This window comes from Roseomonas nitratireducens (genome assembly GCF_017813355.1).
GTDB classification, from domain to species: domain Bacteria; phylum Pseudomonadota; class Alphaproteobacteria; order Acetobacterales; family Acetobacteraceae; genus Neoroseomonas; species Neoroseomonas nitratireducens.
On the sequence record NZ_JAGIYZ010000013.1, the window covers coordinates 108889 to 163306 of the forward strand.

A 54418-nucleotide genomic window follows, 5' to 3' on the forward strand; every position below is an offset into this window, starting at 1 on the left:
TGTACGCGAAGGGCGACTACGACCTGGCCGGCTTCGCGGTGGGGGCGGCGGAACGCGGGCGCCTGCTGCCGGCCGGCGTCGCGCCGGGCGACGCGCTGCTGGGGCTGGCCAGTTCCGGCGTGCATTCCAACGGCTTCTCCCTGGTGCGCCGGGTGCTGGAGGCGCGGGGGATGTCGCTGGCCGACGACGCGCCCTTCGCGCCCGGCCTGTCCCTCGGCACCGCGCTGCTGGCGCCGACGCGCATCTACGTGAAGCCGCTGCTGGCGCTGCACCGGGCGGGGCAGCTGAAGGCGGCCGCGCACATCACCGGCGGCGGCTTGCCGGGCAACGTGCCGCGCGTGCTGCCGAAGGGCATGACGGCGGCGATCGACGCGCGCGGCTGGCCGGTGCCCCCGGTCTTCGCCTTCCTGGCCGAGGCCGGGAACATCGCGGCGGAGGAGATGCTGCGCGTCTTCAACTGCGGCCTGGGCATGGTGCTGGCCGTGCCGGGCGACCGCCGGGAGGAAGCGGCGGCGATGCTGTCGGCGGCAGGCGAGACGGTCTACCGCATCGGCGCGATCGAGGCCTCCGACGGGCCGGCCGAGGTGCGGATCGACAACCTGCCGGATGGCTGGCCGCGCGCATGACCGGGCGGCGCGCCCGCGTCGCGGTGCTGATCTCCGGGCGCGGCTCCAACATGGCCGCGCTGCTCGCCGCCGCGGCCGACCCGGCCTATCCGGCCAAGATTGCGCTCGTGCTGTCGAACCGCGCGGATGCGGCGGGGCTTGCCCACGCCGCGGCGCGGGGCGTGCCGACGGCGGTGGTCGAAAGCCGCGCCTTCCGCGGCGACCGGGCGGGGTTCGAGGCGGCGATGGAGGCCGAGATCGCCCGCCACGACGCGCGGATCATCGCGCTGGCCGGCTTCATGCGGGTGCTGACGGAAGGCTTCGTCGCGCGCTGGGAAGGGCGGATGATCAACGTCCACCCGTCCCTGCTGCCGGCCTTCCCGGGGCTCGACACCCATGAAAGGGCGCTGGCCGCCGGGGTCCGCCTGCATGGCTGCACGGTGCACCTGGTGACGGCCGGGGTGGATGAGGGGCCGATCCTCGCCCAGGCCGCCGTGCCGGTGCTGCCGGGCGACGACGCGGCGAGCCTCGCCGCGCGGGTGCTGGAGCAGGAACACCGGATCTATCCGGCCGCGCTGGGCTGGCTCGCGGCGGGCCGGGTGCGGGTCGAGGACGGGCGCGCGCTGGTCGATGGCGTCGCGCCGGCGGCCGGCGCGCTCGTGAACCCCTTGCCCTCTGGCGCCGCTGTTCCTAAACGCTGAGGGCAATATCGAGACCGGTTGGGGATTCATCGTGGCCGAACAGCAATCCTACGAATTCGTCGAAGTGAAGGCCGCGGACATCATGGCCGAGCGCCAGGCGCTGTGGGACGGCTTCACGCGCTTCGTCACGATCGGGACGGGCGCGACCATCGTCGTCCTGGTGCTGATCTACCTGCTCTGGGGCTGAAGCCCCGCCGGGTTCAGGCGGCGAGCGGGCCGGGGCGGCCGAGCAGCCAGCCCTGCAGCGCGTCGCAGCCGGCATCGCGCAGGACGCGCATCTGGCCGGCCGTCTCCACCGCTTCCGCCACCGTGGTGGCGCCGAGCGCATGGGCCATCTCCACGACCGAGGCGATCGCGGTGCGCGCGCGGTCCGTGCCCTCATCCTCGAGGCCCGAGGTCAGCGCGGCATCCAGCTTGACCACGGCAAAGGGAATGTCGCGCAGCGCCCGGGCCGAGCCCGCCGCGCCGCCGAAATCGTCGAGCGAGACCACCATGCCCAGGCCGCGCAGCTCGGCCGCCAGCGCCGCCGCGCCGGCAAGGTCGGCGACCACCGCCGCTTCCGGCAGTTCGAGCACGATGCCGCGCGGGTCGGCCCCCGTGGCGGCGAGCGCGGCGCGCACCATCGGCCCGGCATGGCCCTTGAGCAGCCCGCCGGCCGAGATGTTCACGGACAGGTAGGGCCCGCCCTCGGGCCAGGTGGCGCGCAGGCGGAAGGCGCCGACCATGACCCAGGCATCGAGCGCGATGCCGCGCCCGACGGATGCCGCGATGGCCAGGATCTCCCGCGGCGGGATGGCCCCGCGCACCGGGTGGTCCCAGCGCAGCAGCGCCTCGTAGCCGACGGGGGCGAGGCTGGCGGCGGCGCAGATCGGCTGGAGGTCGAGCCGCAGGCCGCGGCCGCCGGCGGCAAGTGCCGCGGCAAGGTCCGCCCCGAGGTCGGGCGGAACCGCCTCGTCGGGGTTCGCCTGTGCCGCCATGCCGTCCATTGCCCGCTCCAGGTGTGGGCGGGCACTAAGGCATGGCGGCGATTAACGGCGCGTTTGCGCCGTACGGCGGTTCAGCCGACCAGTTCGGTGCCGGCGAAGAAGTAGGCGATCTCGATCGCCGCGTTCTCCGGGCTGTCGGACCCGTGCACGGAATTCGCCTCGATGCTCTCGGCGAACAGCTTGCGGATGGTGCCCTCGGCCGCGTTGGCGGGGTTGGTCGCGCCCATCAGCTCGCGGTTCTTGGCCACCGCGTCCTCGCCTTCGAGCACCTGCACCACGACGGGGCCGGAGACCATGAAGTCCACCAGGTCGTTGTAGAAGGGGCGGGCGGCATGCACTTCATAGAACTTCTTGGCGTGCGCGCGGGACATCCAGATGCGCTTCTGCGCGACGATGCGCAGGCCGTTCTTCTCGAAGATGGCGTTGATGGCGCCCGTCAGGTTCCGCCGCGTCGCGTCCGGCTTGATGATGGAGAAGGTGCGTTCGATGGCCATGGGGCTTTGTCCTCGGGTCCGTGCTGGATCGGCCGGCCGGATAGGCGGGATGGGGCGCGCGCGCAACCCCCGCGCGGCGCCTGACACGGGCGGCCGGGACGGCTAGAAGCGGCGTTCCATGACCGTCCTTACCATCCGCGACCTGACCATCCGCATCGCCGGCCGGACGCTGCTCGACGGCGCCGACCTGCAGATCGACACCGGCCGCAAGGTCGGCCTGGTCGGGCGGAACGGCGCGGGCAAGTCCACCCTGCTGCGCGCCATCACCGGGGAATTGCAGCCGGACGGGGGCGACATCCGCCTCGCCCAACGCGCGCGCATGGGCCATGTGGCGCAGGAAGCCCCGGGGGGGGAGGAAAGCCTGCTGGAGATCGTGCTCGCCGCCGATACCGAGCGCGCCGCCCTTCTCGCCGAGGCCGAGGCCGCGACCGACCCCGCGCGCATCGGCGAGATCCACGACCGGCTGATCGCCATCCGCGCCGACAGCGCGCCGGCGCGCGCGGGCGCCATCCTCTCGGGCCTTGGCTTCGACGCCGCGGCGCAGGCGCGGCCCTCGCGCGAATTCTCCGGCGGCTGGCGGATGCGCGTGGCCCTCGCCCGCGCGCTGTTCCTCGAACCCGACCTGCTGCTGCTCGACGAACCGACCAACCACCTCGACCTCGAGGCGACGATGTGGCTCGAGGGCTGGCTGCAGCGCTTCGGCGGCGCGGCCATCATCGTCAGCCACGATCGCGGGCTGCTGGAACGCTGCGTCGACGCCATCGCGCATCTCGATCGCGGCGACATCACGCTTTATCCCGGCAGCTTCGCCGACTTCGTGCGCATCCGCGCCGAGCGCCAGGCGCAGCAGGTGGCCCAGAACACGAAGGTCGCGGCGGAACGCGCCCGCATCCAGGCCTTCGTCGACCGCTTCCGCGCCAAGGCGACCAAGGCGCGCCAGGCGCAGTCCCGGCTCAAGGCGCTGGAACGCCTGCCGCCGGTCGAAGCGCTGGTGGAGGACGCGCCGGTCCGCTTCGCCTTCCCCGCGCCGGAGGAACTCGCCCCGCCGATCCTGTCGCTGACCGGCTGCGCGGCCGGCTATGGCGGGCCGCCCATCCTGCGCGATCTGAACCTGCGCCTGGACCAGGACGACCGGATCGCGCTGCTCGGCGCCAACGGCAACGGCAAGTCGACGCTGGCGAAGCTGTTCGCCGGGCGGCTCAAGCCCGAAGGCGGCACCGCCTTCCGCACCCGCGGCCTGCGCGTCGGCTATTTCGCCCAGCACCAGGCGGAGGAACTCGACCTTACCGGCACGCCGCTGACCCATGTGCAGGCGGCACTCCCCAAGGCGACCGAGACGCAGTGCCGCGCGCAGCTCGCCCGCTTCGGCCTCGACGCCGACCGGGCGGAGACGCGCATCGGCGCGCTGTCGGGGGGCGAGAAGGCGCGGCTGCTGCTCGCGCTGACCACGCGCGACGCGCCGCATCTGCTGATCCTCGACGAACCCACCAACCATCTCGACATCGATGCGCGGGAAGCGCTGGTGAAGGCGCTCGCCGAATTCGGCGGCGCGGTGCTGCTCATCACCCACGACCCGCACCTGGTGGAACTCGTCGCCGACCGGCTCTGGCTGGTGGCGGACGGCACCGTGACGCCCTTCGACGGCGACCTCGACGACTATCGCGGGCTGCTCGCCGAACGCGCCCGCGGCGGCGCGCGGGCCGAATCCGGCGGGGCCCGCGCGGGCGCGCGCCGCGAACGCGCCGATGCGCGCAGCGCCAACGCCCCGCTGCGCGCCCGGCTGAAGGAGATCGAGGCGGCGCTCGAGAAGCTGGCGCGGGAGGACGCGCTGATCGAGAAGCGCCTGTCCGACCCCGACACCTATGCCCGCTTCAAGCCCGAGGACATCACCTGGGCGAACACGCGCCGCGCGGCGATCGCGCACCGCGTGGAGCAGCTCGAGGAGGAATGGCTCGACCTTTCGGCCCGGCTGGAAGCCGCCTGACCGCCGCTACTTGGCGGCGCAGACCTCGCGCGGGGCGGGGGCGGGCAGTTCTTCCTCGGCGAGCGTCCGCCGCATGAAGGTCGGCCACAGCGCGCGTCCGGTCGGCGGCTCCGACGGCGCGCTGGCCTTGCGCGCCGCGACGCCTTCGGTCCGAGCGGTCAGCCGAATCGGGTCATTGCTGCCCATCACGCCACTCCCCTCGTCGTTAGCTCGCGAGTTCGCCCTTACAGGACGGTAAGCCCCGCGCGCGGCCGAATGCAACGAAAGCTTGGTGACGATTCGCGACCGTCTGGACCCGGCGCGCGGGATCGGCCAACAGGATCGCGACACCGGCGCCCGGGACGCGCCGGAGGAGGAGACCGCAATGATCCGCCGCCGCAGCCTGATCGCCGCCCCTGCCCTCGCCCTGCCCTTCGCCGCGCGGGCCCAGGCCTGGCCGACGCGCCCGGTGCGCATCGTCGTCGCCTATCCGCCGGGCGGGTCCACCGACGTGCTCGCCCGCACCCTGGCCGCGGCGCTGCAGGAGGACATCGCGGGCAGCGCCTTCGTGGTGGACAACCGCGCGGGCGGCGCCGCCGTGGTCGGCACCCACGCGGTCGCGCAGGCGGCGGCGGATGGCTACACCCTCTCGCTCGGCAACAACCAGACCCATGCCGCCAACGCGGCGATGCTCCCTTCCCTGCCCTTCGACCCGGTGGCGGATTTCGCGCCGATCGCGCGGCTCGCCGCCGTGCACCACGCGCTGGTCGTGCCGGCGAACGGGCCGCGGACGCTGGCCGAGCTCGCCGCCAAGGGGAAGAACGGCGGGCGCGTCACCTACGCTTCCTCCGGCGCCGGGTCCGCGAGCCACGTGATCGCCGAGACCTTCGTGCGGCGCGAAGGGATGGACGCGACGCATGTCCCCTATCGCGGCGGCGCCCAGGCGACGACGGACACGGTCGCGGGCACGGTCGACTTCTTCGTCTCCACCTGGCCGCAGGTGGTGGCACTCGTGCGGGACGGGCGGCTGCGCGCGCTGGGCATCGGCGCGCCGGCCCGCCTGGCCGAGACGCCGGACGTGCCGACCTTCGCCGAGGCCGGCGCGCAGGACCTCGCGGTCGATGCCTGGTTCGGGATGTGGGCCCCGGCGCGCACGCCGGGGGCGATCGTCGCGCGGCTGTCGGACGCGCTGGTCGCGATCCTCGCCCGGCCGGCCATGCAGGAAAGGCTGACCGGCCAGGGCTTCGTCGCGGCGCCGATGCCCGCCGCCCCCTTCGCCGCCTTCCAGCGGGAGGAGGTGGAGCGCTGGCGCCGCATGGTCGAGATCACCGGGATCAGGCTGCAGGGCTGACCCTGGCCGGCGCGGCCATGGCGCGGCGCGCGGCAAGGCCCGCGCGCAGGCGGTCAAGCGCCGGGCCCTCGCCGATGCGCGGCGCGCAGCCTTCGCGGAAGCAGCCTTCCGCCGGCGCGAAATCGGCATGGAGGGCGACGATCAGCCCGCCATTCTCGAAATTCTGGCGGTTGCCCATCTCCAGGTAGGATTCGGCCGGCGCGCCTTCGGCGAGCAGGACGTCGTGGCGTTCCAGCTCGACATGGAAGTAGGTGACGCGGCCGCGCGGCGGGGTGCGCAGGATGGTCCGGCCATCCACCAGCAGCCCGGCGGGCACCAGCACGCCATCGACCAGCAGCGCATGCTCGGGGGACACGCGCAGCGGCCGGTGCGGCACGCCGGCGCCGAGCGCGCCGGGCAGCACCAGGATGGGCGCGACGGCGGCGCCGCGCGGATGGGTCCGCAGGTCTACGCCGCGACGGCCCAGCCAGCGCACGGGCGCGAGGCCGGCCCCGCCCATGAGCGTCACGACGAGGTCGCCGGCGCGCAGCGTCTCGACCGGCCGTTCGCCCGCCGCGGTCAGGATCATGGTGCCGGCGGCGAAGCAGGTGACCTGGAGGCTGCCGTTCCGGAACTGGACGGTGCCGTTGAAGTTGTGGAAGCGGATGTCGTAGCCGCCGCCCTGGATGACGTCGTCATAGGGGCGCTGCGCGCCGCCGGCGAACACCGTGCCGCTGCCGCTGGTGGTCCACCAGGGCTTGATCTCGTCGTCGATGAAGACGGTGTCGTCCCCGCCGCCGCTGCCGTCGATGTAGACGGTGCCGTGGTTCTCGAGGTCCTTCACCACGTCGTCGCCGGCGCCGGGGACGATGTAGTCGGACCCGCCATCGCTGAAGATGGTGTCGTCGCCGCGGCCGCCGAGCAGCGATTCGGCGTTGTTGCCGCCGACCAGCCGGTCGTCGTCGTCGCCGCCGTCGAGGAGGTTGATGCCCTCCCCGCCATCGAGCACGTCGTCGCCGGCACCGCCAAGGAGCGTGTCGTCGTTGCTGCCGCCTTCGAGGCTGTCATCGTCCGCGTCGCCGTCGAGCAGGTCGTCGCCGCTGTCGCCGATCAGCCGATCCTCGCCATCCTGGCCGAGCAGCGTGTCGTCGTTGCTGCCGCCTTCGAGGCTGTCATCGTCCGCGCCGCCATCGAGCAGGTCGTCGCCGCTGTCGCCGATCAGCCGATCCTCGCCATCCTGGCCGAGCAGCGTGTCGTCCTGGGAGCCGCCTTCGAGCCTGTCCTCGTCGTCGCCGCCGAGCAGGCTGTCGTCGCCCGACTGGCCGCGGAGCGTGTCGTCGCCGCCCCGGCCGAGGATGGTGTCGCCGGCCGAGCCGCCGTCCCGCCTGTTGTCGGTGTCATTGAGGATGATGGGGGGCACCGCGCGATCTCCTGCCTGGCCCGTCAGGCATGGCAGGCCGGGCGGGTCGCGCAGTCGTTACGATATCATTTCTGTTACTGCAACGGAATATTTTTGATACACTTTTGTCGGACCCGTGAGGCCACGCTTCAGCCCTTCTTCTCCCAGCCCCCCGCCCCCTGCTGCCAGTAAGTCAGCGCGTGCCCCGCCGCCTTCGCCGCCTTCCACCGCGCCCGCGCGGCGGCGACCGCGCTCTCCTCCGCCCCGTCGAACAGGTCGAGCACGCGGTCGTATTCGGCCAGCCGCGCGCTTTCCGCCCCATCGACCAGGAAGAGGAAGCGCGCGCCGTTGGCCGGCGCGATGTCCGCCGTGCCGATCAGGATGGGCTGCATCGCGTCGGCCTCCCCCCCCGCCATGCCGTGCGGCAGCCAGTCGGGGTCGGGCACGGTCCAGAGCGCGGCGTCGAGCGCCTTGGCGCGCTCCTCCTCCCCGCACAGCACGAAGGCGCGGCCGGCGCCGGCCACGACGCGGCCGAGCAGCTTCGCCAAGGCGAGGTCCAGCCGCGTGCGCGTCAGGTGGTAGAAGCCGATCTCGGCCATGGCGCTACTTGGTGGGCAGGCCGGCGGCCTGGCAGTTCAGGCGGTACCAGTTGTAGGCCGGCACGGCGTCGCGCGGCGCGCGGAACCAGGTCTCGAAGAACAGCGTGCCGCCCTGCTCGACCGTCGCGCGGTTGAAGACGAGCCGCGCCTGGCCTGGGTCGTTCGGCTCGGGGAAGCTGATCAGCCGCACCGAGACGCCGGGCGCGGTGGGCGCGAAATCCGTCGTCGAGCGGTTGCCGTTCTGCAGCGTCAGCACGACGCGCTGCACCGTCCCGCCCTGGGCCAGCACTTCATAGGCGGTGGCGGGCATGACGCCCGGCGCGTTCGATCCATCGACGCGCTGGCAGGGCAGCAGCGCCTGCGCGCCGGCCGCCGCGGGCAGCAGCAGGAGGCCAAGCAGGGAGGCGATCATCGGACGCATGGCGGTTCCCTCACGGTTCCTCCTCGAACCTTAGCGCAACAAGCCGGTCGAGCAGCCTGGCTCCGAAGCCGGTCGGGCCGGCGGGGCCCGCCGCATGCGGCTCATCCGCCGTCTCCACCCCGGCGATGTCCAGATGCGCCCAGGGCAGGTCGCCGGTGAAGCGGGAGAGGAACCAGGCCGCATGCGCCGCGTCGGGGATCATCCGCCCGCCCATCGCGCCCGAGCCCGCCGGGGCGCATTGCTTCAGGTCGGCGATGTCCGACCGCAGATCCTCGGCCAGCCTGTCGCCGATCGGCATGGGCCATAACCGTTCGCCCACCGCCTCCCCCGCCGCCGCGACGGAGGCCAGCAGCGCCGCGTCGCGGCCGAACATCCCGGCACGATGGTGGCCGAGCGCGGTGACGATCGCGCCGGTCAGCGTGGCGAGGTCCACCACCGCGCGCGGCGCGAAGGCGGCGATGGCGTGGTGCAGCGCGTCCGCCAGCACGAGCCGGCCCTCGGCATCGGTGTCGATCACCTCCACCGTGCGTCCCGACGCGGTGCGGATCACGTCGCCGGGGCGGTAGGAACCCGCGCCGGTCGCGTTCTCGGCAATCGCCAGCACCGCGACCGCGGGCGCGGGGGACCGCCGGCGCGCGAGCGCCAGCATGGCCCCCGCGCAGGCGGCCGCGCCCGCCATGTCGGCGCGCATCGCCTCCATCCCGTCGGCACCCTTGATGGAGATGCCGCCGGTGTCGAAGACGATGCCCTTGCCGACGAAGGCGACGGGCGGCAGCGGCAGCGTGCCGGGCCAGCGCAGCACGACGAGGCGCGGCGGATCGGCCGCGCCGCCGCCCACCGCGAGCAACGCGCCGAAGCCGTGCCGCTGCAGCCAGCCCCGGCCATGCACCTCGACGCCCAGCCCCTCCGCCTTCGCCATGGCGGCGAGGCGTTCGGCGAAGCGGCGCGTCGTCAGGTGGTTGGCGGGCTCGGCCACGAGGTCACGGGCAAGAAGGCAACCGGCGATGCCGGGGGCGATGCGCGCGAAGGCCGCTTCGGCCGCCGCCACATCCTGCACATGCACCGTGGCCCGGCGGGGCGCGGCCGGCAGGTCGCGCGTGCGCAGCGCGTCGAAGCGCCATGCGCCCAGAGCGAGGCCGGCGGCGAGCGAGGCCGCCCCGGCCGCGGGGAAGGCGCGCGCGTCGAGGGTGACCTCCGCCATCTCCCCCACCGCGCGGATCGCCGCGGCGCCCGCGGACTCGAGCGCGAGCGGCGTGGCGGTGGCGCCGAGGCCGGCGAGGATGCGGCGCGGCGGGCCGGCGAGATCGAGCGTGGCACCTTCCGCCGCGTCGAAGCGCGCCGCGCGCACCGCATCGGCCAGAGCGGCCGGCGGCGCCTGGTCCTGCGCCAGGGGCAGGATGACGGGCCGCCCCGCCCCCGGCGCGCCGCGACGGAAGCGGAGGGCGATCACGCCGCGCTAGCCCTCGTAGTGCTCGGCGACCAGGCGGTCGAGCATGCGCACGCCATAGGCGGTGGCCCCCTTCGGCACGGTCGGCGTGTCCTTGCCGCTCCAGGCCGTGCCGGCGATGTCCAGATGCGCCCAGGGCTTGCCCTGCACGAAGCGCTGGATGAACTGCGCCGCGGTGATGGACCCGCCCGGCCGGCCGCCGACATTCTTCATGTCCGCGATGTCGGACTTGATCTGCTTGTCGTAGGCATCGCCGAGCGGCATGCGCCAGCAGGCCTCGCCCACCGCGCGGCCGGCGGCCTCGATGCGCTGCGCCAGCGTGTCGTCATTGGCGAACAGGCCGGCATGCTCGTGGCCGAGCGCGATGATGATCGCGCCGGTCAGCGTCGCGAGGTCGATCATGAAGCGCGGATCGTACTTCTCGATGCAGTAGTGGATGACGTCGGCGAGGACGAGGCGGCCTTCCGCGTCGGTGTTGATGACCTCGACCGTCTGGCCGGAGGCGGTCTTGACCACGTCGCCGGGCCGCTGCGCGGTGCCGGAGGGCATGTTCTCGACCAGCCCGACGATCCCCACGACGTCGGCCTTGGCCTTGCGCCCGGCAAGGGCCGCCATCAGCCCGATGACGGTGCCGGCGCCGGCCATGTCCCACTTCATGTCCTCCATGCCGCCGGCGGGCTTGATGGAGATACCGCCGGTGTCGAAGGTGACGCCCTTGCCGATGAAGGCGAGCGGCCGGCCGGCGGGCTTCTTGCCCTTGGGCGCGCCCATCCACTTCATCACCACCATGCGCGGCTCGTTGGCACTGCCCTGCGCCACGCCGAGCAGCGCGCCGAAGCCCAGGCGCTTCATCTCCCGCGGGCCCAGCACCTCGACCTCCACGCCGAGCTTGGTCAGCGCCTTGCAGCGCTCGGCGCATTCGACCGGCGTCAGCACGTTGGGGGGTTCGGAGACGAGGTCGCGGGTGAGGAAGACGCCGTCGGCGATCGCCTGCATCGGCGCGAAGGCGGCCTTGGCCTTGGCCGTCTCGGCGACGCCCATCGCCACGCGCTCGAGCTTCGGCTTGTCCTCCTCCTTCTCCGTCGTGCGGTAGCGGTCGAAACGGTAGGATTTCAGCGCGATGCCGAAGGCGACCGAGGCGGCCTGCGCGGCGGTGAGGCCATCGGCGGCGATGCTCGCTTCCCTTTCCATCGCCATGGAACCCGCGATGGTGCCGCCGACCGCCTCGAGCCCGGCGTCGGAGATCTCGGCCTCCTTGCCCAGGCCGATGGCGAGCACCTTGGACACGCCGCCCCCCGGCGCCCAGAGCGTCGTCGCCTGGCCCTTGCGACCCTTGAACTTCGCGGCTTCGAGCCCGCGCGCGATGGCGCCGCCCGCGGCCTTGTCCGCCTGCGCGGCCAGGCCCGAGAGCGGCGCCTCCTCGGCCAGCAGCAGCACGAGGGCACCGGCGCGCGGCAGGGCGGGCTTCACGAAGGCGATGTCGGGCATGGGGACTCCGCGGGCGAGGATTCGGATGATCGATGGATGACATTAGGGGCGGGGGCGGCGCCCGGCCAGGGTGGCGGGGCTTGCCCGCGCCGCGCCGCGCGGCCACACCCCGGACCATGGACGATGATGCCCTGCTCGACCTTGCCCGCCGGCTGGCCGCCGAGGCCGCCGCCGCGATCAGCGCGGTGCGCGCCGCCGGCTTCGCGGTGGAGCGCAAATCCGACCACAGCCCCGTCACCGAGGCCGACCGCATCGCCGAGGCGCTGATCGTCGAGGGGCTGCGCGACGCCGCGCCCCATATCCCCGTGATCGCGGAGGAGGAGATCGAGGCCGGCACCGCGCCGACCGACCCCGGGCACCGCTTCTGGCTGGTCGATCCGCTGGACGGCACGCGGGAATTCGCCGCGGGGCGGGACAATTTCGCGGTCAATGTCGGGCTGGTGGCGGATGGGCGGCCGGTGCTCGGCGCCGTCGCCCTGCCCGCCACCGGCGAAATCTTCTGGGGCCGCATCGGCGCCGGCGCCTTCAAGCGCGATCGCGACGGGACGGTGCGCCCCATCGCCGCCCGCCGCCCGCCGGCGGAGGGGCTGACCGTGATGGGCAGCCACCACTACCAGGACGACCCGCGCATGGGCCGCTTCCTGGAAGGCCGCCATGTCGCGCGCATCGTGAACATCGGCTCGGCGGAGAAATTCTGCCGCGTGGCGGAAGGCAGCGCGGACCTCTATCCGCGCTTCGGCCGCACCATGGAATGGGACACGGCCGCGCCGCACGCGGTGGTGGAAGCGGCGGGCGGACGCATCCGGCTGCTGGAAGGCGGCGGCGCGCTGGCCTACGGCAAGCGCGGCTGGGCCAATCCCGGCTTCGTCTGCGAGGGCGCATGACGCTGCGCCTTCGCCCCGAGGAGGTCGCGCGCGCGGCCGAATTGCTGCGCGCGGGCGAGCTCGTCGCCTTCCCCACCGAGACGGTCTACGGCCTGGGCGCCGATGCGCGGAACGGGCGCGCGGTCGCCGCAGTGTTCGAGGCGAAGGGGCGCCCGCATTTCAACCCGCTGATCTGCCACTTCGCGGAGGCCGAGGCCGCCTTCGCCGAAGCCCTGCCGGACGAGCGCGCCCGGGCGCTCGCCGCGCGCTTCTGGCCAGGGCCGTTGACCATGGTGCTGCCGCGCCGCGCCGAGTGCCGGATCGACCTGCTGGCCGGCGCGGGGCTCGATACGCTCGCGGTGCGGGTGCCGGCGCATCCGCTGGCCCTGGCGCTGATCCGCGCGGCGGAGGTGCCGGTCGCGGGGCCTTCGGCGAACCGTTCGGGCCAGGTGAGCCCGACGACGGCCGACCACGTGCTGGATGGGCTGGGCGGGCGCATCGCCGCGGTGCTGGATGGCGGGCCCTGCGCCGTGGGGGTGGAGAGCACCGTGCTCGACCTCGCCGCCGGCGGGGCCGCGCTGCTGCGGCCGGGCGGCGTGCCGGTGGAGGAGATCGAGGCGCTGATCGGCACCGTCGCGCGGCCGATCCCGATCGCGGCGGCGGAGCGCACGCGGTCGCTGCGCAGCCCGGGGATGATGCTGTCGCACTACGCGCCGTCGCTCCCCGTGCGGCTCGATGCGCAAAGCGTCGCGGCGGATGAGGCGCTGCTCGCCTTCGGCCCGCCGCTGCAGGGCGCGGGGGCGGCGTGGCAGATGTCCGAGGCGCGTGACCTGCGCGAGGCGGCGGCGCGCTTGTTCGCGGGGCTGCGCTGGCTGGATGCGGAAGGTCAGCGGCTGGGGCTTTCGCGCATCGCGGTGATGCGGGTGCCGATGGAGGGGCTGGGGGCGGCGATCAACGACCGGCTGGCGCGGGCCGCGGCGCCGCGGTGATCCGGGAGGGGCGCCGCCCCTCTCGGACCCTGCCCGCCAAAGGCCGGGGACGCTTCAGGACCAGAGGCCGCGCGCGACCAGCCAGTCCTGGACGAGCGTTGCCACATCGTCCGAATTTCGGTCCATCTGGATCATGTGGCTGTTGCCGCGGATGCCCCGCGCCGGCAGGTCCACCGCATCGACATGACCGCCGGCGCCGCGCACGGCATCGGCGAAGGCGAGGCCGCGCGCGCGGATCGCCGGCCAGCGCGCATCGCCCTCGATGTAGTCGCCGTAGATCATCAGCACCGGGATGCCGGCGAGCGCGGCGACCTTCTCCGCAAGCCCCGTGCTCGCCGGTTCGACCAGCACCAGCGCGCGCACCCGGTCCGGCCATTCCTGCGCCGCGCGCCAGGCGAAGAAGCCGCCCTGGCTGTGCGCCACCACCACCGAGGGCCCGACGCGATCGAGCAGCGCGCCATAGGCTTCGAGGGTCAGGTCGTCCGTCGTCGTGAAGCGCGGCACGCAGCCGCGGATGAAGTTGCACCAGGACGCCATGTCGGCGGGGAATTGCTGGCCCTCGAAGACGCGCCCGTCCTGCGGCGTGCCGGGGCCGATGCGGAAGCGCTCCCAGGGATTTTCCAGGGTGAGGGTCACGGGCACGCCGCACGTCTCCTCGGGGATGCGCATCCAGCCGGACCGGCCGCGTTCGACGGCGTCGGAGACGACGACCTCCCAGCCCTGGCGGAGGAAGAAATGCTGCCAGCCCTCGCGCCCGTCGGGCGTGGTTTCCCAGCAGGCGCCGGTCAGCCCGCCGCCGTGCCAGAGCATGAGCGGCGCGGCGCCGCGCTTCGGCGCGGGCTCCATCGCCTGCGCATACATCCCGCCGACGAGGTAGGTGCCGTTCGGGTCGAGCAGCGCCGGCGCGCTGCCGGGGGTGAACAGCACCTCCCGCGGCGGCTGGCCCTCGACGCGCACCTCCCGCCCGCCGACGTGAAAGGAGCCCCAGCGGGCGAGGGTGAGCGGTGGCCTGTGCATGGCGCGAGGATGGCGGCGGCCGGCCGGCGCCTCAAGCGGGGCGCGTGACGCGGCGGCGCGGGCACGGCATGATCGGGGCCAACAACCGTGTCTGGGAGCACGTCGCATGATCCGTCGCCGCACGCTGGCAGCCCTGCCGCTCGCCGGCCTGGCCGCCCACCCCGCCGCCGCGCAGGCGCCCTGGCCGAACCGTCCGCTGCGGATGGTCATCCCCTGGCCGCCCGGCCAGCAGACGGATGTCGCCGGGCGGCTCGTCGCGCAGATGCTGTCGGAGCGGCTCGGCCAGCCCGTGGTGCCGGACAACCGGCCGGGCGCGGGCGGGCAGATCGGCACCAACATCGTCGCGAAGGGCACGCCGGACGGCTACACGCTGCTGTCGGGCTCGCTCGGACCGATCACCTTCGGGCCGCTGGTCAGCCGCCCGCCCTATGACGTGGAACGGGAACTCGCCCCCGTCGCGATGTTCGGCGCCGCGCCCTTCATGGCGCTGGTGAAGGCGGATTCGCCGGTGCGCGACCTCAAGGGCCTTATCGACCTACTGAAGTCCCGGCCGGGCCACTACACGCACAATTCCTCGGGCGTCGCGGGGGCGCAGCACCTGGTGACCGCGCTGTTCCTCGCGAAGGCGGGGCTCGACGCGCTGCACGTGCCCTTCCAGGGCAGCGGGCCGGCGCTTGCCGCGCTGCTCGGCGGGCAGGTGGATTTCGGCTTCGACACGCCGGCGGCGGCGGGGCGGCTGGTGGCGGCGGGGCAGCTGCGCGCGCTCGGCGTGACGACCGCGGAGCCCTCGCCGCTGGTGGCCGGCGTGCCGCCGATCGCCTCGGCGGGCGGCGGGCTTGCCGACTACCACGTCGATTCCTGGGCGTCGGTGATGATGCAGGCGGGCACGCCGCAGCCGATCATCGACCGGGTGTTCAACGAGGTCCGCGCCGGCTTCGGCGCCGGGCCCGAGCTGAAGGATCGGTTCGCCAATATCGGCATGGCGGTCGATACGGTGCTCGGGCCGGAACCCTTCATGGCGCGGCTGCGGCGCGACTGGGCGACCTTCCGCCCGGTGATCGAGCGGCTCGGCATCCGCGCCGAATAGCGCGCGCCGCGGCACGATCCGGTCGCACGCGATCCGTGCGATCGGATGACGCTTCAGGGCAGCGTCGCGAGGAAGCGCGCGAGGTCGTCCCGCCAGAAGCGCGCATTGCCGGTGGTGCCGTGGCCGAGCGTCTCGGCGCTGGCCGGGATCAGCAGCAGGCGCGCATTCGGGATGCGCGCGATGGCGCGTTCCGTCAGGCCGGTCTCGGGCGGGTTGCGCTCGTCATCGGCGGAGTTGATGGCGAGCACGCGGGCGCGGATGCGATCGAGCCGCGGTTCCGGGTCGTAGTCGCGGCTCGCATCCCATTGCCAGAGGAAGTCGTTGGCGTCGCGCGGCGGCGGCGCGGAAAGGCGCTGGTCCACCAGCCGGTCGGCGGCCTCGCGCGTCGGCGCCAGGCGCTGCAGGTTCAGCGTGCCGCCATTGGTGCCCGTGCCGTACATGACGTTGGCGATGCGCAGCGACGGCGGCTGAGTCGTGTAGTTGCCGCCCATATAGGCGGGGTCCTGTCGCACCGTCTCGATCATCAGCCGGCGCATCATCCAGTTGCGGGAGGACATGGCGGTGGGCTGCGACGCCATGGGCACGATCGCGTCCATCATGTCGGGGAAGTTGGTGGCCCAGGTCCAGGCCATCATCCCGCCCATCGAGTTGCCGAGCACGAGGCGCAGCCGGCGGATGCCCAGCCCTTCGGTCACCAGCCGGTGCTGCGCGGCGACCATGTCGTCGTAGGTGTAGCGCGGGAAGGCGGCGCGCAGCCCGTCGGAGGGCTTGGACGAATTGCCCGTGCCGATCGAATCCGGGATGACGACGAAGTGGCGCGTCGCGTCGAGCGGCTGGCCGGGGCCGAACAGCTGCCCGCCGAAATTCGCCGCCAGCATGCCGCGCGCGGTGCCGCCCGTGCCGTGCAGGATCAGCACGGCGGGGTTCGCGGGATCGCCCAGCGTCACGTAGCCCTGGCGGAGATCCACCGTCTCCCCGCTGTGGAAGCGGAAGCCGGGGGCGGTCCACGTGCCCTCCCGCTGGCCGGGGAAGGCGGTCTGCGCCCCGGCGGGCGCGGCGAGCAGCAGCGGGAGCAGCAACGCGGCGCGGCGGACCAGGCGCATGGACGTTTCCTCCGGTGTCGTTGCCGGCAAGGCTAGACCCGGATCGGGGCGGGCCGCCACGTCGCCGCGACGGCCCGCCCGATGGTCAGTCCTTGAACGGGTCGAATTCCCCCGGCCCGGCCATCGCCACCGCGAAGGGGCGGAGGCGATGGAGGATGCGCACCGTCCCTTCGTGCCGCGCCAGCACGTCGGGCAGGCGGCGATAGGCCATCGGGCTTTCGTCGAGGTCCCCGCCCGAGACCATCACGCCGCGGCCGCGCAGCCATTCGTCCATCTCGGCCCGCGTGAAGCGGCGCAGCGCTTCCCGCCGCCCGAAGACGCGGCCCGCGCCATGGACGGTGGAGTAGAGCGAGGCGCGCGAGGCCTCGCTCTCCACCCCTTCCAGGATCACCGCGTCGTCGCCCATGGACCCGCCGACGAAGCCGCGCTGGCCGGGGAAGGCCGGCGTCGCGCCCTTGCGCACGACCCAGAGCTCGCGCCCGCCATGCCTCTCCTTCCACGCGTAGTTGTGGTGGTTGTGCACGGACTCCGTCACCGCGCCGCCGATGATGGCGCGCACGCGTTCCACCACCCATTCGCGGCCGGCATAGGCGTAGCGACCGGCGAGTTCCATCGCGGCGAGGTAGCGCTGGCCGAGCTCGCTGCCTTCGGCAACCACCGCGGGCGGGACATGCATCCCGTCCTGCCCGCCGGCGGCCTTCAGGTAGCGCGTGGCGCTGGTGTGCCCCAGGCCGCGGCTGCCGAAATGCACGCCGATCCAGACGAGGCCGGCCTCGTCCTCGAACAGGTCCACGTAGTGGTTGCCCGAGCCGACCGTGCCGAGCTGCGCCGCGGCCTTCTGGCGATAGTTCTCCATGCCGGAGGCGCGCCACGCCTCGCCGTCGTCGAGCAGCGGGTGCTCCACGCGCTCCTCGTTCGCGCGGCCGACGCCGAAGGAGATCACGCGGCGGATGTCGCCCAGGATCTCCGCCGCGCGGTCGCGCACCGCGGCGTAGGGCACATCGAGCCGCGCGGCCATGTTGCCGCAGGCGATGTCGAAGCCGACGCCGCTGATGCTCACCTGGCCTTCATAGGCGATGACGCCGCCGACCGGCTGCGCGTAGCCGAGATGGCCGTCGGCGCAGAGCGTGCCGGCGACGACGTTGCCCACGCGCATGCAGTTGCGCATCTGCGCGAGCGTGCCGTCCTCATGCGCGCCGAAGACGGCGAGCGGTGCGTCGCGATACGCCGCGGGCTGGTCGCCCAGCACGGCGCCGAGGCGCGCCTGCTCGGCGACCTGGTGCGCGGCGCGCGCGGCGTCGCGGAAGCCGGTCCAGGCCGGCATGGTCTTGCCCGGCCTGGCCGGGTTCGGGATTCGGGAATCGGGATCGAGGCCGGCGGCGATGGCCAGGTCGCGCGCACGCGCCTCCAGCGGATCGGAGGGACGCATCGGATATGCTCCGGGTGATGTGGTCAGTCGGGGAAGGAATGGCGCCCGCGGGCGCCGCGCGTGTCAGGCGAAGGGTCTGGCTTGCCGAGGGCCGTTCAAGCGGACCGGGCGCGGGGCCGCGACGCGACCGGGATTCATCCCGGTCGGTTCGCAGGCGACGGCGCGGGGCGCGTTCGACGGCATGGGTGACACACGTTCAGCCGATGGAGGGAGTTCCATCGAGGATGCGGCGGATAGGCGAAACCGTTGCGGCGATGCAAGCGGAATCGACGCCACGTGCGGCACCAACTGATGAACAAGGCGGATCGAGGCTCAGCCTCGATCCGGGAGCGCGAATGCGCGAACGCCCCCACCCCGCCAACTGCGCCGGGTGCGCCAGCGCACGGCGCGCAAGCCAAGCGGCCGGACGGCCGCGCCAGCGATTGAGGTCGGAAAACCTCTCCTCAGATCATCGCCATCCCGCCATTGACGTGCAGCGTCTGCCCCGTGACCCAGGCCGCCTCGTTCGAGGCGAGGTAGACCACCGCCGCCGCGATGTCCTCCGGCGTGCCCATGCGCTGCGTCGGGATGCGCGTCAGCAGTGCGGTCTTCTGCGCCTCGTTCAGCGCATCCGTCATCGCCGTCTTCACGAAGCCCGGGGCGACGACGTTCACCGTCACGCCGCGCGTCGCGACTTCCTGCGCGAGCGACTTCGACATCCCGATCAGACCGGCCTTGGCCGCGGCGTAGTTCGCCTGGCCCGCATTGCCGGTCACACCCACGATGGACGCGATCGAGACGATGCGCCCGTGGCGCTTCTTCATCATCCCGCGCAGGGCCGCGCGCGCGAGGCGGAAGGGCGCGGTCAGGTCCACTTCCAGCACCGCGTTCCAGTCGGCGTCGCCCATGCGGAGTGCGAGCATGTCGCGCGTGAAGCCGGCGTTGTTGACCAGGATGTCGAGCCCGCCGGCCTCGGCCTCGATCTTCTCCACCAGCGCGGCGGGTGCCGCGGGGTCGGACAGGTCGGCGGGGGCGACGATGACGCGCGCGCCGCCGAGCGCTTCGGCCACGCGGGCGAGTTCCGCTTCCCGCCGCCCGGTGATGGCGACGGTCGCACCCTGCGCGTGCAGCGCGGCGGCGATGGCTTCGCCGATGCCGCCCGTCGCACCCGTGACGAGCGCGGTCTTGCCGGTGAGGTCGAACATGGGGGTTTCTCCTGTCAGGCGCGGTCCAGGCGCTTGGCCATGGACCACCGCGTTTCGCCGGGCGGGCAATCCTCGATCGCGCCGGTCACCGAATAGCCCAGGCGCTCGTAGAAGCCGCGCGCCTGGAAGGAATAGGTGTCGAGCCGCGCGCCGATGCAGCCGCGCGCGCGGGCCTCGGCCTCGGCCATCGCCATCAGCCGCGCGCCCAGCCCCTGGCCGCGCGCCGCTTCTGGCACCACGAGGTTGTCGACGTAGAGCCACGACCATGACGTGACGCCGACCAGCCCGCCCTGCACCGCGCCATCCGCGCCGCGCAGCAGGATGGCGAGCGGCCGCCGTTCCCGCGCGAAGCCCTGCCCCGCGTTGAAGGCGACAAGGCTGTCCAGCACCGCCGCGGTCTCGGCGGGGGTGGGGGCGTCGGTCAGGTCGGGCGAAAGGCTCACAGGCCCTTCAGGAACGTCTCGACATCGGCCGGCGTGCCGATGGCCAGCGCGGTGGCCTCCGGCGCGTTGCGCTTCATCAGCCCGGTCAGCACCTTGCCGGCGCCGAGTTCGACGAAGCGGTCGCAGCCCATGGCGGCCATGGCCGCGATGCATTCGCGCCAGCGCACCGTGCCGGTCACCTGCTTCACCAGCAGGTCGCGGATCTCGTCGGGCGCCGTCGCCTTCGCCGCCGTCACGTTCGCGACCACGGGCACGAGCGGCGCGCGCAGCTCGGCCCCGGCGAGCGCCTCTGCCATCGCATCCGCCGCCGGCGCCATCAGCGCGCAATGGAAGGGGGCGGAGACGGGCAGCAGCATGGCGCGCTTCACGCCCGCTTCCTTCGCGATCTCGATCGCGCGCTCGACGGCCGCCTTTGCGCCGGAGATCACGACCTGCCCGCCGCCATTGTCGTTCGCGGCTTCGACGACTTCCGCCTTGCCGGTCTCGGGGTCGATCGCGGCCTTGGCGCAGATGTCGCGCGCGAGGTCGAGCTCGGCGCCGAGCAGCGCGGCCATCGCGCCGGTGCCGGACGGCGTCGCCTTCTGCATCGCCTCCCCGCGCAGGCGCAGCAGGCGCGCGGCGGTGGGGATGCCGAAGGCGCCCGCGGCGGTCAGCGCGCTGTACTCGCCGAGCGAATGGCCGGCCACCAGCGCGACGCGCTCGGCCAGGCGGAAGCCGCCCTCGGCTTCCAGCGCGCGCACCACGGCGAGCGAATGGGCCATCAGCGCGGGCTGGGTGTTGGCGGTGAGCGTCAGTTCCTCGGCCGGGCCTTCCCACATCAGCCTGGACAGCTTCTGGGAGAGCGCGTCGTCCACCTCCTGGAAGACGTGGCGGGCGGCGGGGAAGGCCTCGGCTAGGTCGCGGCCCATGCCGACGGCCTGGCTGCCCTGGCCGGGGAAGACGAACGCTGTTGCCATGGGTGGCGCGGTTCCGTGTGGTTGCTGGCGGCGTATGGGCGCGCGGGATGCGGCCCGCGGCCGCGCTTGTCAACCGGGCGGCGGGGCCAGCAGCAGCAGCATCCGGTCGAGGATGCGCCGGGCCACCGCCCCGGGCGCCTCGGCCGCGAACAGCGCGTCGCGGATGGCGAAGGTGTAGACGGCGAGGAAGATCTCCCCGACCTCCCCGGCCGGCAGGGGCCGGAACTCGCCGCGCGCCGCGCCGTCGGCCGCCACGCGGGCAACCAGGTCGAGGAAGGGCGCGATCTCGGCGCGGTTCTGCCGCTCCGTCTCCACCGGCCAGGCCCAGGAGAGCGCCTGCAGCGCGGCATAGAGGCGCGGCTTCTCGAGATCCATGGCGACGATGGTCGCGATCATGCGGCCGAGCCGCTCGGCGGCGGTACCATTGCTTTCGGCCGCGGCGCGGAACGCGTCGAACTGGGGCGCATTGTGGCGCTGGACAACGGCGTAGCAGAGCCCCGCCTTGCCGAGGAAATAGGCGTTGATGAGGGAGGGCGAGACGCCGGCGCGCGAGGCGATCTCGCTGACCGAGGCATTCTCGTAGCCCTGCTCGGCCAGGATCGTCTCGGCGGCGTCGAGCAGTCGGCGCATCGACTGTTCGCGCCGGCCGGGCAGGTCGGGAATGGCGGCGCGGCGGCGGCGGGGCGGGATGGTCATCGATTCGGACGGTGGCAGTGTTCCATAACTCATTCATTGAATGAATTCAATTATATTTTATTGGTAATGTTTGTCGAAACGTTTCAATGAAAGGCCACGATCATGGCGCTCCTGCCGCGATCGCATGGAGCCCGCCACGATGTTCGATCGCCTGCCTCAGGGTGCGAAGGACGAGGACGACCTCTGCCTCGGCGTCGCCTTCTGCATTTCCCTCGCCGAGGAACTCCGCCTCGTCGCCACCGAGGTCGACGCGCAGGGCACCGGGCTCGTCTGGCTCGTCGCCAAGCTCACGGCCGACCGGGACAACCTCCGCATCACCGAGGTGACCCGGCAGATCTGCAACGCGTTCCTCCGGCCCGGCGCGCAATCCGTCTGGGACCATGCGCGCGGGGACGGCAACGGGCGCGTCAGGTGAGCTGGATGCCTGCTTCCTGCACCACGCGCTTCCAGCGGGCGAGCTCGGTCGAGATCGTCCGCCCCAGCTCCTCCGGCGTGCTGGCATCGATGGTGAAGCCGGCCGCCGTCAGGCGCTGCGTCACTTCCGGCTGGCGCAACGCCGCGGTGATCGTCTCGTGCAGCCGGGCGATGGCCGGCGCCGGCGTGCCGGCGGGGGCGAGGAAGGCGGACCAGGAGGCCGAGACGACCTGCGGGAAGCCGGCCTCCTCCATGGTCGGGATCTCGGGCAGGGCGGCGAAGCGGCGCGGCAGGCAGATGGCGATGCCGCGCAGCGCGCCGGACGCCACATGCGGGCGGACGGTCGCGGCGTTCAGGATGGACGCCTGGCACTGGCCCTGGATCATGGCGGTGACGGCCGGCGCCCCGCCGGGGAAGGGCACATGCGTCGCCGTCGTGCCGGTCGCGCGCAGGAACAGCTCCATGCCCAGCTGCTCGGTCGAGCCCACCCCGCCCGAGGAATAGTTCACCCGCCCGTTCTCCCGCTTCAGCCAGTCGATCGTCTCGGCGACATTGCGCGCGGGGACGTCCTTGTGGACCACCAGCATGTTCGGGACCGTCATCGCCAGGGTGACGGGGGAAAAATCCTTCTCCGGGTCGTAGCCCGGGCGCTGCATCACCGCCGGGTTGATGGTCATGGTGCCGGACGCGGCGACGATCATGGTGTGCCCGTCCGCCGGCTGGGCGGCCACGTGCCGGGCGGCGATCGCGCCGGTAGCACCCGGCCGGTTCTCCACCACCACGGTCTGGCCCAGCGCCTGCTGCAGGTGGGGCGCGACCAGGCGGGCGACGATGTCGTTCGGCCCGCCGGCGGCGAAGGGGACGACAAGGGTGATGGTGCGCGACGGCGTCCAGGCCGCCTGCGCGCGGGCCAGGCGCGGCGCGCCGAGCGCGGCGATGGGCAGGATCAGGGCGCTGCGGCGGTACATGGCGGGCTCCCGGGGGCGCGTTCGTGGGGATACCGGGCCGATGACAGCATGAAGCGGGCCGGCGCGCATCCCATCGAATGGGGCGGGCGCTGGCTGGCATTGCATCGGTGCGCGGCCGCGACCGGTTGTTCGGATACCGCGAGGCGGCGCGCGTGGCGTTGGATCCGGGTCGCACGGGCGGCGGCGATTGGTGCTTGACGATGGGAACAAAATAGAAACGTATTCATTGCGCAACGGCTCACAGGAGGTCAGATTGGAAAATTCCGCGTCATCCGATGACGACCTTCGCAGCCTGATGCGCCGGCCCGAGTATCGCCGGCACGGCGCCGAAGGCGACCGGCTGCGTGAGCGGGTGAGCGCCGGCTACGCCGCGCGCTATCCTGGCCCTGGGCCGCGCGAAATCGCGAAGCGCCAGGGCGAGGCAATGGTGCATGTCCGCGCCCATCAGCGCCGTGGCGATGATGGCCGGCCGCACCCGGTGCGCGCCCATGACCGCGCCGCGCCGCCGGCTGGGACCGCACGCGCCCCGGCCGCGCCGCCACGGCTGGCGCCACGCCCTGCGGCGCCACCGCCGCCCGCCCGCCCGTCCGGCGCGATGCCGCCGCGTGCCTGGATCGGGCAGCCGAACCAGGAATGGCGCGAGCGGATCGCGCATGAGGAATCCCGGGAAAGTGCCGGGCGCGACCATGGGTATGGGGCTCGGAATGCCAGCGGTGCCTTGGGGCGGTATCAGTTGACGCCGATCGCGCTGCAGGAGGCGGGCTGGCAGAATGATCGCGGCGGCTGGCAGCCGCCAGCAACCTTTCCCGATGTCCGAAGCGACGCAGCCTTCCTGACGAATCCAGCTGCGCAGGCGGCCGCCCTCACGGAATGCCAGCGGAAGATCGAGGGACGCATGGTAAACAACGGCGTCATGGCCCGTCTGGGTCAGCAGATCCGCGCCTTCGACGGAACGCCAATCACTCTTTGCGAAGCGAACCTCGCGGCTGCCGGGCATCGTTACGGTGCCAACGGCGTCAGGATGTACCTGGAGCATCGTGACCGCGGTGCGACACTCGCCGCGGCAAGGAACGATAGCCAACGATACATGTTCAGGGTCATCGAAAATCGCCTGCGTCGCTTCGAAGACATGACATCCCATCAGCGTCTCCAGCCGTGAGGTGCGCGGTTCTTCTGGTTGTCGCGCTGCTCGCTTCGCCGGCCGTGTTCGCGAGCGACATGCACCTCCCCTGGCGCTTCATGGACCCCGTCGCGGCCGCTGCATTTCGTGGCCTCCGTGAGGAAGGCGGGCGTGCCCCGCACAGCGTCGCCTGGGACATTGTGCTCAACCACGATCCCGACGATCGGCAAGGGCGCGGTGCAGACGGCCGGAGAGCGATGAACTTCGACGCCGCCCGTGACCTGCTGACGATCACCGAGGACTTCAATGGCGATGGCCGTCCGGAGGTCATGCTGTTGTTCAACACTGCCGCGATATCCGGCAATTGGGGCGGTCTTTGGGGAGTTCTGATGGTGGAAGACGCGCCGGGGAGGTGGCGCGAGGCCTGCTCCATCGCGCATCGCGCCGCACCGTCCGTCGGACCGATCCGGCTCTCCGCCGCGCCGTTCAGGGGCTGGCGGAACTTCCGCACCGATATCGGCCGCCATGGATGGCGCCCCATGGCGGACGGATCAGGCCGCATGGAATGCGGCCCCTCCGACACGACGGTGGATCGACCGCTTCGGGGGCCGCATCGCTCCGCCCGCTGGGTGCCGTGGCGCGCCATCGACCCGCTCGCCGCCTCCGCCCTGCGCGACTTCCGCAACTCCCCCCACCCCATCGCCGACGCCATGGCGATCAACCATGAGGGCGATCGCATCGGCGTCGACCGCTCACCCGGCCGGCTGCGCAACTTCGATGCGTCGTCCGACCTGCTCTACGCCGTGCGCCGGCAGGGCCGCGGCTGGCTGGTCTTCATACTGTTCGACTGGCCGATGCTGCGGCCCGAGGGCGGAGCGCTGCCGGGCGTGGTCATGCTGTGGGATGGGCAGGAGGAGCGCGCCCGCATCGCCTGCACCATCCACGACCGCGGCGACCGCGGCGCCGGCGGCGGCGTGACGCTGCTCGATGCGCGCGGGGCGGGGCTGCCCGACTTCCGCACCAGCGCGGGCCGCTACGCCTGGCGGGTGGCGCCGGGCGGAGCCGGGCCGCCGGAATGCCACCTGGTCGGGCCGCGCTGACGCCGCGGCGCGCGCACGTCCCGCCCCCCCGCGCCCTTGCGCACGCCTCTTCGCATGCATCCTTGTGCGTAGCGTGACCCCCAAGCCCTTGCACCCGACCCCCCACCCGTGCTTTACGCCGCCCTCCCCTGCCGGGCGCGAGGCAAGCGCCCGGCTATGCCCGTTTGCGCGCCCCGTCCCGGGGCCAGGGCTGAGCCAGCCATAGGGAGATCACATGCCGCTCTACGAATGCGTGTTCATCGCGCGCAACGACGTCACCCAGCAACAGGTCGAGGCGATCGCCGAGCAGGTCGCGACCCTCATCGCCGAAGGCGGTGGCGAGGTGAAGAAGCGCGAGTACTGGGGCCTGCGCGGCCTCGCCTACAAGATCAAGAAGAACCGCAAGGGGCACTACATGCTCCTTGGCATCGAGGCGCCCGGCACGGCGCTGCCCGAGGTCGAGCGCCAGCTCGGCCTGAACGAGGACGTGCTGCGGACGCTCACCGTGCGCGTCGAGGCGATCGACGAGGCGCCGTCCGCCGTGCTGGCCAAGCGCGCCGACGACCGCGACCGCGACCGCGGCTTCCGCGGCCCGCGCCCGGCCGGCCGCTTCGGATCCGGCCGTGGCCGTGAACGCGGCGACGACCGCGAGGAATTCCGTGCCCGTCCGCGCGACGATATGGATGGCCCCGGCGGGGTCGAGGAGTAAGCCAGCATGTCCGACAGCACCGACCTGACGCCTGCCGCCCGCCGCCCCGCCGTCGGCGCGCGCCGCCCCTTCTACCGGCGCAAGAAGTCCTGCCCCTTCTCCGGGCCGCAGGCTCCGAAGATCGACTACAAGGACGTCCGCCTTCTCTCGCGCTTCCTGTCGGAGCGCGGGAAGATCGTGCCGTCCCGCATCACGGCCGTGTCCGGCAAGAAGCAGCGCGAGCTGGCCCAGGCCATCAAGCGCGCCCGCTTCCTGGCGCTGCTGCCCTACGTCATCAACGACTGAGGACGACGGGTCGGCCGCGATGCAGGGCGTGTTGAGCAATCCGCGATGGCTCGCGGCGGCGGCGGGGGGCCTCATGGCCGCCGTGCTGTCGCTGTGGGCGATGCGCGGGCTGCCGCTCGGCTTCGCCGCCTTCTGGCTGACCCCGCTTCCCCTCTTCGCCGCGGGCCTGGGCTTCGGCCCGGGGGCGGTGGCGGGGGCGGCGGGCCTTGCCGCGGTGATCCATGCCGCGGTCGCGGGCAGCCTGCCCATGGTGGTCTTCCTCGCCGCCTTCGCGGTGCCGACGGTGCTGATCGTCGTCACCGGCTTCCGCGGCGGGCGGATCGAACCCGGGCTGCCGCTCGCGATCCTCGGCCTGTGGCCGGCGATCGTCATCCTCGGCGCCGCCATCGGCTTCTCCGGCACGCCGGGGGGGCTCGACGGCGCGCTGCGGCAGGCGGTCGCGCAGGGCGTCCAGCGTATGGGCGGCAACGCCTCGGCGCTGCCGGTCAGCGACCTGACCCGCGTCATGGCCGCGGCGATGGGCTTCTGGGCGGCGGTCTCGCTCTCGGTCAACGGCACGGCGGCGCAATCCGCGCTGACGCGCTGGGGGCTGGCGCTGGCGCCGACGCCGCGCTGGAGCGAGGTGCGCCTTCCCGCCTGGTACCCGCCGCTGACGGGCGCCGCCGCGCTCGCCTGGCTGCTGGTGGGCGGGGAAGGCGACGCGGTGTCGCTCTCGGTCCTGCTGGTGCTGCTCCTGCCGGTCTTCCTGCAGGGCATCGCGGCGGTGCATCGCCGCTCGGCCGGGCGGCCGGGCCGCGCCTTCATGCTCGGCGTGTTCTACACCGGGCTCATCATCCTCAGCGTGCCGGCCGCGATCGCGGTGACGGCCTTCGGTTTCTACGAGCAATGGGGGCGGCGCACGAGCCCGCCCGGAGGCACGACATGATCGAACTCATCCTGATGCAGCGCGTCGACAAGCTCGGCCAGATGGGCGACCTGGTGAAGGTGCGCCCGGGCTATGCGCGCAACCACCTGATCCCTTCGGGCAAGGCGATCCGCGCGAGCAAGGACAACCTCGCGCGCTTCGAGCGCGAGCGGGCGCAGCTTGAGGCCCAGAACCTCAAGCGCCGCGAGGAAGCGGAGCGGATCGGCGAGCGCGTCGCCGGCCTGACCGTGACCATCATCCGCCAGGCGGGCGAGAGCGGCAGCCTCTACGGCTCCGTCTCCTCCCGCGACGTCGCGGAGGCCTGCTCGGCCGCCGGCCTGACCGTCGCGCGCGACCAGGTGCTGCTGGGCACGGCCATCAAGACCGTCGGCATGACCACCGTGAAGGTCGCGCTGCACCCGGAAGTCGCCATCCCGGTCCTGGTGAACGTCGCCCGTTCGCCCGAGGAAGCCGAGAAGCAGGCCCGCGGCGAGCGCGTGGAAGCCGAGGCGGAAGCCGAGGAAGCGAGCCTCGAGGCCGAGCTGGCCGCCGAGCTCGCCGCCGGCCAGGCCGACGCCGACCGCTGATCCGGACGGGGAATGGCCCGCCCCGGCGGGACATTCCCCTTCCCTTCTATATGCGTGATTTGCGATGCTTTCCCGGCAGGACCGGGAGGCTCGCATGCTCCTCGACCGCGCCTTCGGGCGGCTGATCCGCCACGGCACGCTCGCCGTACGGTATCCGGACGGCCAGATGCGCAGCTACGGCAGCGGCGAGCCCCGCGCCGGGATGCACATAGCCACGCGGCGCGCGCTCCGCGGCCTCACCTTCAACCCGGCCCTGGCCCTCGGCGAGGGCTACATGGCGGACGAGATCCGGCCGGAAGGCTGCGGGATCTTCGCCCTGCTCGACCTGCTCGTGCACAACCTGATGGCCGGCGGGACCCATCCGGCCGAACGGCTGATGGAATGGGTACGGCTGCTGCGCCGGCGGATCGACCAGCTGAACCCGGCCGGCCGCGCGCGACGCAACGTCGCGCACCACTACGACCTGAACGGGCGGCTCTACGCCTTATTCCTCGATAGGGACCGGCAGTATTCCTGCGCCTATTTCGCGACCGGGCGGGAGAGCCTGGAGGAAGCGCAGGCCGCCAAGAAGCGGCACGTCGCGGCGAAGCTGCTGCTCGACCGGCCGGGGCTCGAGGTGCTGGACATCGGCTGCGGCTGGGGCGGGCTCGCGCTGAGCCTGGCGCGGGACCACGGGGCGCGCGTCACCGGCATCACGCTCTCCGAGGAACAGCTCGCCGTGGCGCGGCAGCGGGCGGACGAAGCGGGGCTGGCCGACCGCGTGACCTTCGAGCTGATGGACTACCGCGCCTGGACGCGGCCGATGGACCGCGTGGTCTCGATCGGCATGTTCGAGCATGTCGGCATCGACCACTACCGCCGCTTCTTCGCCGCGGTGCGCGGCGCGCTGCGGGAGGACGGGGTCGCGCTGGTGCATGCCATCGGGCGTTCGGACGGGCCGGGCAGCACCAATCCCTGGCTCGCGAAATACATCTTCCCCGGCGGCTATTCGCCGGCGCTGTCGGAAGTGCTGCCGGCGATCGAGAAATCCGGGCTGTGGCTGACGGACCTCGAGGTGCTGCGGATGCACTACGCCGAGACCATCGCACATTGGCGCGCGCGCTTCGCCGGCAACCGCGACGCCATCGCGGCGATGACGGACGAACGCTTCTGCCGGATGTTCGAGTTCTACCTGGCGGGCGCGGAGCTTTCATTCCGCCACATGGGCCACATGGTCTGGCAGGCGCAGCTGGCGCGGCGGCAGGACGCTGTGCCGCTGGCGCGCGACTACATCCACCGCGCGGAGCACGCTGCGGCCTGACGGCGCGGGGCGAACGAAGTTGCTCCATCCCCCTTATCCACCCGATCCACAGGGGGCGTGACTCGCGCGGGCGGGCTAGAGTGGGCCCATGAATGAAATCGATCCCGCGGGCGGGTCCATCCTCGGCCTCTCGCAGCGCCTGCCGCCGTCGAACCTCGCGGCGGAACAGGCGCTGCTCGGTGCGCTGTTGGCCAACAACAAGGCCTATGAGCGCGTCTCGGAATTCCTCGCCCCCGAGCATTTCGCCGACCCGATCCATGGCCGCATCTTCCAGGCGATCCAGCGGCGCGTGGAAGCCGGGCAGCTCGCCGACGTCGTCACGCTGCGCGCGGAATTCGAGCATTCCGGCCTGCTCGAGGAAGTGGGCGGGCCGGCCTATCTCGCGCAGTTGCTCTCGGCCATGGTCGGCATCATCAATGCCGGCGAATACGGCCGCGTCATCCACGATGCCTGGCTGCGGCGGCAGCTGATCGACCTGGGCGAGGTGGTGGTCAACCGAGCCTTCGGCGCCGATCCGGAACTCGATGCCGGGCAGCAGGTGGAAGCGGCCGAACAGGCGCTGTTCGACCTTTCGAAGGACGGCGTGGCGGGCGAAGGCGGGCCGGTCACCTTCGACCGCGCGCTGACCATCGCGGTCGAGCACGCCGCGCGCGCCTTCTCGACGCCTGGCGGCGTGTCGGGCCTGTCGACGGGCCTGCGCGACCTCGACGCCAAGATGGGCGGGCTGCATCCGTCCGACCTGCTGATCGTCGCGGGGCGGCCGGGCATGGGCAAGACCGCGCTGGCCACCAAGATCGGCTTCGGCGCAGCGAAATCCATCCTGCGGGAAGCGCGGGAGAAGGACCCGAACGCCGTCCCGCGCGGCGGCGTGGCGATCTTCTCGCTGGAAATGAGCGCGGACCAGCTCGCGACGCGACTGCTGTCGGAGGAAGCGCGCATCTCCGGCGACCGCATCCGCCGCGGCGAGATCGGCCAGCGCGACTTCGACCGCTTCGTCGAGGTCAGCCGCGAGATGGCCGCGGTGCCGATCTTCATCGACGACACGCCGGCGATCACGATTTCCGCGCTGCGGACGCGCTGCCGGCGGCTCAAGCGCACGCGGGGGCTCAACCTCGTCATCGTCGACTACCTGCAGCTGATGCGGCCCGCCGCCGGCACGCGGCCGGAGAACCGCGTGCTGGAAATCTCGATGATCACGCAGGGGCTGAAGGCGATCGCGAAGGAGTTGTCGGTGCCCGTCATCGCGCTCTCGCAGCTCTCGCGCGCGGTCGAGAGCCGGGAGGACAAGCGGCCGCAGCTGTCGGACCTGCGTGAATCGGGTTCGATCGAGCAGGACGCCGACGTCGTGATGTTCGTCTATCGCGACGACTACTACCTCGCGCAGCGCGCGCCCAAGGAACTGGCCTTCGACAACCCCGACAAGTTCCACGAGGCCGTGGACAAGTGGCAGAAGGACATGGAGATGGCGCACAACAAGGCGGAACTGATCGTCGCCAAGCAGCGCCACGGCCCGACCGGCACCATCAAGCTGTTCTTCGAGGCCGAGTTCACCCGCTTCGGCGACCTCGACACCGTGCATGACGAGGACCAGCGTGGCTGAGGCGCGAGGCGCCGCGCCGCTGTACGGTCAGCCGCTGCTGACCATCGATCTCGGCGCGATCGCGGCGAACTGGCGCGACCTTGCCGCGCGCGGCGCGCCGGGCGCGGTCGCGGGGGTGGTGAAGGCGGATGCCTACGGGCTCGGCGTCGCCGCGGTGGCGCCGGCGCTGCGCGCGGCGGGCTGCCGGCACTTCTTCGTCGCCTGCCTGACCGAAGGGCTCGCGCTGCGCGGCATCCTCGGCCCCGGGCCGATGATCGCGGTGCTGGAAGGCTTCCCGCCCGGCGCGGATGGCGACGCGGCGCTGGTGCCGGTGCTGAATTCGCTCGATGAGGTCGCGGCGCAGGCGGCCGCGGCGCGCGCGGCGGGCGTGGCGCGGCGGGCGATCCTGCACATCGACACGGGGATGGCGCGGCTCGGGCTCGATGCGGGCGAACTCGCCCGGCTGTCGGCCGACCACGGCATGCTGGCGGGTCTCGACCTGCTGTATGTGATGACGCACCTGGCCTGCGCGGACGAGCCGGAGCACCCGCTGAACGCCGAGCAGGCGGCGCGCTTCGCGACGGCCTGCGCGGGGCTGCCGGCCTGCCGGCGCTCGCTGGCCAATTCCTCGGGCATGTTCCTCGGCGCCGGCTTCGCCTCGGACCTCGCGCGGCCGGGCTGCGCGCTGTACGGCGTGAACCCGACGCCGGGCACGGCGAACCTGATGCGGCAGGCTGTGCGGCTCGCCGCCCCCGTGCTGCAGGTGCGGGAGATCCCGGCGGGGGCGACGGTCGGCTACGGCGCCTCCTGGACCGCGTCGCGTCCTTCCAGGATCGCGACGGTTGCGGCGGGCTACGCGGATGGCTACCTGAGAAGCCTCTCGGGCCGTGCCTCGGCGGATTTCCGCGGCCGGCCCATCCCCCTCGTGGCACGGGTGTCCATGGACCTGACGACCTTCGACGTGACCGACCATCCGGACATCGTCCCGGGCGAGAGCCTGGTGCTGATCGGCGGCGAAGGCTGTACGCCGGACGAGGTGGCGGCGCGGGCGGGCACCATCGGCTACGAGATCCTCACCTCCCTCGGCGCGCGCTACGCCCGCAGCTACGTCGGGGGCTGAGCGGTTGGACCTGCTGCTGAATCCCGTCGCGGCGATCGGGCGTGCCGTGATGGGCGCCTGCCGGACGGTCGGCGCCGTCGCGCTCTTCGCGCTCGAGGGCATCTCCCACCTGCTGCGGCCGCCCTTCTACGGCCGGCTCTTCGTGAAGCACCTGGCCGAGATCGCCTATTTCTCGCTGCCCGTGGTGGCGCTGACCGCGGTCTTCACCGGCATGGTGCTCGCGCTGCAATCCTATACCGGCTTCGCGCGATTCAACGCGGAAGGCGCGGTCGCGAACGTCGTGGTGCTGTCCATCACGCGCGAACTGGGGCCCGTGCTGGCGGGGCTGATGGTGGCCGGGCGCATCGGCGCCGCCTTCGCGGCCGAGATCGGCACCATGCGCGTGACCGACCAGATCGACGCGCTGACGACGCTGTCCACCAACCCGATGAAGTACCTGGTGGCGCCGCGGCTGCTCGCCGGCGTCGTGGCCCTGCCCTTCCTGGTGGTGATCGCCGACATCCTCGGCGTGATGGGCGGCTGGCTGATCGGCACGACCAAGCTCGGCTTCGGCTCGGCCGGCTACCTCAAGGCGACGCTCGACTTCCTCGAGGTGATGGACGTCGTCTCGGGCCTGGTGAAGGCGGCCGTCTTCGGCTTCGTCATCACGCTGATGGGCTGCTGGTGCGGCTACCAGTCCAGGGGCGGCGCGCAGGGCGTGGGTGCCGCGACGACCACGGCGGTGGTCTCGGCCTCCATCCTCATCCTCGCGCTCGACTACGTGCTGACCGAGATGTTCTTCGCCCGATGACCGCACCGCGCCCGAAGATCCGCCTGCGCGGCCTGTCCAAGGCCTTCGGCGAGAAGAAGGTGCTGGACGGCGTGGACCTCGACATCCGCGCCGGGCACGGGATGGTCATCCTGGGCGGCTCCGGATCCGGCAAGTCGGTGACGATCAAGTGCATCCTGGGCCTGATCACGCCCGATGCCGGCAGCATCGAGGTCGATGGCCAGGACGTGCTCGCCATGCCGCGGCGGGAGAGGGAGGCGCTGGCCGACCGCATCGGCATGCTGTTCCAGAACGGCGCGCTGTTCGACAGCCTGCCGGTCTGGGAAAACGTGTGCTTCAAGCTGCTGGCGCAGAAGCGCATCACGCGCGCCAAGGCGCGCGACAAGGCGGCGGAGGTGCTGGCGCAGGTCGGCCTCGCCGCATCGGTCGGCGATCTCTCGCCCGCCGAGCTGTCGGGCGGGATGCAGAAGCGCGTGGGCCTCGCCCGCGCCATCGCCGCCGAGCCCGACATCATCTTCTTCGACGAGCCGACCACCGGCCTCGACCCCATCATGGGCGCGGTGATCGACGGGCTGATCGTGGACGTGGTGAAGCGCCTGGGTGCCACCGCCGTCAGCATCACGCACGACATGGCGAGCGCGCGGCGCATCGGCGACGACGCGGCCATGCTGCACAAGGGCCGCATCGTCTGGACGGGCCCCGCCGCGACGCTGGGCGAGACCGGCAACCCCATGGTCGACCAGTTCGCGCGCGGGAAGCGCGAGGGCCCGATCCAGATGGAGTTGCGGCGGTAGACGAGGGGGCGCTGCCCCCTCGCGCTCCCCCGCCAAAGGCCGAAGGGCCTTTGGAAACCAAGACCGCGCGACCCGCCACGGTCAGGGCCAGAGAATTGGTGTCCAGAGGCCTTTCGGCCTCTGGCGGGGAGGGTCCGGGAGGGGCGGCGCCCCTCCCTTGACCCGCGTGCGCGCACGCGCATCCTGCCCGCGGGAGAACGACGCCGCGCGGCCATCGCCAGCCGGAGCCGCCGCATGCCTGTTCCCGACCCCGAGACCGAATTCGACATCGCCCTCGCCCGCGCCGGGCTGACGCTGCCGCCCGACCGCCGCGCGCCGATGTTCGAGGCCTTCCTCGCCTGGCGCACGCTGCGCGCGGCACTCGACGAGCCGATCCCGGTCACGACGGAGCCCGCCTTCGGCCTGATCCAACCCGGAGCGCGGCGATGAGCGCGCATGTCCCCTCGCTCGCCGAGGCATCGCGCGGCATCGCGGACGGCACGCTGTCCCCCGTCGCGCTGACCGAGCAGGCGCTGGCGCGCATCGCCGCGCTCGACCCGGTTCTGAACGCCTTCATCGAGGTGACGGGCCCGCGCGCCCGCGCGGCGGCCGCGCAGGCCGAGGCCGAGATCAAGGCGGGCCGGCGCCGTGGCCCGCTGCACGGCATCCCCTATGCGCTCAAGGACATCTACGACGCGGCGGGGCTGCGCACGACCTGCCATTCGCGCCAGTTGCTCCAGAACATGGCGAGCGAGGACGCGGAGACGACGGCGCGGCTGGAAGCGGCGGGGATGGTGCTGCTCGGAAAGCTCTCGACCCATGAATTCGCCCGAGGCGGGCCGACGGACTCCCTGCCCTTCCCCAACGCCAAGAACCCCTGGGATGTGGCGCGCTTCGCCGGCGGTTCCTCCTCCGGTTCCGGGGCGGCGGTCGCCTCGGGGATGGTCGCGATGGCGATGGGCAGCGACACCGGCGGGTCGATCCGGCTGCCGGCGTCGTATTGCGGCATCGTGGGCCTCAAGGCGACCTATGGGCGGATCAGCCGGCGCGGGGTGTTTCCGCTCTCATTCACGCTCGACCACGCGGGCCCGCTGACGCGCACGGTCGAGGATTGCGCCATGGCGATGCAGGTGCTGGCCGGGCACGACCCGCTCGACCCGGGTTCGGCCGATGCGCCGGTGCCGGACTATCTCGCCGCGCTGGGCGGGGGCATCGCCGGCCTGACCATCGGCCGCGCGCGCGAATTCGACGTCGAATCCGGCGTGGATGCCGAGACGATGGCGGCCCTCGACGCCGCGACGGAGGTGCTGCGCCGCCTGGGTGCGACGGTGGTCGAGGTGACGCTGCCCGCGCGCCTGCGCACGGATGCGGTGACGCAGGCGATCCTGCTCGCCGAGGGCTTCGCCATCCACGCCCCCTGGCTGCGGGAAAAGCCGGAGCTGTACGGCCGCGTGACGCGGGAGAGGCTGATGATGGGCGCCTTCGTCTCCGGCGCCGAATATGTCCAGGCGCAGCGCCTGCGCCGCGTGCTGACGGCGGAACTGGACGAGGTGCTTTCGCGTTGCGACGCGATCCTGTGCGCCGGCACGACCTCCGCCGCGCCGCTGCTGGCGGAGGTGGACGAAGGGCCGTTCCGCAAGTCCCACCCCATCACCTCCCCCTTCAACGCGACGGGGCATCCGGCGATCGCCATGCCCTGCGGGCTGGCGGCGAACGGCATGCCGCTGTCGCTGTCCTTCGTCGGACGATCCTTCGACGAGGCGATGCTGCTGCGCGTCTCCCACGCCTATGAGATGGCGGCGGGCTGGCGCGACATCCGCCCGCCGCTGGAGGCTTGACCCCACCGGCCGGGCGGCGCGACGCTTTTGCCCGCGAAGCCCGGCCGCCCCGGCGGACCCGGCCGACAGGAGGAACGCCCCATGCCGCTCACGCTCAGGCCGCTGCACCCGCTGTTCGTCGCCGAGGCGACGGGCGTGGACCTCCGCACGCCGCTCACGCCCGAGGACGCGGCCGAGGTGCACCGCGCCATGGACCGCTACGCGGTGCTGGTCTTCCCCGGCCAGGCGCTCGACGACGACCAGCAGATGGGCTTCGGCCGCGCGCTCGGCACGCTGGAGCCGACGCGCGCGGTGGTCGACGTGCACAAGCATCGCCTGAAGCACCAGGAGATGAACGACATCTCCAACCTCGACACCGACGGCAAGCTGCTGGCGGCGGATGACCGGCGGCGGATGTTCAACCTCGGCAACCGGCTCTGGCACAGCGACTCATCCTTCAAGGCGACGCCGGCGCTCTATTCCATGCTGCATGCGCGCGTCGTGCCGCCGGAAGGGGGCGAGACGGAGTTCGCCGACATGCGCGCCGCCTGGGACGCGCTGCCGGATCGCACCAAGGCGAAGCTGAAGGACCTGGTGTGCTGGCATTCGCTGATCTACTCGCGCGCCCAGCTCGGCTTCGACGCCTATACCGAGGAGGAGAAGAAGGCCTTCGCCCCCGTGCCGCAGCGGCTGGTGCGCCGCCATCCGGGCTCGGGGCGGGTGTCGCTGTACCTGTCATCCCATATCGGGCGCGTGGAGGGGATGCCGGTGCCGGAAGGCATGTGCATGATCCGCGACCTGGTCGAGCACGCGACGCAGCGCGACTTCGTCTACCGCCATGCCTGGAAGCAGCATGACCTGGTGATGTGGGACAATCGCTGCACGCTGCACCGCGCGCGGCCCTTCGAGGACAACACCTATCCCCGCGACCTGCGCCGCGTGACGCTGCAGGACGCCGCGCCGACGCTGGAACAGGAAGCGGCGTAGGGGCGGCGCCTACTCCACCCTGATCCCGGCTTCGCGCGCGATCACCGCGTTCTCCGCCAGTTCGCGGCGGATGCGCGCCTCGAAGGGCTCCGGCCCCTCGGCCAGGATGACGCCGCCCGCATCGACGATGCGCCGGCCGATGGCGGGGTCCCGCAGCAGGCCGAGCACGTCGTTCGCGACGCGGTCCACGATCGGCCGCGGCAGCCCCTTCGGGCCGAGGAAGCCGTACCAGGGGCTGGTGTCCGGGATGCCCATGCCGAGTTCCTCGAGCGTCGGCACGCCGGCCAGCACCTCGGCCCGCTGCGGCCCGCCGATGGCGAGCGGGCGGAGATTTCCGTCGCGCACCAGGCCGATCGCGCCCGACAGGGTGGAGAAGGTCGCCGGCACGCGCCCCGCCACCACTTCCTGCAGCGCCGGCGCGGCGCCGCGGAAGGCGACATGCGTCACCTCGATGCCGACCTTGCGGCGGAACATCTCGAGCGCGAAGTGCCCGGAGGAGCCGTTGCCGGAGGAAGCGAAGGCCATGCCGCCGGTATCCCGGCGCGCAGCCGCAAGCAGCTCCTGCGCCGTCCGGTAGGGCGAGTTGCGGCCGACGAAAAGCACCGTCGGCGAGGCGTAGAGATTCACGATCGGCGTGAAGTCGGCGACGGTGTCGTAGGGCAGGCGCGCATAGACGGCAGCGTTGCTCGCATGGGTGCTGGCGGCGAGGAACAGCGTGTAGCCATCGGGCGCGGAGCGCGCGACGGCCTCGCTCGCGATCACCTGGCTCGCGCCGGGACGGTTCTCGATCACCAGCGCCTGGCCCCAGAGCCGCCCGAGCGGGTCCTGCAGCAGCCGGCCGCCGAAATCGGTCGGCCCACCGGCGGGGTATCCGATGATCAGGCGGACCGGCTTCTCGGGCCATGCGCCCTGGGCACGCGCGGCGGCGGCGAAGGCGAGCCCGCCCGAGGCGAGCATGAGCGTCCGACGCTTGGTCATGGTTGTTCCTCCCTGCACCGCGCGGTCCTGGCGCCGCGCTTCAAGGCAGGAAGGCTAGATCACCCGGCGCGCCGGACGCAAAGCGCGCCGCTATTCGAGCTCCCCGAGGTAGCTCCAGGTGCCCCCCGGCCGGGTGCGCGACAGGAGCCAGTTGCGCAGGTCCTTGGGCAGGGTGTGCTTGCCGTCGAGGTCGATGAAGTAGCCCGCATTCTCATCCCCCCGCGCCGCGAGCTGGTAGGCCAGCACCACGTATTCCGAGCAGTACAGCTCGGTCACGAAGGGGCCGCCGGCGCCGAGACGCTGGAGATACTTGGCGACGCGCCCCTTGGCGCTGGCGCCGTAGTCGCTGCTGCCGGTCCAGCTCTTCACCCAGGCGCGGCCCTTGCCGTAGGTGCAGCGCGTGGACAGCGCGACCGCGGCCTCGGCGATGCTGGTGCCGGAGGGCTTGCCGCCCTGGCTGAGGAAACGCAGCGTCTTGCAGCGGAAGACCGAGGACTTCCCGCGCTCCGACGCCCAGGTCGAGGCCGGGTCGGCGGAGACGCCCTTCTTCGTCGTCGCGTGGTAGATCATGTCGGCGCGGTTGACGATGCCGCCCGGGGTGTTGACCCGGCTGGTCCCCGCGACGATCCCGCAATGGGACACCAAGTTCGAGGCATCGGTGATGACGATGTCCGCGAGTTGCAGGGTGCGGGGGTCGAGGGTGGGCATGCGCGGGTCGCCTCCGGCGGTGACGGCGTCGGGAAGCCACCGCGGCCAGCGGTGGCCGCGCCCCGGTCCGCAGCGCCGGCGCCTCCGCCCGCGGGCGTGGACCGTGACGGGATCGGGGTCGCATGAAAAGTCGTGAGGCCGTTGCGATGGCGCGTCAAGGCACGGCGGTCGCGGTCCGCGCCGCCGTGCCCGGCAGCCTCAGTCGAGCCGCGCGCCCGAGAGTTCCACCAGTTCCCGCCACATCGCGTCCTGGCCGCGGATGAAGGCCAGCAGCGCCTCCGGGCTCTCGTCCCATACCGGGGTGAAGCCCAGCGGCGTCAGGCGCTCGCGGTAGCTGTCCTGGCGCACGGCGGCGACCGTCGCGCGATGCAGCGCCGCGACGACCGGCGCCGGCGTGCCGGCCGCGCCGGAGAGCGAGTACCAGAACTCCATGTCCATGCCCGAGCCGGGGAGAAGCTCCGCCATGCCCGGCGTCTGCTCCAGCCCCGGGACGTAGGTGACGCGCTGCTGGCTGCCGACGGCGAGCGCGCGCAGCCGCCCTTCGCGCACATGCGGGATGATGGCGGGGATGCCGTCGAAGATGATGTCGACATTGCCGGCGATCAGGTCGTTCAGGCTCGGCGCCAGGCCGCGATAGGGGACGTGCGTGATCTCGATGCCCGCCGCGCTCATCATCTTCGACAGGCTGAGATGGCTGATCGTGCCGAGCCCCGAGGACCCCGCGCTGATCTGACCCGGCCGCCGCTTCGCGTCGGCGACGAGGTCCTGGAAGGTCCGCCACGGCTTGTCGGCGCGCACCACCATCAGCGTCGTGCCGACCGACACGCGGGAGACGTGGGAGAAGTCGGAGATGCCGTCGAAGGGCATGCCGCCGCGATAGAGGTACTTGTTGGCGAGGAAGATCGTCGGGCTGCCGAGCAGCACGGTGTGGCCGTCCGGCGCGCTGCGCGCCACGGCCTCCCCCGCGATGTTGCCCCCGGCGCCCGGGCGGTTGTCGATCAGCACCGGCTGGCCGAGCAGCGGGGACATCCGCTCCGCGACGAGGCGCGCGGTGATGTCCGCGGCCCCGCCGGGGGGAAAGGGCACGACGATGCGCAGGGGGCGGCCCGCGCCGCCCTGCGCATGCGCGATGCCCGGCAGGGCGAGCGACGTCGCCAGCAGGGTGCGGCGGCTCAGCGTGGTCATGGTCGTCTTCCTCCCGGTTCGGCGGCGCGTTGACGCTGCGCCGCCATTCAAGAACGCGTCGTTCAGGCGGACGGGTCGCGGTGCAGCTCGACGGCGATGCCCTCCAGCCCCGGCACGGCGGGATAGCGCCGCATCACCTCCGGGTCGTGGCCGGGCACGATGTGCCGCGGGCTGGGCGCGAGCGCGCGCAGCCGGTCGAAGCCGTCCAGCATCAGCCCGACATGGAAGCAGGTCGTGAAGGGGCGGCCGGTCTCCATGTTCTCGTAGAAATGCGTGACGTCGGAGGCGAGCACCACGGGGCCGCGCGCGGTGTTCACGCGCACGCATTGCAGCCCGGCGGAATGCCCGCCCACCGCATGCAGCGTGATGCCGGGCGCGAGGTCGCCGTCGCCCATGTGGAACACGGTGCGGTCGGCGAAGGTCATGCGCACGATGCCGGTCACGTCCTCGACCTCGAAGGAATGGCGTAGCTTCTTGTGCTTCATGAAGTGGCCGCAGGCGTAGTGCATCTCGGCTTCCTGCAGGTGGAAGCGCGCCTTGGCGAATTTGTGGAAGCTGCCCACGTGGTCGTAGTGCAGGTGCGTCAGCACCACGTCCTCGACCTGGTCGGGATCGACGCCGATCATCGGCAGGCTCTCGATCGGGCAGCGCATGTAGGTGCGCTTGCGCCGTGCCGCGACCTCCGCCGTGAAGCCGGTGTCGATGACGATGGCGCGGTCCTCGTTCACCGCGGCCCAGACGAAGTAGTCCATCGGCATGGGCGCGTCGTGCGGGTCGCCGCCGACGAAGTGCTCGTGGCGGCGCGCGTCGCGCATCGCGTAGCGCAGGGCATAGACGCGGTAGGTCGGTTCGCTCATGCGGCGTTCTCCCGGGGTTCGGCGGCGGGGCCGAGGCCGAGCGCGAGGCCGACCATCCATGCATCGCGCAGGACGGACAGGTAGTCGCCCGGCTGGTTGGCATCGCCCACCAGGGTGTGCGGCAGGCCGGTCGCCTCGACCTCGGCCAGCGCGTCGCGGTTCGGCAGGGCGCCCACCGCGGCGATCACATGGGTGACGCCGTCGAGGCGCAGCGGCGCGCCGTCCACGGCGCCGTGCAGCGCGCCATCCTCCAGCCGGTCGACGCGCGCCCTGGTATGGAAGGCCACGCCCGCCGCCCGCAGCCGGATCATGATGTCGGTGCGGTTGTTGCGCGCCATGGCGGGCGCGATCGCCGCCGTCGCCTCCAGCACCGTGATCCGGCAGCGACGCAGCGCCAGGATCTCGGCGACCTCCAGCCCGACGATGCCGCCGCCGATCACCGCGACGACCGCGCCTTCGGGCACCAGCCCGGGGTCGAGCATCACGTCCCAGGCCTGCAGCGGCGCGGCGCCCGGCAGCGCCAGCGGCCGCGGCCGCGCGCCGGTGGCGAGCACGACATGGTCCGGCGCGAAGGCGCGGATCGCCGCTTCCGTCGCCTCCACCCCGCAGCGCACGCGCACGCCCAGCGCCATCGCCTGGTCCCAGCGCCAGGTCCAGAGCGGGCGCACTTCCTCCTTGTCCGGCGCGGCGACGGCCAGGTGGATCTGCCCGCCGGGCCGCGCGGCCTTCTCCCAGACCTCGACCTCATGCCCGCGCGCGGCGGCCAGGCGCGCGACCTCCATCCCGCCGACGCCGGCGCCGAGCACCAGGATGCGCTGGCGAGCCGGTGCCCGCGGCAGCGGCGGCTCGGAGAATTCCGGCGCCTCGAACTCCGTGCCGAGCATCGGGTTGGTCACGCAGGCGACGTCGCGTTCCAGCGTCAGCCGCTCGAAGCACACGTTGCAGGATATGCAGAGCCGGATCGGCACCGGCGATTCGCCGAAGGCCTTGCGCGGCCAGTGCGCGTCCGCGGTCAGCGCGCGGCCGAGCGAGACGTAGTCCGCCGCCCCGCTCGCCAGCACGGCCTCGGCATCCTCGGGTGTGAGGATGCGGCCGGCGATGATGGTCGGGATGCCGACCGCGTCGGTGATCGGCTTCGCATGGGGTTCCAGCGTGCGGCGCGGCATAGATGGCGGCTGGATGCAGAAGCGCGACAGGGTCGGGCTCTCGTTCGTCCCGCCGGAAAGGTCGAGCGCCGTGACGCCCGCCGCCTCCAGCATGCGCGCCAGTTCGACCATCTCCTCGATCGGGTAGCCGTCCTCGCAGTACTCGGTGCAGGAGATGCGGACCCAGAGCGGGAAGTCGGGCAGCGCGTCGCGCAGGCGGTGCACCGTCTCGAGCAGCAGGCGCGCGCGGTTCGCCAGGCTGCCGCCGTATTCGTCGGTCCGCCGGTTGATGCGCGAGGTCAGGAACTGCTGGAACAGGTAGCCATTGGCCGCGTGCAGCTCGACGGCGTCGTAGCCGGCCTGGCGCAGCCGCCGCGCCGCGGCGACGAAATCCTTCTGGATCGCCACTATCTCGGCCTTGTCGAGCGGGCGCACCGCGTCGCCGGTGTTCGGGTTGGTCCAGGGCGAAGGGCCGACCGGCTCCATGTTCAGCACCAGCCGCCGCAGCAGCGCGCCGCGGTGGTTCAGCTGGCCGATGGTCAGGCAGTCATGCCGCCTGATCGCCTCGACGAGCCGCGCGAGGCCGGGGACGAAGCGGTCGTGATAGATCCACAGCGAGTTGTTGTGCGCCCGCCCGCCCTCGCTGACCGCCATCGCCTCGGTGACGATGGCGGCCACGCCGCCCTTCGCGCGTTCCTCGTAGTAGGCGCGGTCGCGCTCGGTCGACAGCCCGTCGCTGGTGCTGAAGTTGGTCCCCATCGGCGCCATGACGAGGCGGTTCTTCATGCGCAGCGGGCCGATCATTCCCGCCTGCCGCAGCAGCGACGTCATCGCGGCTACTTCGCCTTGTCGGCGTCGAGCACCGCCTGCACGGCGGCGGGATCGCAGGCGATGGCGACCCCCGCGCGCTCGAGCTGCAGCTTCATCGGCACGCGGCTGTCGAGGTTCTCCCAGCCGCGGTTCATCGCCTCGTTCATCTCCTCCAGCGTCAGGTTGCAGAAGCGCATCGGCACGCCGAGGTCGCGGCCCATCTGCACGGCGAGCGAGACATCCTTGTGCGCGAGCTTCAGCGAGAAGGCCGGCGGGTCGTAGCGGTCCACCAGGAACTGGTCGGTGATCCGGTCGAAGGTGCGCCGGCGGCCGAGCGAGCCCTGGCGGATCGCCTTCCACAGATCGAGCGGATCCATCCCCGCCTTCACGCCCATGGAGAAGACCTCGGCCATCGCCGTCTGGATCGCGTATCCGGCCATGTTGTGCACGAGCTTGGCGACCGTCGCGCTGCCGACCGGGCCGATATAGGCCGCCTGGTCGCCGAAGGCGTCGAGCACGGGCTTGCAGCGGTCGAACACCGCACGGTCGCCGCCGACCCAGATGGCGAGCTTGCCGCTCTCGGCCCCCTTGGGCCCGCCGCTGACCGGCGCGTCGAAGCCGAAGGCGCCCTTCGCGGCGAGCGCCTCGGCGAAGCGCTTCACCAGCGCCTGGGAATTGGTGGACAGGTCGAAATACGCCGCGCCGGGCTTCACGCCGGCCAGGATGCCCTCGGGGCCGAAGACCACCGGCTCGACCTCCTTCGGCCCGGGCAGGGAGGTGAAGATCACCTCGCATTGCTCAGCCACCGCCCTGGGGCTGTCGGCCCAGGCCGCCCCGGCGGACAGCCGGTTCGCGCCCGCTTCCCGGCGGATGTCGTGGATGACGAGCTCGTACCCGGCCTTCTGGATGTTGGCGGCCATGAAGGCCCCCATCGTGCCCAGGCCGATGAAACCCACCTTCATGGCGTCAGCCCTTCGCCTTGTCCTGGGCCTCGAACACGTCCACCGCCACATGGGCGGCGGTCATGGCGGAGGGCCAGCCGGAATACATGGCGAGGTGGGTGATGATCTCGCTCACTTCCTCCCGCGTCAGGCCGTTCGTCAGGCCGCGCCCGATATGGCTGTTGAGCTGGTCCTGCCAGCCGAGCGCGACGAGCGCGGCGATGGTGACCATGCTGCGGTCGCGCTTCGAAAGCTGCGGCCGGGCCCAGACATCGCCGTAGACGTACTCGTTCGTCATCTCCACCAGCTTGGGGAAGGCCGGGTTGATGCGGTCGCGGCGGGCGGAAGGCGGGGCGGCCATGGGATTCTCCTGTGCGGCTTCGCGGTCTCGGCGCCGCGCGGGGCCGAACCGGGGCGGCTGCGCGCCAGCCCGCGCGGGGCCGCGTCGCGCCCCGCCCCGAACCCTTGCGTTTCCGTCCCGTGCCGGCGCCTCGCGGCGGCCGGGGGCGAGCATTCCAGCGGCCAGGACGCCGGACAACCGCGATGCCTGCCCAAGAGTATTGATCGCGTTTATAGGTGGGCCGGGGAGGCGGGCGGAATGAACCTGCGGCAGCTCGAGGTCTTCCACGCGGTGATGCGCGCCGGGACGGTGACCGGCGCGGCGCGGCTGCTCGGCGTGACGCAGCCCTCGGTCAGCACCGTGCTCAAGCACTGCGAGGCGCAGCTGCGCATCCCGCTGTTCCGCCGCATCGGCGGCCGGCTGCAGCCGACGCCGGAAGCCGAGGCCATCCTGCCGGACATCGAGGCGATCTTCGCCCGGCTCGATTCCGTCGGGCGCCAGCTGCGGGACATGAAGGGCGGGCGCAGCGGAACCCTGTCCCTGGCCGGGGCCTTCCCGATCGCGAATGGCTACCTCGCCGCGGCCGTCGCCTCCTTCATCGCCGAGCGGCCGGGCGTGCGCGTCGTGCTGCAGGCGCTCGCCTCCTCCGAACTGCTCGACCGCGTCGTCAGCCGGGAGATCGAGCTCGGCGTCGGGCTCGAGCCCATCGTGCACCCCGAGGTCGAGACCGAGGTGCTCGTCACCTCCGGCGTCGCCTGCGTGATGCGGGAGGACCACCCCTTCGCGGCGCAGAAGGACGTCGCGATCCGGCAGCTCGACGGCATGCCGATCATCACCTTCCTCCCCCGCGCGCCGCTGCGCGGCTATGTCGACCGGGCGCTGTCGGAAGCGGGCATCGTGCCGCGCATCACCGTGCAGGTGAGCATGTCGATGACCGGCATGGCGCTGGCGCTGCACGGCGCGGGCATCGCGCTGGTCGAGCCCTTCCTGCTGAACACCTTCCCCCTGCCGGGCCTGGTGGCGCGCCGGCTGCAGCCGGGCATCGAGATGAAGACGCTGCTGATCCGCGCGCGCTCCGCCCCCCGCTCGGCCATCATGGGGCATTTCGTCGCGCATCTGCGGCAGGAGGTGCCGCGCCTGCTCGGCCCCTAGGCCGGGTGCCGCGCGAGGTGTTCGACCAGCAGCGCGGAGACGCGGTCCGGCACCTGGTCCGGCGCGTAGTGGCCGACGCCGGGCAGCACCTCGAAGCGGTAGGGCGCGTCCACGAAGGCGCCCGTGCCCTCGGCGGCCATGCGCCCGACCGTGTCGTCGGCGTCGCCCCAGATGAACAGCGTGGGCACCTTCACGGGCCCGGTCTGGCGATAGACCTTCCCGCGCGCGCGGTACCAGGCGAGCGCGGCCTCCATCGCCGGCGGCGAGCCCAGCACGGACAGGTGCTTCGCCGTCGCCGCGGCGGGCACGCCATTGGCCGCGTGGCGGACGCGGATCCATTCGGCGTCGTTCGCGAGCAGCCGCCCGCCGGCCTCGGGGTCCTGGAACGCCTTGTGGTGGCGCGACCGGTGCGCCTGCCCGGGGTCTTCCTCCAGCGCGCGCGCGAAGGCGGCGGGGTGCGGCCGCGACAGCATGGTCAGGGAGGCAAGCCGGTCGGGGAAGCGGAAGGCGATGTCCCAGGCGAGGCTGCCGCCCCAGTCATGGCCGACGAGGTGGAAGCGACGGTCGCGATGCCCCAACCGGTCGGCCAGGGCGAGCGCGTCGCCGATCAGCAGTTCGATGTCGTATTCCGCGACGCGGGCGGGATCGGGGCGCGCGCCGGGCGAGTAGCCGCGCTGGTTCGGCGCGGCGGCGAGGAAGCCGGCGGCCGCCAGCGCCGGCAGCTGCGCGTCGTACAGATGCCGCGACACCGCGAAGCCGTGCAGCAGCAGCACCAGCGGCGCATCCGGCGGCCCGGCGAGCGAGACGTCGAAGGCCAGCCCCGGCTGCGTCTCGATCCGTCGGTCTTCGATCATGCATCCCTCCCGCGCCCGCTCGCAGCATTGCAGCAGATCGCGTTCGCGCAAGCGCCGGGCGCCGGCGCGGTGCGAAAGGCCATGTCATTCCTCGGCCGGACGGGTGTGCGGTTGACGCAGGACAAGGCGCGGCGGCGCCCCGTCCCGCAGGCTGGCGCATGACGTCGGCCGGGCGACAACGCCCCGCGACGCGCCAGGAGGTGGACCATGGACCTGCTGATCCCCACGCCGCTCAAGGCGGAACACGATGAACTCCACCGCGCGCTCCTGCGCGCGACCACCGCGGGCGGGCGTACCGGGGAGGCGGCGCGGGAAGTCGCGCGGCTGCTGCACCCGCATTTCGTGAAGGAGGAAGCCTTCGCCCTGCCGCCGCTGGGGCTTCTGGCCCAGCTCGCCCGCGGGGAGACCCCGGCGCCCGCCGTCGCCGAGGCGGCCATCGGCATGGCCGGGCGGCTGCGGGCGGAACTGCCGGAGATGCTGGCCGAGCACGGCCGGATCGTCGGCGCGCTCGAGGCCCTCGTCGCCGCGGCGGACACCGAGGGGCATGCCGAGGTCGCCGCCTTCGCCGAGGCGCTGAAGCAGCATGCGAGGACCGAGGAGGAAGTGCTCTACCCCGCCGCCATCCTGCTCGGCGACCGCCTGCGCGACGCGGCGGCGGGCGCCGGCCGGGCGTGACGCGGCCGGGGGCGGCGCGCGGCCGCCCCGCGCCTATCGCGCGCGGCTGACGCGCGCGCCGTCGCGCAGCGTGCTCGGCGGGAAGAGGATCACGGTCTCCCCGGGCGCGAGGCCGCCCGCGACCATGGCGCCGCGGGCCGCGCGCCGGGCGATCTCGACGCCCCGCTCGCGCGCCACGCCGTCCTGCACGACGAAGGCCGCCCAGCCGGCCCCGCGCCGGAACAGCGCGCCGACCGGCACCAGCACGGCATCCTCGATCGCCTCCACCGTGATCCGCGCATCGACGCGGAAGCCGTCGCCGAGCGCGGCCCTGCGTTCCGGCGGATCGACCAGGTCCACCAGCACCCAGACGCGCTGTTCCTCGACGCCGAGCGCCGAGACGCGCGTGAAGGCGCCGGGCTCGACGCGCCGGACGCGGCCTTCCAGCGGCGCGGGCCCGCCCCAGCGCTCGATCGCGACGGGCGCGCCGGGGCGGATGCCGACCGCCTCGGTCGTCAGGACATCGACCGCGACCTCCAGCTCCGCCGGGTCGCCCAGTTCGAGCAGCGGCGCGCCGGCGGCGACCACCGCCTCGCTTTCCTGCAGCACGCGCAGCACGCGCGCAGCGACGGGCGCGCGCACATCGTGCCGCTCCGGCGCGCTGCCCGGCGCCTCGGCCGAGGCGAGCAGCGCGCGCGCCTGATCCAGCTCATGCTCCGCGGCGTGCCGGCGCCGCTCGGCGGCCAGCATGTCGCGCGCGGCGGTGCGCCCGGCCAGTTCCGCGCGCTCCAGCTGCTGGAGCGGTGCGGCGCCGCGCGCCTGCAACTCGCGCATGCGCGCCGCATCGGCCTCGGCCTGGGCCCGCTGGGCGGCGGCGCGCTCCACCAGCACGCCGGCCTGCTGCAGCATCGCCTCGGCCGCGCCGACGCGTTCCTCCGCCTCCCGCCGCGCGCGGGGGCCGAGCAGGGCCGCGGGCGGGGCCAGGATCTCCGCGACGAGGTCGCCGCGCGCCACCGCGTCGCCGGCACGCGCGCCGAGCCGCAGCACCTGCCCGGCGACGGGGGCGGAGACGACGTAGCGGTCCCGCACCCGCGTGCGGCCGTCCTCCTCCACGAAGGCCTCGAAGCGGCCGCGCGTGACCTCGGCGGTCTCGACGGGCACCGGGCGCGGGCGGAAGGCGAACACCGCCCCGCCGGCCGCGAGGAGCACGGCGGCGGCGACCAGCGCGCGGCGGAGATTCGGCCCCATCGCTCAGTCCCTCGCCTTCAGCGCGGCGACCAGGTCGAGCCGGTCGATGCGCCGCCGCACGGCGACCGCGCTGGCGAAGGCCGCGCCCAGCACCACCAGCGCCGCGGTCGCGAAGGTGGCCGCGCTTATGGCGGGCGGGACGTCGAAGCTTTCGTTGTCCCGCGCGCCCAGGATCAGCCCGACGATCCAGCGCGCCAGGACCAGCCCGAGCGGCACCGCGACGAGCGCGGCCACCGCCAGTTCCGCGAGCAGGATGCGCGCCACCTCCTGCCGCGTGAAGCCGAGCACCCTGAGGCTCGCCATCTCCCAGCCCCGTTCCTGCAGCGCGACGCGCGCGCTGTTGTAGACAACGCCGACAGCGATGATGACGCCGAATCCCGTCAGCGTCACGGCGCTGGTCAGCACCAGGCCGGCGATCACCTCGTCGAAGACGCGCAGCCAGACCGCCTTCACGCTGGTGGCCGCGACCCGCGGGCGTTCCGCCAGCAGCGCCCACAGCGCCTGCGCCGCCGCCGGGTCGACGCGCAGCGCGACGTGGGAGACGAGGTCGTCCTCCCGCATCAGCCGGTTGAGCGCGCCGATCTCCATCAGCGCGCTGAAGCCGATGATGTCCTCGACCAGCGCGGCCACCGGCAGGTCGTGGACGCGGCGCGCGCCCTCCAGCACCTCGACCTGCACCATGTCGCCCTCCCGCACGCCGAGCCGCTCGGCCAGCCGCCGGCTGAGCGCGAGGCCCTGCGGCGGGATCGGCACGGGGCGGAGGGCGGCATCCCGCGGCACGCGCAGCTCCGCGTCCTCGGGCAGGCCGGTGACGGCGAGGAGCCGGCTGCGCTGGGCGGCGCGCAGCCGCACCGGCACGATGCGCTGCCCCTCGGCCGCCAGCACGCCGGGCAGGCGCGCCATCTCCCGCACGGCGCGGGAGGGGCGCGGGTCGGTGAGCGCCACGAAGGCGTCGCCGCGCTCGATCCGGTCGAACTGCAGCTCGACCATGCTGTCCATCGCGTCCCACCAGAACAGGCCGAGCACCACCATCGGCACCGCCAGCGCGATGCCGAGCACGGTCAGCGCGGTGCGCAGCGGGCGGCCGAGCAGGCCGCGCAGCGGGATCTTCGCCCGCGCCCCGACGCGCCGGCCCCAGGCGCCGAGCCCGGCCCCGCCGAAGCTGGCCGGGCGCGGCGGGCGCAGGCCCTCGGCCGCCGGCAGGCGCAGGATCCGCAGCAGCGCGGCGAGCACGCCGAGCAGCGCCACCGCGAAGCTGGCCGCGGCGCCGAGCAGCGGCAGCCAGGCCGGCAGCAGGTAGGGCATCTCCGGGAAGCGGAAGAAGGGCCGGTAGTTGCCGAGCATGCCCGCGCCCATCCAGGCGCCCGCCGCGATGCCGAGCGCCGAGCCGAGCAGGCAGATGACGGCGACGAACTTCGCGTAGTGGGCGGCGATCGGGAAGGACGGGTAGCCGAGCGCCTTCAGCGCCGCGACCTGCTCGCGCTGCGCCTCCACCATCCGGCCCAGCACCACGTTCAGCAGGAAGGCGGCGATGCCGAAGAAGACCAGCGGCACGGTGACGGCGAGGGTGCGCTGCTCGGCCAGCTCGTCCTCGAGGAAGCGGTGCGATGGCTGGTCGCGCCGGCCATGCGCGCCGCGGCCGCCCCAGGGCCGCAGCAGCAGGTCGAGCTCCGCGACGACCGCCGCTTCCGACCCGCCCGGGGCGAGCGTCAGCGCCAGCTCGTTGAAGGCGCCGCGCATGTCGAAGGCGCGCGCCGCCGCTTCCTCCCCCAGCCAGAGCACGACGAAGCCGCGGTCGTCCGGCAGCGGGTTGCCGGGGCGGGAAGTGAAGACGAATTCCGGCGAATGGGCGATGCCGGCGATGCGGAAGCGTTCGCGCCGGCCATTGAGCACGGCGGCGATCTCGTCGCCCGGGCGCACGCCCCAGGCTTCGGCGAAGGCCGCGTGGATCACCGCCTCGTCGTGGCGGGTGGGTTCCGGCAGGCGGCCGGCGAGCAGCCGCAGCCGGTTGAGTTCCGGCTGCCCGCCGCCGGCCGGCAACGACAGGACGCGGCCGGCGACCGGCACTTCCGCGCCCGGCCAGTCGATGCGGGCCTCGCCGCCGACGCGCGCCTCGGCCAGCGCCACGCCCGGGATCTCGGCGATGCGCGCGAGCAGCGCGCGCGGCGTGCGCTTCACCTCGGCGAAGACATCCGCGAAGCGGCTTTCCGCGTAGAAGGCCCGCTGCGCCGCCCGCAGCGAGAGGAAGCTGCTGACCGACATCACCAGCACCGCGACGCCGGCGCCGACCAGGAGCGCGATGGTCAGGACCTGGCCGCGCAGCGCCCAGGCGTCGCGCAGCACCTTGCGGTCCAGCACCTTCACCAGACCAGGTCCTCGGGCGGGCGGCGCCGCGGATTGGCCTCGATCGACACGATCCGCCCGCCGCCCATGCGCAGCACGCGGTCCGCCATGCCGGCAATCGCCGCGTTGTGGGTGATGACGACCGTGGTCGCGCCGACGTCCCGGTTCGCCCGCGCGATCGCCGAGAGCACGATCTTGCCCGTCTCGACGTCGAGCGCGCCGGTCGGCTCGTCGCACAGCAGCGCGTCGGGCCGCTTGACGATGGCGCGCGCCACCGCGACGCGCTGCTGCTCCCCGCCCGAGAGCTGGCCTGGGAAGTGGTCGAGCCGGTGCGACAGCCCGACCAGCGCGAGCGCTTCCTCCGGCCGCATCGGGTCGCGCGCGATCTCGGCGACGAGCTCGACATTCTCGCGCGCGGTGAGGCTCGGGATCAGGTTGTAGAACTGGAAGACGAAGCCGACATGGTCGCGGCGATAGGCCGTCAGCGCCGCCTCGTCCGCGCCACTCAGCTCATGGTCGCGCCAGGCGGCGCGGCCCGCGCTCGGCGCGTCGAGCCCGCCGAGGATGTTCAGCAGCGTCGACTTGCCGGACCCCGAGGGGCCGAGCAGCACGACGAACTCCCCGGGCATGATGTCGAGGTCGAGGTCGCGCAGCGCATGGACCGTGGCGTCGCCGCTGCCGTAGCTCTTGCACAGGCCGCGCGCGACGAAGACCGGGGTCGCGCCGGTCGGCTCGGGATCGCCCGCGGGGCGGGCTGCATCGGCTGCCATGGTCATGGGCCTCGCGCGCAGCATGGCATGCTTCGCCCTTCGGCCGCGAATGCCCCGGCGCCGGGGCGCGATCGTTTCCGGCGCGGGAAATCCGACCGGCCGCCTGCGGCCGATCGGATATCGCCCTAGCGGCCCGGCAGCATGCGGGTCAGCGCGCGGTCCCTCAGCACGAACTGATGCCACAGCGCCGCCAGCACATGGGCCGCGACGGCAACGAGGAGCAGGTTGGCGAGCACCTCATGCGCCTCCCCCCACAGCCGCCCACCCGGCAGCGCGAACGGCGCCGGCAGCGGGATGCCGCCGAAGACCGTGACCGCGCGCCCGCGCGCCCAGCGGTCGAACAACCCGGTCAGCGGCAGCCCGACCGTCAGCAGGATCAGCGCAAGGTGCATCCCCCGCGCGGCGAGGCGCTGCCACGCCGCCCCCTCGGGCGGCGGCGGCGGGGAGACGGCGCGCCACGCGACGCGCAGCGCCGCGAAGCCGAGCACCAGCACGCCGAGGCTATAGTGGATCTGCATCGCCAGTTCGCGGCCACCGCCGCGGGGGAACTCCTCCATGGTGCTGCCGACCACCCAGGCCGACAGCACCAGCAGCGCGGTGCCCCAGTGGATGGCGCGGGTGACCGCGCCATGGGGCCGCATCCCGTCATCCGTCGTCATCACCGGGGCTCCCTGCTTCAGCGACCGCGCGGGGTGACGGCGCCGCTGGCCGCGTCGACGTTGAAGGTGGCGCGGCGGCCCTGGGCGTCGATCGTCTTCACCTCCCAGCGGCCGCGCTCCCACTCGATCCCGCGCACCGGGCCGTGGCCGGCCGCGCGGACGGCGGCGATGGCGGCCGCGGCATCGACCGGCGCGGCGGCGAGGGCGCGGCTCTCCTCGACGCGGCGGGTCTCGCGGCCATCGCGCTCGCCGGAGGAAGCGAAGGCGGGCGCGAAGGGAACCGCGGCGGCCAGCGCGAAGGCGAGGGCGGCGGCGGGGCGGAAGGTGGTCATGAGGATCTCTCCATGGCTTCGGATTGCGGTGGATCCGCAATGGGGCGCATCCTCGGCCCGCCTGCCTGAACCGGCGCTGACCGACCCGTTCAGCCGCGGTTCAGCCTGGATCGACGAGCCTGCCAGGATGCGCCGCGCCCTCCTCCTCCTGCCCTTCCTCGCCGCCCTGCCCGCCACGGCCCGCGCCGATGGGCGGCGCGACCACGAACGCGCGCGCGCCGCGCTCGCCGCCGGGGAGATCCGCCCCCTCGCCGCGCTGCTGGCCGAGGTCGAGCGCCGCTACCTCGGCACGGTCATCGAGACGGAGCTCGAGCGCGACGACGGCCGCTGGGTCTACGAGGTGAAGGTCCTCCCACCCTCCGGCCGCGTCTTCGAGCTGAAGTTCGACGCCGCCACGGGGGCCCTGCTGCGCAGCCGCGGGCCCGTCCAGGAACGGCCCTGATGCGCGTGCTGGTGGTCGAGGACCACGCCGCCCTCGCCGGCCAGCTCGTCGCCGCGCTGGCCGAGGCGGGCTTCGTCGCGGACCACGCCGCGGACGGGGAGGAAGGCCATTTCCTGGGCGATACCGAGCCCTACGACGCGGTGGTGCTGGACCTCGGCCTGCCGCGGCTCGACGGCGCATCCGTGCTGCGCCGCTGGCGCGCGGCGGGGCGCGACATGCCGGTGCTGATCCTGACCGCGCGCGACGGCTGGAGCGAGAAGGTCGCCGGGCTGAACGCCGGCGCCGACGACTACCTGACCAAGCCCTTCGCGATGCCGGAGCTTGTGGCGCGCATCCAGGCCCTGGTGCGCCGCGCGCATGGGCGCAGCCGGCCGGAGATCGCGCTCGGGCGGCTGCTGGTGGACACCGCCGGGCAGCGCGTCACGCTGGATGGGCAGGCGGTGCGGCTGACCGGGCTGGAATACCGGCTGCTGTCCTACCTTGCGCTGCGTGCCGGGCAGGTGGTGTCGAAGACCGAGCTGACCGAGCATCTCTATGCCCAGGATTTCGACCGCGACAGCAACACGCTGGAGGTGATGGTGGGGCGGCTGCGCCGGAAGCTCGGCGACGGCGCGATCGAGACGCTGCGCGGCCAGGGCTACCGGCTGGTTGCGCCGTCATGAGGCCGCCGCGGTCCCTGGCGCTGCGGCTCGGCCTCGCCGCGGGGCTGTGGGTCGCAGCCGGGCTCGGCGCCGCGTCGTGGTTCGTCACCGGCATCGCCCTGCGCCAGGTCGAGGCCGCCTTCGACGCGCGGCACGAGGGGTTGCTGGACGCGGCGGTCGCGGCGACCGCGCTCGACGCGGCGGGGCGCATCGTCGTGGCGCGCGCGCCGGCCGGCGCCGATTTCGAGCGCCCCTTCTCCGGCGCCTACTGGCAGGTCACCGCGTCGGACGGCGCCGTCGCGACATCCCGGTCGCTGTGGGACCAGGCGCTGGCCCCGGCGAGCGCGGGCCATGCGGGCGTGCTGCTGCGCGACACCCCCGGCCCGCGCGGGGAAAGGCTGCGCCTGGCCGAGCGCGACGTGATGCTGCCGGGCGCCGCGGCCCCCGCGCATGTCGCGGTGGCGCTGTCGCGCGGCGCGACCGAGGCCGAGATCGCGCGCCTGCGCACGGTCCTGCTGGCGGCCTTCGCGGTGCTGGGCATCGGGCTGGTGGGCGGCGTCGTGGCGACGGTGGTCGCGGGGCTCGCGCCGCTTCGGCGCATCCGCCGCGCGCTGGCCGAGGTGCGCGCCGGCACGCGGGAGCGGCTCGCGCTCGACGCGCCGAGCGAATTGGCGCCACTGGTCTCGGAAGTGGATGCGCTGATCGCGGGCAACCGCGCCACGGTCGAGCGCGCGCGCACGCATGTCGGCAACCTCGCCCACGCGCTGAAGACGCCGCTCGCGGTGCTGCGCAACGCGCTGGAGGGCGGCGCGCCGGACGTCGCCGCCGCGCGCGCGCAGGCCGCGGCGCTCGAGCGGCTGGTCCACCATCACCTCGCCCGCGCGCGGACCGCGGCGCGGGTCGCGGCGAGCGCCGCGCCCACCGTCGCGCCGCTGGCGGTGGCGGAGGAGGTGGCGTCGGCGCTGCGGCGCCTCCTCGGCGAGCGCGGCATCGTCATCGCCGTGGCGGGCGACGCCGCGGCGCGGCTGCGCGTGGACCCGCAGGACCTGACGGAGATGCTCGGCAACCTCATGGAGAATGCGTGCAAATGGGCACGGCGCCGGGTGGAGGTGTCGGTGGCCATGGCCGATGGCGTCGTCGTCATCGGCGTCGGCGACGACGGCCCGGGGCTTGCGGCGGAGCAGCGCGAGGCTGCCCTGCGGCGCGGGACGCGGCTCGACGAGGCGATTCCAGGCACCGGGCTGGGGCTGGCGATCGTCGCGGATCTCGCGGAGATCCACGGCGGCGTCCTGGAGCTGGGGCCATCCGCCGCCGGCGGCCTTGCCGCCACGCTGCGGCTGCCGGTGCTCGCGCGCGGGGCGGACGGGTGATCCGCCGGGCGGGCTGCGCGATGGGCGGTCAGGGGTGGCGCGTGGGGGTTCGCGGGGGGAACCGGCGCGGGGTGCCGCTTGGCATGGTGTCGACGGCGGCGATGAATGCTGAATTGGCGTCAGCAGAGAAACCATGACGCGTCGGCACCGGGCCGCCGCGGTCCGCAGGTCAACCGCCACCCCGCATGAAGAACCGACCGATGAACGCTTCCAGAGTGAGTACGACCGAGGACGGCGGCCGCTTTGCCTGGCTGGAAGACCCGGGCCGCGACTTTCCCTATTTCCGCGGCCAGCCGGTGGCCCTGACGGCATGGCAGTGGCTGCTCGTCATGGCCGCCGTGGGCGTCGGCTTCATGTCGGTCGCGCTGCCGTTCGCCTGGCCGGGCGGCATGGTGGGCGGTTTCGTGCCGGCCATCCTGCTGTTCGTCATTCCACTCGGGGCGCTTGCCTTCGTTGCGGGCAGCGCCTGGCGGGCGCTGTTCGGACGGGTGTCCGGGCGCGAGATCAAGTGGATGGTCCTGTTCGCGTTGCTCAACATCGTCGTCACGCTGTGCGTCGGCGCCGTGGTGACGGCGTTCGTCGAGGTCGAGGCCAACGCCGCCATCGCATCGGTCGTCGGACTGGATACGGCCGGTCGAGTGCTGTTTCTCGTCAAGATCGCGCTGCAACTGCTCGGGGAGGAAGTCATCTCGATCCTCCCGTTCCTCGCGTTGCTGACCCTGTTCACCCGACGCTTCGGCGCCAGCCGCCGGGGTGCCATCGTCGGCGCCTGGCTGCTGTCGGCCCTGCTGTTCGGCCTGGCCCACCTGCCCACCTATGGCTGGAACCTGGTGCAGTGCATCGTGATCATCGGCACCGCCCGATTGGTGCTCACGCTGCCTTGGATCATCACCAAGAACCTATGGGTCTCCACCGGCGCCCACGTGCTGAATGACTGGGCGCTGATGTCGATGGGGTTGCTTGGCTCGACGCTGGCCGGCCAGACGTGAGCCCTCGCGCGCCAGGGCGAGACGCGGCGTAGGGGTGCGAGCAACGGGGAAACTGGCGGATGGGGTGGCGTTCTGCCTTTCCGCCCTATGCGCCTCAGATCGCGGGATTTTCGCCGCAGCGGTGCGCGGTCTGCCTACAGCCCCGCCTACAGCCGGGCCGCCGCCTACAGCCCCAGGCGTAGGGAGGCCCGCCCGGCGTAGGGAGCCGCCCTGGGCCGCCCTGGGTGGGCCTGGGGGGCGCCCTGGCGCCCGCCCGCCGCCCTGGGGGCGCCCCCCGGCGCCTGTGGGCGCCTGGGGGGCCTGTGGGCGCGCCTGGGGCTGCTTGCCCTGCCCTGGTTGCCTGGGGGGGCCTAGGGCGCCTTGCGCAGCCCTGGCGCCGCCCGCCGCCG

The 54418-nt window shown here is 73.1% G+C and carries 59 protein-coding genes (2 of these 59 running past the window's edge); 29 read left to right on the top strand and 30 right to left on the bottom strand.

What is annotated here, in order from left to right:
- The 3 genes in view from purM to J5Y09_RS14540 are tightly spaced (at most 31 nt apart) and all read left to right on the top strand, a layout consistent with a single transcriptional unit that may run on beyond the window.
- Positions 1–626, top strand: partial view of a phosphoribosylformylglycinamidine cyclo-ligase gene (gene purM, locus J5Y09_RS14530; RefSeq protein WP_245217140.1) — the 3' portion only. The gene continues 451 nt to the left of window position 1, outside the view; 626 of the gene's 1077 nt are visible here — the last part of the coding sequence; its start codon lies off the left edge, out of view; it ends in the stop codon at positions 624–626.
- The gene (purN, locus tag J5Y09_RS14535) at positions 623–1306 is read left to right on the top strand and encodes a phosphoribosylglycinamide formyltransferase (RefSeq protein WP_209352521.1); all 684 of its coding nucleotides are present in this window, start codon (positions 623–625) and stop codon (positions 1304–1306) included. Before purM ends, purN begins: the two co-directional genes overlap by 4 nt.
- Before the next feature lie 31 nt (positions 1307–1337).
- The gene (locus J5Y09_RS14540) at positions 1338–1493 is read left to right on the top strand and encodes an aa3-type cytochrome c oxidase subunit IV (RefSeq protein WP_209352522.1); all 156 of its coding nucleotides are present in this window, start codon (positions 1338–1340) and stop codon (positions 1491–1493) included.
- A gap of 13 nt (positions 1494–1506) precedes the next feature.
- Here J5Y09_RS14540 and J5Y09_RS14545 read toward each other — a convergent pair whose 3' ends face one another.
- Positions 1507–2292, bottom strand: coding sequence for an EAL domain-containing protein (locus tag J5Y09_RS14545; RefSeq protein ID WP_209352523.1), 786 nt, complete (start codon positions 2290–2292; stop codon positions 1507–1509).
- A gap of 71 nt (positions 2293–2363) precedes the next feature.
- A complete protein-coding gene (gene ndk / locus J5Y09_RS14550; RefSeq protein ID WP_209352524.1) occupies positions 2364–2786 on the bottom strand; it encodes a nucleoside-diphosphate kinase in 423 nt (140 codons plus the stop codon).
- Positions 2787–2904: 118 nt separating this feature from the next.
- On the opposite strand from ndk, the gene J5Y09_RS14555 reads away from it, so the two are divergent.
- Entirely contained in the window at positions 2905–4770 is a 1866-nt protein-coding gene (locus tag J5Y09_RS14555; RefSeq protein ID WP_209352525.1) for an ABC-F family ATP-binding cassette domain-containing protein, read from the top strand.
- Positions 4771–4776: 6 nt separating this feature from the next.
- Here J5Y09_RS14555 and J5Y09_RS14560 read toward each other — a convergent pair whose 3' ends face one another.
- Complete coding sequence (locus J5Y09_RS14560; RefSeq protein WP_209352526.1) at positions 4777–4956, bottom strand: hypothetical protein; 180 nt, start codon at positions 4954–4956, stop codon at positions 4777–4779.
- Between the two features lie 178 nt (positions 4957–5134).
- On the opposite strand from J5Y09_RS14560, the gene J5Y09_RS14565 reads away from it, so the two are divergent.
- Positions 5135–6100, top strand: coding sequence for a Bug family tripartite tricarboxylate transporter substrate binding protein (locus J5Y09_RS14565; protein ID WP_209352527.1), 966 nt, complete (start codon positions 5135–5137; stop codon positions 6098–6100).
- Here J5Y09_RS14565 and J5Y09_RS14570 read toward each other — a convergent pair.
- The 5 genes from J5Y09_RS14570 to J5Y09_RS14590 all read right to left on the bottom strand — a co-directional run bounded on the left by J5Y09_RS14570 (position 6084) and on the right by J5Y09_RS14590 (position 11433).
- On the bottom strand, positions 6084–7499 hold the full coding sequence (locus tag J5Y09_RS14570; RefSeq protein WP_209352528.1) for a Hint domain-containing protein: 1416 nt from the start codon (positions 7497–7499) through the stop codon (positions 6084–6086). The genes J5Y09_RS14565 and J5Y09_RS14570 overlap by 17 nt on opposite strands.
- A 128-nt stretch (positions 7500–7627) precedes the next feature.
- Positions 7628–8077 carry a DNA polymerase III subunit chi gene (locus tag J5Y09_RS14575; protein ID WP_209352529.1) on the bottom strand — a complete coding sequence of 150 codons (450 nt, stop codon included), beginning with the start codon at positions 8075–8077 and terminating at the stop codon, positions 7628–7630.
- 4 nt (positions 8078–8081) lie between these two features.
- On the bottom strand, positions 8082–8498 hold the full coding sequence (locus J5Y09_RS14580; RefSeq protein WP_209352530.1) for a hypothetical protein: 417 nt from the start codon (positions 8496–8498) through the stop codon (positions 8082–8084).
- A gap of 10 nt (positions 8499–8508) precedes the next feature.
- On the bottom strand, positions 8509–9948 hold the full coding sequence (locus J5Y09_RS14585) for a leucyl aminopeptidase family protein (protein WP_209352531.1): 1440 nt from the start codon (positions 9946–9948) through the stop codon (positions 8509–8511).
- 6 nt (positions 9949–9954) lie between these two features.
- Positions 9955–11433: a leucyl aminopeptidase gene (locus J5Y09_RS14590; RefSeq protein WP_209352532.1), complete on the bottom strand. Its 1479-nt coding sequence runs from the start codon at positions 11431–11433 to the stop codon at positions 9955–9957.
- 116 nt (positions 11434–11549) lie between these two features.
- Here J5Y09_RS14590 and cysQ point away from each other — a divergent pair, with 116 nt between their 5' ends.
- Entirely contained in the window at positions 11550–12317 is a 768-nt protein-coding gene (cysQ, locus tag J5Y09_RS14595; protein WP_209352533.1) for a 3'(2'),5'-bisphosphate nucleotidase CysQ, read from the top strand.
- Complete coding sequence (locus J5Y09_RS14600; protein ID WP_209352534.1) at positions 12314–13285, top strand: L-threonylcarbamoyladenylate synthase; 972 nt, start codon at positions 12314–12316, stop codon at positions 13283–13285. Before cysQ ends, J5Y09_RS14600 begins: the two co-directional genes overlap by 4 nt.
- A 54-nt stretch (positions 13286–13339) precedes the next feature.
- On the opposite strand, the gene J5Y09_RS14605 is transcribed toward J5Y09_RS14600, so the two are convergent.
- Positions 13340–14302, bottom strand: a complete 963-nt coding sequence (locus J5Y09_RS14605; RefSeq protein ID WP_209352535.1) for an alpha/beta hydrolase — start codon at positions 14300–14302, stop codon at positions 13340–13342.
- 106 nt (positions 14303–14408) lie between these two features.
- On the opposite strand from J5Y09_RS14605, the gene J5Y09_RS14610 reads away from it, so the two are divergent.
- A complete protein-coding gene (locus J5Y09_RS14610) occupies positions 14409–15389 on the top strand; it encodes a Bug family tripartite tricarboxylate transporter substrate binding protein (RefSeq protein ID WP_209352536.1) in 981 nt (326 codons plus the stop codon).
- A gap of 53 nt (positions 15390–15442) precedes the next feature.
- On the opposite strand, the gene J5Y09_RS14615 is transcribed toward J5Y09_RS14610, so the two are convergent.
- From J5Y09_RS14615 to J5Y09_RS14635, 6 genes are all read right to left on the bottom strand, one after another.
- Positions 15443–16492, bottom strand: coding sequence for an alpha/beta fold hydrolase (locus tag J5Y09_RS14615; RefSeq protein ID WP_209352537.1), 1050 nt, complete (start codon positions 16490–16492; stop codon positions 15443–15445).
- 85 nt (positions 16493–16577) lie between these two features.
- A complete protein-coding gene (locus J5Y09_RS14620) occupies positions 16578–17921 on the bottom strand; it encodes an RtcB family protein (protein ID WP_209352538.1) in 1344 nt (447 codons plus the stop codon).
- Positions 17922–18364: 443 nt separating this feature from the next.
- Complete coding sequence (gene fabG, locus J5Y09_RS14625) at positions 18365–19105, bottom strand: 3-oxoacyl-[acyl-carrier-protein] reductase (RefSeq protein ID WP_209352539.1); 741 nt, start codon at positions 19103–19105, stop codon at positions 18365–18367.
- A 14-nt stretch (positions 19106–19119) separates the two neighbouring features.
- Positions 19120–19548: a GNAT family N-acetyltransferase gene (locus tag J5Y09_RS14630; RefSeq protein WP_342451486.1), complete on the bottom strand. Its 429-nt coding sequence runs from the start codon at positions 19546–19548 to the stop codon at positions 19120–19122.
- Positions 19545–20504 (bottom strand): ACP S-malonyltransferase, encoded by a 960-nt coding sequence (gene fabD, locus J5Y09_RS24380; RefSeq protein ID WP_245217130.1) that lies wholly within the window; start codon positions 20502–20504, stop codon positions 19545–19547. Before fabD ends, J5Y09_RS14630 begins: the two co-directional genes overlap by 4 nt.
- A 69-nt stretch (positions 20505–20573) precedes the next feature.
- Positions 20574–21200 carry a TetR/AcrR family transcriptional regulator gene (locus tag J5Y09_RS14635; protein WP_209352541.1) on the bottom strand — a complete coding sequence of 209 codons (627 nt, stop codon included), beginning with the start codon at positions 21198–21200 and terminating at the stop codon, positions 20574–20576.
- Positions 21201–21339: 139 nt separating this feature from the next.
- Between J5Y09_RS14635 and J5Y09_RS14640 the strand changes: the two genes are divergently transcribed.
- Positions 21340–21615 carry a hypothetical protein gene (locus J5Y09_RS14640; protein WP_209352542.1) on the top strand — a complete coding sequence of 92 codons (276 nt, stop codon included), beginning with the start codon at positions 21340–21342 and terminating at the stop codon, positions 21613–21615.
- Here J5Y09_RS14640 and J5Y09_RS14645 read toward each other — a convergent pair.
- A complete protein-coding gene (locus J5Y09_RS14645) occupies positions 21608–22582 on the bottom strand; it encodes a Bug family tripartite tricarboxylate transporter substrate binding protein (protein ID WP_209352543.1) in 975 nt (324 codons plus the stop codon). The genes J5Y09_RS14640 and J5Y09_RS14645 overlap by 8 nt on opposite strands.
- A gap of 253 nt (positions 22583–22835) precedes the next feature.
- Between J5Y09_RS14645 and J5Y09_RS14650 the strand changes: the two genes are divergently transcribed.
- The 14 genes from J5Y09_RS14650 (at position 22836) to J5Y09_RS14715 (ending at position 35611) form a co-directional block, all read left to right on the top strand.
- Positions 22836–23741, top strand: a complete 906-nt coding sequence (locus J5Y09_RS14650) for a hypothetical protein (RefSeq protein WP_209352544.1) — start codon at positions 22836–22838, stop codon at positions 23739–23741.
- A gap of 218 nt (positions 23742–23959) precedes the next feature.
- Complete coding sequence (locus tag J5Y09_RS14655; protein WP_209352545.1) at positions 23960–24802, top strand: hypothetical protein; 843 nt, start codon at positions 23960–23962, stop codon at positions 24800–24802.
- Between the two features lie 214 nt (positions 24803–25016).
- Entirely contained in the window at positions 25017–25490 is a 474-nt protein-coding gene (gene rpsF, locus J5Y09_RS14660) for a 30S ribosomal protein S6 (RefSeq protein WP_209352546.1), read from the top strand.
- A gap of 6 nt (positions 25491–25496) precedes the next feature.
- Entirely contained in the window at positions 25497–25775 is a 279-nt protein-coding gene (gene rpsR, locus J5Y09_RS14665; protein ID WP_198374545.1) for a 30S ribosomal protein S18, read from the top strand.
- A 31-nt stretch (positions 25776–25806) separates the two neighbouring features.
- Positions 25807–26700, top strand: a complete 894-nt coding sequence (locus J5Y09_RS14670; RefSeq protein ID WP_209352547.1) for a hypothetical protein — start codon at positions 25807–25809, stop codon at positions 26698–26700.
- A complete protein-coding gene (gene rplI / locus J5Y09_RS14675) occupies positions 26697–27266 on the top strand; it encodes a 50S ribosomal protein L9 (RefSeq protein ID WP_209352548.1) in 570 nt (189 codons plus the stop codon). Before J5Y09_RS14670 ends, rplI begins: the two co-directional genes overlap by 4 nt.
- 94 nt (positions 27267–27360) lie before the next feature.
- Positions 27361–28566, top strand: a complete 1206-nt coding sequence (locus J5Y09_RS14680) for an SAM-dependent methyltransferase (RefSeq protein ID WP_209352549.1) — start codon at positions 27361–27363, stop codon at positions 28564–28566.
- Positions 28567–28654: 88 nt separating this feature from the next.
- A complete protein-coding gene (locus J5Y09_RS14685) occupies positions 28655–30166 on the top strand; it encodes a replicative DNA helicase (protein WP_209352550.1) in 1512 nt (503 codons plus the stop codon).
- Entirely contained in the window at positions 30159–31265 is a 1107-nt protein-coding gene (alr, locus tag J5Y09_RS14690) for an alanine racemase (RefSeq protein ID WP_408904058.1), read from the top strand. Before J5Y09_RS14685 ends, alr begins: the two co-directional genes overlap by 8 nt.
- 4 nt (positions 31266–31269) lie before the next feature.
- On the top strand, positions 31270–32055 hold the full coding sequence (locus J5Y09_RS14695) for an MlaE family ABC transporter permease (RefSeq protein WP_209352552.1): 786 nt from the start codon (positions 31270–31272) through the stop codon (positions 32053–32055).
- On the top strand, positions 32052–32828 hold the full coding sequence (locus tag J5Y09_RS14700) for an ABC transporter ATP-binding protein (RefSeq protein WP_209352553.1): 777 nt from the start codon (positions 32052–32054) through the stop codon (positions 32826–32828). The genes J5Y09_RS14695 and J5Y09_RS14700 overlap by 4 nt, the downstream gene beginning before the upstream one ends.
- 234 nt (positions 32829–33062) lie before the next feature.
- Entirely contained in the window at positions 33063–33257 is a 195-nt protein-coding gene (locus J5Y09_RS14705; RefSeq protein ID WP_209352554.1) for a hypothetical protein, read from the top strand.
- Positions 33254–34645 carry an amidase gene (locus J5Y09_RS14710; RefSeq protein WP_209352555.1) on the top strand — a complete coding sequence of 464 codons (1392 nt, stop codon included), beginning with the start codon at positions 33254–33256 and terminating at the stop codon, positions 34643–34645. The genes J5Y09_RS14705 and J5Y09_RS14710 overlap by 4 nt, the downstream gene beginning before the upstream one ends.
- Positions 34646–34726: 81 nt before the next feature.
- On the top strand, positions 34727–35611 hold the full coding sequence (locus tag J5Y09_RS14715) for a TauD/TfdA dioxygenase family protein (RefSeq protein ID WP_209352556.1): 885 nt from the start codon (positions 34727–34729) through the stop codon (positions 35609–35611).
- A gap of 9 nt (positions 35612–35620) precedes the next feature.
- Here the strand turns inward: J5Y09_RS14715 and J5Y09_RS14720 are convergent, their stop codons facing one another.
- From J5Y09_RS14720 to J5Y09_RS14750, 7 genes are all read right to left on the bottom strand, one after another.
- Positions 35621–36589, bottom strand: a complete 969-nt coding sequence (locus J5Y09_RS14720) for a Bug family tripartite tricarboxylate transporter substrate binding protein (RefSeq protein WP_209352557.1) — start codon at positions 36587–36589, stop codon at positions 35621–35623.
- A 90-nt stretch (positions 36590–36679) separates the two neighbouring features.
- Positions 36680–37297, bottom strand: coding sequence for a hypothetical protein (locus J5Y09_RS14725; RefSeq protein ID WP_209352558.1), 618 nt, complete (start codon positions 37295–37297; stop codon positions 36680–36682).
- A gap of 198 nt (positions 37298–37495) precedes the next feature.
- Positions 37496–38482 (bottom strand): Bug family tripartite tricarboxylate transporter substrate binding protein, encoded by a 987-nt coding sequence (locus tag J5Y09_RS14730; RefSeq protein ID WP_209352559.1) that lies wholly within the window; start codon positions 38480–38482, stop codon positions 37496–37498.
- Positions 38483–38544: 62 nt separating this feature from the next.
- The gene (locus J5Y09_RS14735) at positions 38545–39339 is read right to left on the bottom strand and encodes an N-acyl homoserine lactonase family protein (RefSeq protein ID WP_209352560.1); all 795 of its coding nucleotides are present in this window, start codon (positions 39337–39339) and stop codon (positions 38545–38547) included.
- A complete protein-coding gene (locus J5Y09_RS14740) occupies positions 39336–41315 on the bottom strand; it encodes an oxidoreductase (RefSeq protein WP_209352561.1) in 1980 nt (659 codons plus the stop codon). Before J5Y09_RS14740 ends, J5Y09_RS14735 begins: the two co-directional genes overlap by 4 nt.
- A 5-nt stretch (positions 41316–41320) precedes the next feature.
- Positions 41321–42256: an NAD(P)-dependent oxidoreductase gene (locus J5Y09_RS14745; RefSeq protein ID WP_245217131.1), complete on the bottom strand. Its 936-nt coding sequence runs from the start codon at positions 42254–42256 to the stop codon at positions 41321–41323.
- 4 nt (positions 42257–42260) lie between these two features.
- Entirely contained in the window at positions 42261–42596 is a 336-nt protein-coding gene (locus J5Y09_RS14750; RefSeq protein WP_209352563.1) for a carboxymuconolactone decarboxylase family protein, read from the bottom strand.
- Positions 42597–42833: 237 nt separating this feature from the next.
- On the opposite strand from J5Y09_RS14750, the gene J5Y09_RS14755 reads away from it, so the two are divergent.
- A complete protein-coding gene (locus J5Y09_RS14755; RefSeq protein ID WP_209352564.1) occupies positions 42834–43727 on the top strand; it encodes a LysR family transcriptional regulator in 894 nt (297 codons plus the stop codon).
- Here J5Y09_RS14755 and J5Y09_RS14760 read toward each other — a convergent pair.
- Positions 43724–44581, bottom strand: a complete 858-nt coding sequence (locus J5Y09_RS14760) for an alpha/beta fold hydrolase (RefSeq protein ID WP_209352565.1) — start codon at positions 44579–44581, stop codon at positions 43724–43726. The genes J5Y09_RS14755 and J5Y09_RS14760 overlap by 4 nt on opposite strands.
- Before the next feature lie 207 nt (positions 44582–44788).
- Here J5Y09_RS14760 and J5Y09_RS14765 point away from each other — a divergent pair, with 207 nt between their 5' ends.
- On the top strand, positions 44789–45256 hold the full coding sequence (locus J5Y09_RS14765; RefSeq protein WP_209352566.1) for a hemerythrin domain-containing protein: 468 nt from the start codon (positions 44789–44791) through the stop codon (positions 45254–45256).
- A gap of 33 nt (positions 45257–45289) precedes the next feature.
- Here the strand turns inward: J5Y09_RS14765 and J5Y09_RS14770 are convergent, their stop codons facing one another.
- The 5 genes from J5Y09_RS14770 to J5Y09_RS14790 all read right to left on the bottom strand — a co-directional run bounded on the left by J5Y09_RS14770 (position 45290) and on the right by J5Y09_RS14790 (position 50587).
- Complete coding sequence (locus J5Y09_RS14770) at positions 45290–46483, bottom strand: efflux RND transporter periplasmic adaptor subunit (protein WP_209352567.1); 1194 nt, start codon at positions 46481–46483, stop codon at positions 45290–45292.
- 3 nt (positions 46484–46486) lie between these two features.
- Complete coding sequence (locus J5Y09_RS14775; protein ID WP_209352568.1) at positions 46487–48847, bottom strand: ABC transporter permease; 2361 nt, start codon at positions 48845–48847, stop codon at positions 46487–46489.
- Positions 48844–49596 carry an ABC transporter ATP-binding protein gene (locus tag J5Y09_RS14780; protein ID WP_209352569.1) on the bottom strand — a complete coding sequence of 251 codons (753 nt, stop codon included), beginning with the start codon at positions 49594–49596 and terminating at the stop codon, positions 48844–48846. Before J5Y09_RS14780 ends, J5Y09_RS14775 begins: the two co-directional genes overlap by 4 nt.
- Positions 49597–49721: 125 nt before the next feature.
- On the bottom strand, positions 49722–50255 hold the full coding sequence (locus J5Y09_RS14785) for a cytochrome b (RefSeq protein ID WP_209352570.1): 534 nt from the start codon (positions 50253–50255) through the stop codon (positions 49722–49724).
- A 17-nt stretch (positions 50256–50272) separates the two neighbouring features.
- The gene (locus tag J5Y09_RS14790) at positions 50273–50587 is read right to left on the bottom strand and encodes a PepSY domain-containing protein (protein ID WP_209352571.1); all 315 of its coding nucleotides are present in this window, start codon (positions 50585–50587) and stop codon (positions 50273–50275) included.
- 127 nt (positions 50588–50714) lie between these two features.
- On the opposite strand from J5Y09_RS14790, the gene J5Y09_RS14795 reads away from it, so the two are divergent.
- From J5Y09_RS14795 to J5Y09_RS24780, 4 genes are all read left to right on the top strand, one after another.
- Positions 50715–51029, top strand: coding sequence for a PepSY domain-containing protein (locus tag J5Y09_RS14795; RefSeq protein WP_209352572.1), 315 nt, complete (start codon positions 50715–50717; stop codon positions 51027–51029).
- Positions 51029–51691, top strand: a complete 663-nt coding sequence (locus J5Y09_RS14800) for a response regulator (RefSeq protein ID WP_209352573.1) — start codon at positions 51029–51031, stop codon at positions 51689–51691. Before J5Y09_RS14795 ends, J5Y09_RS14800 begins: the two co-directional genes overlap by 1 nt.
- Positions 51688–53040 carry a sensor histidine kinase gene (locus J5Y09_RS14805; RefSeq protein WP_209352574.1) on the top strand — a complete coding sequence of 451 codons (1353 nt, stop codon included), beginning with the start codon at positions 51688–51690 and terminating at the stop codon, positions 53038–53040. Before J5Y09_RS14800 ends, J5Y09_RS14805 begins: the two co-directional genes overlap by 4 nt.
- A gap of 215 nt (positions 53041–53255) precedes the next feature.
- Positions 53256–54029 carry a CPBP family intramembrane glutamic endopeptidase gene (locus tag J5Y09_RS24780; protein WP_209352575.1) on the top strand — a complete coding sequence of 258 codons (774 nt, stop codon included), beginning with the start codon at positions 53256–53258 and terminating at the stop codon, positions 54027–54029.
- A gap of 350 nt (positions 54030–54379) precedes the next feature.
- On the opposite strand, the gene J5Y09_RS24785 is transcribed toward J5Y09_RS24780, so the two are convergent.
- Positions 54380–54418, bottom strand: partial view of a hypothetical protein gene (locus J5Y09_RS24785; RefSeq protein WP_209352576.1) — the 3' portion only. 618 nt of this gene lie beyond the right edge of the window; 39 of the gene's 657 nt are visible here — the last part of the coding sequence; its start codon lies off the right edge, out of view — the gene reads right to left on this strand; the stop codon is at positions 54380–54382.

Coding starts and splice junctions, on each gene's coding strand:
- purN (WP_209352521.1), top strand. CDS start 623: ATGACCGGGCGGCGCGCCCGCGTCGCGGTGCTGATCTCCGGGCGCGGC.
- J5Y09_RS14545 (WP_209352523.1), bottom strand. CDS start 2,292: ATGGACGGCATGGCGGCACAGGCGAACCCCGACGAGGCGGTTCCGCCC.
- ndk (WP_209352524.1), bottom strand. CDS start 2,786: ATGGCCATCGAACGCACCTTCTCCATCATCAAGCCGGACGCGACGCGG.
- J5Y09_RS14555 (WP_209352525.1), top strand. CDS start 2,905: ATGACCGTCCTTACCATCCGCGACCTGACCATCCGCATCGCCGGCCGG.
- J5Y09_RS14560 (WP_209352526.1), bottom strand. CDS start 4,956: ATGGGCAGCAATGACCCGATTCGGCTGACCGCTCGGACCGAAGGCGTC.
- J5Y09_RS14565 (WP_209352527.1), top strand. CDS start 5,135: ATGATCCGCCGCCGCAGCCTGATCGCCGCCCCTGCCCTCGCCCTGCCC.
- J5Y09_RS14575 (WP_209352529.1), bottom strand. CDS start 8,077: ATGGCCGAGATCGGCTTCTACCACCTGACGCGCACGCGGCTGGACCTC.
- J5Y09_RS14580 (WP_209352530.1), bottom strand. CDS start 8,498: ATGCGTCCGATGATCGCCTCCCTGCTTGGCCTCCTGCTGCTGCCCGCG.
- J5Y09_RS14590 (WP_209352532.1), bottom strand. CDS start 11,433: ATGCCCGACATCGCCTTCGTGAAGCCCGCCCTGCCGCGCGCCGGTGCC.
- cysQ (WP_209352533.1), top strand. CDS start 11,550: ATGGACGATGATGCCCTGCTCGACCTTGCCCGCCGGCTGGCCGCCGAG.
- J5Y09_RS14600 (WP_209352534.1), top strand. CDS start 12,314: ATGACGCTGCGCCTTCGCCCCGAGGAGGTCGCGCGCGCGGCCGAATTG.
- J5Y09_RS14605 (WP_209352535.1), bottom strand. CDS start 14,302: ATGCACAGGCCACCGCTCACCCTCGCCCGCTGGGGCTCCTTTCACGTC.
- J5Y09_RS14610 (WP_209352536.1), top strand. CDS start 14,409: ATGATCCGTCGCCGCACGCTGGCAGCCCTGCCGCTCGCCGGCCTGGCC.
- J5Y09_RS14615 (WP_209352537.1), bottom strand. CDS start 16,492: ATGCGCCTGGTCCGCCGCGCCGCGTTGCTGCTCCCGCTGCTGCTCGCC.
- J5Y09_RS14620 (WP_209352538.1), bottom strand. CDS start 17,921: ATGCGTCCCTCCGATCCGCTGGAGGCGCGTGCGCGCGACCTGGCCATC.
- fabG (WP_209352539.1), bottom strand. CDS start 19,105: ATGTTCGACCTCACCGGCAAGACCGCGCTCGTCACGGGTGCGACGGGC.
- fabD (WP_245217130.1), bottom strand. CDS start 20,504: ATGGCAACAGCGTTCGTCTTCCCCGGCCAGGGCAGCCAGGCCGTCGGC.
- J5Y09_RS14635 (WP_209352541.1), bottom strand. CDS start 21,200: ATGACCATCCCGCCCCGCCGCCGCCGCGCCGCCATTCCCGACCTGCCC.
- J5Y09_RS14640 (WP_209352542.1), top strand. CDS start 21,340: ATGTTCGATCGCCTGCCTCAGGGTGCGAAGGACGAGGACGACCTCTGC.
- J5Y09_RS14645 (WP_209352543.1), bottom strand. CDS start 22,582: ATGTACCGCCGCAGCGCCCTGATCCTGCCCATCGCCGCGCTCGGCGCG.
- J5Y09_RS14655 (WP_209352545.1), top strand. CDS start 23,960: ATGAACTTCGACGCCGCCCGTGACCTGCTGACGATCACCGAGGACTTC.
- rpsF (WP_209352546.1), top strand. CDS start 25,017: ATGCCGCTCTACGAATGCGTGTTCATCGCGCGCAACGACGTCACCCAG.
- rpsR (WP_198374545.1), top strand. CDS start 25,497: ATGTCCGACAGCACCGACCTGACGCCTGCCGCCCGCCGCCCCGCCGTC.
- rplI (WP_209352548.1), top strand. CDS start 26,697: ATGATCGAACTCATCCTGATGCAGCGCGTCGACAAGCTCGGCCAGATG.
- J5Y09_RS14680 (WP_209352549.1), top strand. CDS start 27,361: ATGCTCCTCGACCGCGCCTTCGGGCGGCTGATCCGCCACGGCACGCTC.
- J5Y09_RS14685 (WP_209352550.1), top strand. CDS start 28,655: ATGAATGAAATCGATCCCGCGGGCGGGTCCATCCTCGGCCTCTCGCAG.
- J5Y09_RS14700 (WP_209352553.1), top strand. CDS start 32,052: ATGACCGCACCGCGCCCGAAGATCCGCCTGCGCGGCCTGTCCAAGGCC.
- J5Y09_RS14705 (WP_209352554.1), top strand. CDS start 33,063: ATGCCTGTTCCCGACCCCGAGACCGAATTCGACATCGCCCTCGCCCGC.
- J5Y09_RS14710 (WP_209352555.1), top strand. CDS start 33,254: ATGAGCGCGCATGTCCCCTCGCTCGCCGAGGCATCGCGCGGCATCGCG.
- J5Y09_RS14715 (WP_209352556.1), top strand. CDS start 34,727: ATGCCGCTCACGCTCAGGCCGCTGCACCCGCTGTTCGTCGCCGAGGCG.
- J5Y09_RS14720 (WP_209352557.1), bottom strand. CDS start 36,589: ATGACCAAGCGTCGGACGCTCATGCTCGCCTCGGGCGGGCTCGCCTTC.
- J5Y09_RS14725 (WP_209352558.1), bottom strand. CDS start 37,297: ATGCCCACCCTCGACCCCCGCACCCTGCAACTCGCGGACATCGTCATC.
- J5Y09_RS14730 (WP_209352559.1), bottom strand. CDS start 38,482: ATGACCACGCTGAGCCGCCGCACCCTGCTGGCGACGTCGCTCGCCCTG.
- J5Y09_RS14735 (WP_209352560.1), bottom strand. CDS start 39,339: ATGAGCGAACCGACCTACCGCGTCTATGCCCTGCGCTACGCGATGCGC.
- J5Y09_RS14740 (WP_209352561.1), bottom strand. CDS start 41,315: ATGACGTCGCTGCTGCGGCAGGCGGGAATGATCGGCCCGCTGCGCATG.
- J5Y09_RS14745 (WP_245217131.1), bottom strand. CDS start 42,256: ATGAAGGTGGGTTTCATCGGCCTGGGCACGATGGGGGCCTTCATGGCC.
- J5Y09_RS14750 (WP_209352563.1), bottom strand. CDS start 42,596: ATGGCCGCCCCGCCTTCCGCCCGCCGCGACCGCATCAACCCGGCCTTC.
- J5Y09_RS14755 (WP_209352564.1), top strand. CDS start 42,834: ATGAACCTGCGGCAGCTCGAGGTCTTCCACGCGGTGATGCGCGCCGGG.
- J5Y09_RS14760 (WP_209352565.1), bottom strand. CDS start 44,581: ATGATCGAAGACCGACGGATCGAGACGCAGCCGGGGCTGGCCTTCGAC.
- J5Y09_RS14765 (WP_209352566.1), top strand. CDS start 44,789: ATGGACCTGCTGATCCCCACGCCGCTCAAGGCGGAACACGATGAACTC.
- J5Y09_RS14770 (WP_209352567.1), bottom strand. CDS start 46,483: ATGGGGCCGAATCTCCGCCGCGCGCTGGTCGCCGCCGCCGTGCTCCTC.
- J5Y09_RS14780 (WP_209352569.1), bottom strand. CDS start 49,596: ATGGCAGCCGATGCAGCCCGCCCCGCGGGCGATCCCGAGCCGACCGGC.
- J5Y09_RS14785 (WP_209352570.1), bottom strand. CDS start 50,255: ATGACGACGGATGACGGGATGCGGCCCCATGGCGCGGTCACCCGCGCC.
- J5Y09_RS14790 (WP_209352571.1), bottom strand. CDS start 50,587: ATGACCACCTTCCGCCCCGCCGCCGCCCTCGCCTTCGCGCTGGCCGCC.
- J5Y09_RS14795 (WP_209352572.1), top strand. CDS start 50,715: ATGCGCCGCGCCCTCCTCCTCCTGCCCTTCCTCGCCGCCCTGCCCGCC.
- J5Y09_RS14800 (WP_209352573.1), top strand. CDS start 51,029: ATGCGCGTGCTGGTGGTCGAGGACCACGCCGCCCTCGCCGGCCAGCTC.
- J5Y09_RS14805 (WP_209352574.1), top strand. CDS start 51,688: ATGAGGCCGCCGCGGTCCCTGGCGCTGCGGCTCGGCCTCGCCGCGGGG.